At 64.0% G+C, this 55,527-nt stretch carries 58 protein-coding genes (2 of these 58 running past the window's edge); 39 read left to right on the top strand and 19 right to left on the bottom strand.

Translation table 11 applies throughout. The features are described 5' to 3' along the window. The 6 genes from A9K66_RS01065 to gndA form a co-directional block, all read left to right on the top strand. Positions 1-5, top strand: partial view of a GntR family transcriptional regulator gene (locus A9K66_RS01065; protein ID WP_067318943.1) — the final stretch only. It extends 898 nt beyond the left edge of the window; only the last 5 of its 903 coding nucleotides appear in the window; its start codon lies off the left edge, out of view; it ends in the stop codon at positions 3-5. 128 nt (positions 6-133) lie between these two features. Further along, positions 134-481: a DUF2946 family protein gene (locus A9K66_RS01060; RefSeq protein WP_067318942.1), complete on the top strand. Its 348-nt coding sequence runs from the start codon at positions 134-136 to the stop codon at positions 479-481. Positions 482-574: 93 nt separating this feature from the next. Further along, a complete protein-coding gene (locus A9K66_RS01055) occupies positions 575-1,102 on the top strand; it encodes a copper chaperone PCu(A)C (protein WP_067318940.1) in 528 nt (175 codons plus the stop codon). Positions 1,103-1,128: 26 nt separating this feature from the next. After that, complete coding sequence (locus tag A9K66_RS01050) at positions 1,129-1,647, top strand: YcnI family protein (protein ID WP_067318938.1); 519 nt, start codon at positions 1,129-1,131, stop codon at positions 1,645-1,647. 52 nt (positions 1,648-1,699) lie between these two features. Next, the gene (locus A9K66_RS01045) at positions 1,700-3,337 is read left to right on the top strand and encodes a copper resistance CopC/CopD family protein (protein WP_067319627.1); all 1,638 of its coding nucleotides are present in this window, start codon (positions 1,700-1,702) and stop codon (positions 3,335-3,337) included. A gap of 108 nt (positions 3,338-3,445) precedes the next feature. Next, entirely contained in the window at positions 3,446-4,870 is a 1,425-nt protein-coding gene (gene gndA / locus A9K66_RS01040; protein ID WP_067319625.1) for an NADP-dependent phosphogluconate dehydrogenase, read from the top strand. A 117-nt stretch (positions 4,871-4,987) separates the two neighbouring features. On the opposite strand, the gene A9K66_RS01035 is transcribed toward gndA, so the two are convergent. After that, positions 4,988-6,031 carry a LacI family transcriptional regulator gene (locus tag A9K66_RS01035; RefSeq protein WP_067318936.1) on the bottom strand — a complete coding sequence of 348 codons (1,044 nt, stop codon included), beginning with the start codon at positions 6,029-6,031 and terminating at the stop codon, positions 4,988-4,990. Between the two features lie 382 nt (positions 6,032-6,413). On the opposite strand from A9K66_RS01035, the gene A9K66_RS01030 reads away from it, so the two are divergent. The 8 genes from A9K66_RS01030 to A9K66_RS00995 all read left to right on the top strand — a co-directional run bounded on the left by A9K66_RS01030 (position 6,414) and on the right by A9K66_RS00995 (position 14,308). Further along, complete coding sequence (locus A9K66_RS01030) at positions 6,414-7,652, top strand: ABC transporter substrate-binding protein (protein WP_067318935.1); 1,239 nt, start codon at positions 6,414-6,416, stop codon at positions 7,650-7,652. A gap of 85 nt (positions 7,653-7,737) precedes the next feature. Then, complete coding sequence (locus tag A9K66_RS01025) at positions 7,738-8,631, top strand: sugar ABC transporter permease (protein WP_067318934.1); 894 nt, start codon at positions 7,738-7,740, stop codon at positions 8,629-8,631. Then, the gene (locus A9K66_RS01020; RefSeq protein ID WP_067318933.1) at positions 8,624-9,568 is read left to right on the top strand and encodes a carbohydrate ABC transporter permease; all 945 of its coding nucleotides are present in this window, start codon (positions 8,624-8,626) and stop codon (positions 9,566-9,568) included. The genes A9K66_RS01025 and A9K66_RS01020 overlap by 8 nt, the downstream gene beginning before the upstream one ends. Next, positions 9,568-10,677, top strand: a complete 1,110-nt coding sequence (locus A9K66_RS01015) for an ABC transporter ATP-binding protein (protein WP_197507435.1) — start codon at positions 9,568-9,570, stop codon at positions 10,675-10,677. Before A9K66_RS01020 ends, A9K66_RS01015 begins: the two co-directional genes overlap by 1 nt. A gap of 48 nt (positions 10,678-10,725) precedes the next feature. Next, the gene (locus A9K66_RS01010) at positions 10,726-11,472 is read left to right on the top strand and encodes a sugar phosphate isomerase/epimerase (protein ID WP_067318931.1); all 747 of its coding nucleotides are present in this window, start codon (positions 10,726-10,728) and stop codon (positions 11,470-11,472) included. Between the two features lie 11 nt (positions 11,473-11,483). Further along, complete coding sequence (locus A9K66_RS01005; RefSeq protein ID WP_067318929.1) at positions 11,484-12,626, top strand: Gfo/Idh/MocA family oxidoreductase; 1,143 nt, start codon at positions 11,484-11,486, stop codon at positions 12,624-12,626. Positions 12,627-12,732: 106 nt separating this feature from the next. Continuing rightward, a complete protein-coding gene (gene mgrA / locus A9K66_RS01000) occupies positions 12,733-13,779 on the top strand; it encodes an L-glyceraldehyde 3-phosphate reductase (RefSeq protein ID WP_067318927.1) in 1,047 nt (348 codons plus the stop codon). A gap of 124 nt (positions 13,780-13,903) precedes the next feature. Continuing rightward, complete coding sequence (locus A9K66_RS00995) at positions 13,904-14,308, top strand: Fur family transcriptional regulator (protein ID WP_059184736.1); 405 nt, start codon at positions 13,904-13,906, stop codon at positions 14,306-14,308. Positions 14,309-14,355: 47 nt separating this feature from the next. On the opposite strand, the gene polA is transcribed toward A9K66_RS00995, so the two are convergent. After that, positions 14,356-17,319, bottom strand: a complete 2,964-nt coding sequence (gene polA / locus A9K66_RS00990) for a DNA polymerase I (protein ID WP_067318925.1) — start codon at positions 17,317-17,319, stop codon at positions 14,356-14,358. A 435-nt stretch (positions 17,320-17,754) separates the two neighbouring features. Between polA and A9K66_RS00985 the strand changes: the two genes are divergently transcribed. From A9K66_RS00985 to A9K66_RS00955, 8 genes are all read left to right on the top strand, one after another. Then, positions 17,755-19,140 (top strand): M20/M25/M40 family metallo-hydrolase, encoded by a 1,386-nt coding sequence (locus A9K66_RS00985; RefSeq protein ID WP_067318923.1) that lies wholly within the window; start codon positions 17,755-17,757, stop codon positions 19,138-19,140. Between the two features lie 144 nt (positions 19,141-19,284). After that, complete coding sequence (locus tag A9K66_RS00980; RefSeq protein ID WP_176477633.1) at positions 19,285-19,902, top strand: ribonuclease D; 618 nt, start codon at positions 19,285-19,287, stop codon at positions 19,900-19,902. Between the two features lie 63 nt (positions 19,903-19,965). After that, positions 19,966-20,172 (top strand): hypothetical protein, encoded by a 207-nt coding sequence (locus A9K66_RS00975; protein ID WP_067004099.1) that lies wholly within the window; start codon positions 19,966-19,968, stop codon positions 20,170-20,172. Between the two features lie 57 nt (positions 20,173-20,229). Continuing rightward, positions 20,230-20,376: a hypothetical protein gene (locus A9K66_RS28995; RefSeq protein WP_082953626.1), complete on the top strand. Its 147-nt coding sequence runs from the start codon at positions 20,230-20,232 to the stop codon at positions 20,374-20,376. Positions 20,377-20,493: 117 nt separating this feature from the next. Next, entirely contained in the window at positions 20,494-21,474 is a 981-nt protein-coding gene (locus tag A9K66_RS00970) for a beta-propeller fold lactonase family protein (protein WP_245307348.1), read from the top strand. A 189-nt stretch (positions 21,475-21,663) separates the two neighbouring features. Further along, complete coding sequence (locus A9K66_RS00965) at positions 21,664-22,047, top strand: hypothetical protein (RefSeq protein WP_067004095.1); 384 nt, start codon at positions 21,664-21,666, stop codon at positions 22,045-22,047. A 201-nt stretch (positions 22,048-22,248) separates the two neighbouring features. Next, entirely contained in the window at positions 22,249-24,495 is a 2,247-nt protein-coding gene (locus A9K66_RS00960; RefSeq protein WP_067318919.1) for a transglycosylase domain-containing protein, read from the top strand. Between the two features lie 63 nt (positions 24,496-24,558). After that, on the top strand, positions 24,559-25,308 hold the full coding sequence (locus A9K66_RS00955; RefSeq protein ID WP_067004093.1) for an SDR family oxidoreductase: 750 nt from the start codon (positions 24,559-24,561) through the stop codon (positions 25,306-25,308). A 66-nt stretch (positions 25,309-25,374) separates the two neighbouring features. Here A9K66_RS00955 and ybaL read toward each other — a convergent pair whose 3' ends face one another. Both ybaL and A9K66_RS00945 read right to left on the bottom strand, forming a co-directional pair. Next, complete coding sequence (gene ybaL, locus A9K66_RS00950) at positions 25,375-27,177, bottom strand: YbaL family putative K(+) efflux transporter (RefSeq protein WP_067318917.1); 1,803 nt, start codon at positions 27,175-27,177, stop codon at positions 25,375-25,377. A gap of 215 nt (positions 27,178-27,392) precedes the next feature. Further along, complete coding sequence (locus tag A9K66_RS00945; RefSeq protein WP_197507434.1) at positions 27,393-27,833, bottom strand: host attachment family protein; 441 nt, start codon at positions 27,831-27,833, stop codon at positions 27,393-27,395. Between the two features lie 419 nt (positions 27,834-28,252). Here A9K66_RS00945 and cysG point away from each other — a divergent pair, with 419 nt between their 5' ends. The 6 genes from cysG (at position 28,253) to A9K66_RS00915 (ending at position 34,036) form a co-directional block, all read left to right on the top strand. Continuing rightward, entirely contained in the window at positions 28,253-29,701 is a 1,449-nt protein-coding gene (cysG, locus tag A9K66_RS00940; RefSeq protein WP_067318913.1) for a siroheme synthase CysG, read from the top strand. Next, entirely contained in the window at positions 29,698-30,003 is a 306-nt protein-coding gene (locus A9K66_RS00935; RefSeq protein WP_067318912.1) for a DUF2849 domain-containing protein, read from the top strand. The genes cysG and A9K66_RS00935 overlap by 4 nt, the downstream gene beginning before the upstream one ends. 40 nt (positions 30,004-30,043) lie before the next feature. Next, positions 30,044-31,714: a nitrite/sulfite reductase gene (locus tag A9K66_RS00930; RefSeq protein ID WP_067318911.1), complete on the top strand. Its 1,671-nt coding sequence runs from the start codon at positions 30,044-30,046 to the stop codon at positions 31,712-31,714. Then, positions 31,689-32,453, top strand: a complete 765-nt coding sequence (locus tag A9K66_RS00925) for a phosphoadenylyl-sulfate reductase (protein ID WP_067318910.1) — start codon at positions 31,689-31,691, stop codon at positions 32,451-32,453. Before A9K66_RS00930 ends, A9K66_RS00925 begins: the two co-directional genes overlap by 26 nt. A 186-nt stretch (positions 32,454-32,639) precedes the next feature. Next, a complete protein-coding gene (locus A9K66_RS00920; RefSeq protein WP_067318908.1) occupies positions 32,640-33,173 on the top strand; it encodes a DUF934 domain-containing protein in 534 nt (177 codons plus the stop codon). A gap of 242 nt (positions 33,174-33,415) precedes the next feature. Next, positions 33,416-34,036 carry a DJ-1/PfpI family protein gene (locus tag A9K66_RS00915; protein WP_067318906.1) on the top strand — a complete coding sequence of 207 codons (621 nt, stop codon included), beginning with the start codon at positions 33,416-33,418 and terminating at the stop codon, positions 34,034-34,036. Between the two features lie 40 nt (positions 34,037-34,076). Here A9K66_RS00915 and A9K66_RS00910 read toward each other — a convergent pair whose 3' ends face one another. Next, positions 34,077-34,277 carry a hypothetical protein gene (locus A9K66_RS00910; RefSeq protein WP_067318902.1) on the bottom strand — a complete coding sequence of 67 codons (201 nt, stop codon included), beginning with the start codon at positions 34,275-34,277 and terminating at the stop codon, positions 34,077-34,079. Between the two features lie 218 nt (positions 34,278-34,495). Here A9K66_RS00910 and grpE point away from each other — a divergent pair, with 218 nt between their 5' ends. Together grpE and A9K66_RS00900 are read left to right on the top strand one after the other, a co-directional pair. Then, the gene (gene grpE, locus A9K66_RS00905) at positions 34,496-35,146 is read left to right on the top strand and encodes a nucleotide exchange factor GrpE (RefSeq protein ID WP_067318900.1); all 651 of its coding nucleotides are present in this window, start codon (positions 34,496-34,498) and stop codon (positions 35,144-35,146) included. 110 nt (positions 35,147-35,256) lie between these two features. Then, positions 35,257-35,889 carry a trimeric intracellular cation channel family protein gene (locus tag A9K66_RS00900; protein WP_067318898.1) on the top strand — a complete coding sequence of 211 codons (633 nt, stop codon included), beginning with the start codon at positions 35,257-35,259 and terminating at the stop codon, positions 35,887-35,889. Positions 35,890-36,012: 123 nt separating this feature from the next. Here A9K66_RS00900 and A9K66_RS00895 read toward each other — a convergent pair whose 3' ends face one another. From A9K66_RS00895 to A9K66_RS00870, 6 genes are all read right to left on the bottom strand, one after another. Further along, positions 36,013-36,897 (bottom strand): GNAT family N-acetyltransferase, encoded by an 885-nt coding sequence (locus A9K66_RS00895; protein WP_082953625.1) that lies wholly within the window; start codon positions 36,895-36,897, stop codon positions 36,013-36,015. Positions 36,898-37,083: 186 nt separating this feature from the next. Then, a complete protein-coding gene (locus A9K66_RS00890) occupies positions 37,084-39,363 on the bottom strand; it encodes a PAS domain-containing hybrid sensor histidine kinase/response regulator (RefSeq protein ID WP_067318897.1) in 2,280 nt (759 codons plus the stop codon). 143 nt (positions 39,364-39,506) lie between these two features. Continuing rightward, positions 39,507-40,496, bottom strand: coding sequence for an MDR family oxidoreductase (locus tag A9K66_RS00885; protein WP_067318895.1), 990 nt, complete (start codon positions 40,494-40,496; stop codon positions 39,507-39,509). Positions 40,497-40,547: 51 nt separating this feature from the next. Further along, positions 40,548-41,036, bottom strand: coding sequence for a signal peptidase II (gene lspA / locus A9K66_RS00880; protein WP_067318893.1), 489 nt, complete (start codon positions 41,034-41,036; stop codon positions 40,548-40,550). A gap of 13 nt (positions 41,037-41,049) precedes the next feature. Continuing rightward, positions 41,050-41,910, bottom strand: coding sequence for an RNA methyltransferase (locus A9K66_RS00875; RefSeq protein WP_067318891.1), 861 nt, complete (start codon positions 41,908-41,910; stop codon positions 41,050-41,052). Beyond that, positions 41,911-42,969, bottom strand: coding sequence for a class I SAM-dependent rRNA methyltransferase (locus tag A9K66_RS00870; RefSeq protein WP_067318889.1), 1,059 nt, complete (start codon positions 42,967-42,969; stop codon positions 41,911-41,913). Between the two features lie 124 nt (positions 42,970-43,093). On the opposite strand from A9K66_RS00870, the gene A9K66_RS00865 reads away from it, so the two are divergent. After that, on the top strand, positions 43,094-43,804 hold the full coding sequence (locus tag A9K66_RS00865; protein WP_067319619.1) for a YafY family protein: 711 nt from the start codon (positions 43,094-43,096) through the stop codon (positions 43,802-43,804). A 69-nt stretch (positions 43,805-43,873) separates the two neighbouring features. Continuing rightward, complete coding sequence (locus A9K66_RS00860) at positions 43,874-44,254, top strand: VOC family protein (RefSeq protein WP_067319618.1); 381 nt, start codon at positions 43,874-43,876, stop codon at positions 44,252-44,254. Positions 44,255-44,299: 45 nt separating this feature from the next. Here A9K66_RS00860 and A9K66_RS00855 read toward each other — a convergent pair whose 3' ends face one another. The 4 genes from A9K66_RS00855 to sppA all read right to left on the bottom strand — a co-directional run bounded on the left by A9K66_RS00855 (position 44,300) and on the right by sppA (position 47,000). Continuing rightward, complete coding sequence (locus A9K66_RS00855) at positions 44,300-45,271, bottom strand: ornithine cyclodeaminase family protein (RefSeq protein ID WP_067318887.1); 972 nt, start codon at positions 45,269-45,271, stop codon at positions 44,300-44,302. A gap of 22 nt (positions 45,272-45,293) precedes the next feature. Beyond that, positions 45,294-45,626: a DUF1049 domain-containing protein gene (locus A9K66_RS00850; RefSeq protein WP_067318885.1), complete on the bottom strand. Its 333-nt coding sequence runs from the start codon at positions 45,624-45,626 to the stop codon at positions 45,294-45,296. A 60-nt stretch (positions 45,627-45,686) separates the two neighbouring features. Then, positions 45,687-45,971, bottom strand: a complete 285-nt coding sequence (locus A9K66_RS00845; RefSeq protein WP_027165368.1) for an integration host factor subunit beta — start codon at positions 45,969-45,971, stop codon at positions 45,687-45,689. A 75-nt stretch (positions 45,972-46,046) separates the two neighbouring features. After that, complete coding sequence (gene sppA, locus A9K66_RS00840) at positions 46,047-47,000, bottom strand: signal peptide peptidase SppA (RefSeq protein WP_067318883.1); 954 nt, start codon at positions 46,998-47,000, stop codon at positions 46,047-46,049. Positions 47,001-47,306: 306 nt separating this feature from the next. On the opposite strand from sppA, the gene lptC reads away from it, so the two are divergent. The 6 genes from lptC to ptsN all read left to right on the top strand — a co-directional run bounded on the left by lptC (position 47,307) and on the right by ptsN (position 52,584). Next, positions 47,307-48,020, top strand: coding sequence for an LPS export ABC transporter periplasmic protein LptC (gene lptC / locus A9K66_RS00835; RefSeq protein WP_067004053.1), 714 nt, complete (start codon positions 47,307-47,309; stop codon positions 48,018-48,020). Next, positions 48,007-48,624, top strand: coding sequence for an LptA/OstA family protein (locus A9K66_RS00830; protein WP_067318882.1), 618 nt, complete (start codon positions 48,007-48,009; stop codon positions 48,622-48,624). The genes lptC and A9K66_RS00830 overlap by 14 nt, the downstream gene beginning before the upstream one ends. Then, the gene (gene lptB, locus A9K66_RS00825; RefSeq protein WP_067318880.1) at positions 48,624-49,442 is read left to right on the top strand and encodes an LPS export ABC transporter ATP-binding protein; all 819 of its coding nucleotides are present in this window, start codon (positions 48,624-48,626) and stop codon (positions 49,440-49,442) included. Before A9K66_RS00830 ends, lptB begins: the two co-directional genes overlap by 1 nt. Positions 49,443-49,631: 189 nt before the next feature. Then, positions 49,632-51,161, top strand: a complete 1,530-nt coding sequence (gene rpoN / locus A9K66_RS00820; protein ID WP_067318878.1) for an RNA polymerase factor sigma-54 — start codon at positions 49,632-49,634, stop codon at positions 51,159-51,161. 313 nt (positions 51,162-51,474) lie between these two features. Then, the gene (gene raiA / locus A9K66_RS00815) at positions 51,475-52,059 is read left to right on the top strand and encodes a ribosome-associated translation inhibitor RaiA (protein WP_067004045.1); all 585 of its coding nucleotides are present in this window, start codon (positions 51,475-51,477) and stop codon (positions 52,057-52,059) included. Positions 52,060-52,119: 60 nt separating this feature from the next. Then, positions 52,120-52,584 carry a PTS IIA-like nitrogen regulatory protein PtsN gene (ptsN, locus tag A9K66_RS00810; RefSeq protein ID WP_067004043.1) on the top strand — a complete coding sequence of 155 codons (465 nt, stop codon included), beginning with the start codon at positions 52,120-52,122 and terminating at the stop codon, positions 52,582-52,584. 118 nt (positions 52,585-52,702) lie between these two features. Here ptsN and A9K66_RS00805 read toward each other — a convergent pair whose 3' ends face one another. Beyond that, positions 52,703-52,960, bottom strand: a complete 258-nt coding sequence (locus A9K66_RS00805) for a DUF1150 family protein (RefSeq protein WP_067318876.1) — start codon at positions 52,958-52,960, stop codon at positions 52,703-52,705. A 64-nt stretch (positions 52,961-53,024) separates the two neighbouring features. Next, the gene (locus tag A9K66_RS00800) at positions 53,025-53,450 is read right to left on the bottom strand and encodes an Hsp20 family protein (protein WP_067004038.1); all 426 of its coding nucleotides are present in this window, start codon (positions 53,448-53,450) and stop codon (positions 53,025-53,027) included. A gap of 140 nt (positions 53,451-53,590) precedes the next feature. Here A9K66_RS00800 and A9K66_RS00795 point away from each other — a divergent pair, with 140 nt between their 5' ends. Continuing rightward, the gene (locus A9K66_RS00795; protein ID WP_067318873.1) at positions 53,591-54,535 is read left to right on the top strand and encodes a nucleoside hydrolase; all 945 of its coding nucleotides are present in this window, start codon (positions 53,591-53,593) and stop codon (positions 54,533-54,535) included. On the opposite strand, the gene A9K66_RS00790 is transcribed toward A9K66_RS00795, so the two are convergent. Beyond that, positions 54,528-54,947, bottom strand: a complete 420-nt coding sequence (locus A9K66_RS00790) for a hypothetical protein (protein ID WP_067318871.1) — start codon at positions 54,945-54,947, stop codon at positions 54,528-54,530. The two genes, A9K66_RS00795 and A9K66_RS00790, sit on opposite strands and share 8 nt — an antisense overlap. Before the next feature lie 69 nt (positions 54,948-55,016). Further along, positions 55,017-55,527, bottom strand: the 3' portion of a protein-coding gene (locus tag A9K66_RS00785; protein WP_067318869.1) for a LysE family translocator. Its footprint extends 104 nt past the window's final position; 511 of the gene's 615 nt are visible here — the last part of the coding sequence; its start codon lies off the right edge, out of view — the gene reads right to left on this strand; its stop codon occupies positions 55,017-55,019.

Below are 55,527 nucleotides of genomic sequence, written 5' to 3'. Positions count from 1 at the left end.
CCTGATCAGGCGCGTCGCGCCGCGTTGCCGCAGCCCGGTTTTGACGATTTTCCGGCCGCCGCCCCCATGCTAGGCTCGGTGGAATTGCTGGAAAGAGGCAGGTCATTTGGATATCCGGCTGAGACGATGGAGCATGCCGGCCGCGTTCGTCGCGGCGCTGCTGCTGTTGCTTCAGTCGGCGCTTGGCGCCTTCGCCTTTGGCGCTCCTTCGCAGCTTGATGCCTTCGGCAACGTCATCTGCACCCATGACGGGGCGGTCAAGCTTCCGGGCGGCGATCCGCACCGGCAGCATATGCCGGCTTGCTGCTTGGCTGGCTGCAGCCTGGTTTCGCCGGCGCATCTGCCGCCGCCGGATACCCGTGCGCCCGTCAGGGTGCTGGTGTTCGACGCGGTCGCTTTCCCGCCTTTGGCCTTCCGGCATCTCGATTTTGCCCGCGACCGCTCTCCGGCCAATCCGCGCGCGCCGCCGGCCGCAGTCTGACAAAAACCCGCGAAACCTTTCGCAGGCGCATTCATCCAAGATCAGACTGCTCGCGGCCGGATCACGGCGCGATCTCATACTCATGGAGCAACCATGTCCAATCTTCTTCCCGCCGCGCGAGCGCAAGCTCGTCCGCGCGGTTTCGAACGGCTCGGCCTTGCCGTGTTCGCTCTTCTTCTGTTCGCATGCGTTCCCGGCGCCCAGGCGCATGAATTCAAGGCCGGTGACCTGGAGGTCGGGCACCCGTGGTCGCGCGCAACGCCGCCGGGCGCCAAGGTGGCCGGCGGCTATTTCACCGTCACCAACAAGGGCGGCTCGCCCGACCGGCTGCTGTCGATTTCCTCCGACATCTCCGACAAGGCCGAATTGCATGAGATGAGTGTCAAGGACGGCGTCATGACGATGCGGCCGGTGAGCGGCGGGCTCGTGATCCCGGCCGGCGGCAAGGTCGCACTGAAGCCGGGTGGCTATCACCTGATGTTCATCGGCCTGAAGCGACAGCCCAAGCAGGGCGAGAAATTCCCGGCCACGCTGACCTTCGAGAAGGCCGGCAGCGTCAAAGTTGAGTTCGCCGTCGAGGGCATGGGCGAGATGGGCGGCATGGACGATCACGCCGAGTGATCATTTCGAAATTAGAGGGACAATTCATGAAGAAGTATCTTTTGGCGGTGGGCGCGGTTCTGGCGCTCGGGACAAACGCCACGCTTGCGCACATCACGCTCGAAACCCAGGAAGCGGCCGTCGGCTCGACCTATAAGGCCGTCCTGCGCGTGCCGCATGGCTGCGAGGGGAAGGCGACGACCGCGGTGCGCGTGCAGATTCCGGAAGGCGTCATTTCGGTCAAGCCGATGCCAAAGCCCGGCTGGACGCTGCAGACCAAGAAAGGCCGATACGAGAAATCCTACCAGCTCTATGGCGAGACGCTGACCACCGGCGTCAAGGAAGTCGACTGGAGCGGCGGCAACCTGCCGGACGAATTCTATGACGAGTTCATTTTCCGTGCTTCGCTCGCCGCCGATCTTCCGGCCGGCCAGATGCTCTATTTCCCGGTGGTCCAGGAATGCGGCGATGCCGCCGATCGCTGGATCGAGATTCCGGCGGCGGGACAGGATGAGGATGCACTGGAAAATCCGGCGCCCGGCATCAAATTGCTGCCGAAGAAATGATCTCTCGATGGCGCGTCCCATTCGGGCGCGCCGTCCCTTCTCGAAAGACCGCATGAACGCAGCAGCAACTTTCCCAATCCGCCTGACGGGTGTGCGCATCGGGCCAGTCGCCAGCGGCCTGTTCGCGGCTTTCGTACTCGTGCTGCTGCTGGTGCTACCCGGCCGCGCCCTCGCGCATGCGGCCTTGGTCGCGACCGATCCGCCCGATGGTGCGGTGCTGTCGCAGAGTCCCGCGCGGTTCTCGCTGACCTTCAGCGAGCCGGTTTCGCCCCTGGTGCTCACTCTGGTGCGGCCGGACGGCACGCAACTTTCGCTGACCTCCTTCCGGCTCAACGATCAGACCGTCGAGATCGATAATCCGGAGACGCTCAAATCCGGCACGCATGTGCTGAGCTGGCGGGTGATTTCGGAGGACGGCCATCCGGTCGGCGGCTCGGCGCTGTTTTCCGTCGGCGCGCCAAGTGCTGCGCCGGTAGCGGGCGACGCCGTCGATTTGTCGCTGCGCACGGCAATCTGGATCGGTAAGCTCCTTCTCTATGCCGGGCTGTTCCTCGGCGCCGGCGGCGCCTTCGCGCTCGCCTGGCTCGCTGGAGACTGTCGCTGCGGCCAGGGTTTCGTTATCGGCGCTCTTCTGTGCGGACTGGCCGCCGCCCCGTTCTCGCTCGGATTTCAGGGGTTGGACGCGCTCGGCGCGCCGCTCGCCCGGTTTGCGGCGCCCACCGTGTGGGAGACCGCGCTTGCCACCAGCTTCGGCTGGACGGTGCTTGCCGCCCTGATTGCACTCGGCCTTGCCTTGCTGTCCCTCGCCGGACCGCGCGCTCTTGGCAAGCTGCTTGCGCTCGCCGGGCTCGTCGGTGTGGGCACGGCGCTTGCGGCAAGCGGCCACGCCAGCGCCGCCGAGCCGCAATGGCTGACGCGGCCGCTCGTTTTCCTGCATGGCACAGCCATCGCCTTCTGGAGCGGCGCGCTCGCGCCGCTCGGCCTTGCGTTGCGCTATCAGCCGGCGGAGGCCAAAATCTTCTTGCGCCGGTTTTCGCGCGCGATCCTGCCCGTGGTTGCCGTGCTTGCGATAAGCGGCATCGTGCTGGCGATCATCCAAGTGCGCGAACCGGCAGCGCTCATCAACACCGCCTATGGCCGCCTGCTGCTGCTGAAACTGGCCCTGCTTTTGTTCCTGTTCACCCTTGCCTCCGTGAACCGATGGACGCTGACCGCGCCGGCCGAAACGGGCGACACGGAAGTGCAGCGGCGGCTGGTGCGTTCGATCGGCATCGAGACGCTGATCGTGCTTGCCATCTTCGGCGTCGCCGCCGGCTGGCGCTTCACGCCGCCGCCACGCGCGCTGGCGATCGCCGCAGCGCAGCCGGCCTCGATCCACATCCACACCCTGCAGGCGATGGCCGATCTCAGCATCACGCCCGGCCATGCCGGCCAGGTTGCCTCCTCGATGGTGATCATGACCGGCGATTTCGGTCCGATGGATGCCAAGCAGGTGACCCTGGTGCTGTCGAAGCCGGATTCCGGCATCGAGCCGATCAAACGGCCGGCGACGAAACGCGGCGACGGCACCTGGCGCGTCGAGAATCTCGTCATCCCGCTGCCCGGCCGCTGGAACGCCCGGCTCGACATCCTGGTTTCCGATTTCGAGATGGTGAAGATTGAAGCGCCAATTGATATCAGAGCCGACTGACCTAGACCGCGACACAATTCGGCGAGGCGGTTGACGCCGTCGCGAAGGCCCGTCAATCATCCGTCCAAAACGCGGCTTCAACAAAAGTTCGAAAGCAGGGAAGAAACGATGGAAAAAGCCGAAATCGGCCTGATCGGCCTTGGCACGATGGGCTCCAACCTGGCGCTCAACATCGCCGAGCACGGGCACCGCATCGCCGTCTTCAACCGCACGCCGTCGCGCACCGGCGCCTTCGTCGAAAACGCCGGTCCGCTGAAGGACATGGTTGTGCCCTGCTACAGCCTGGAGGAACTCGCCGCAGCGATCCGGCCGCCTCGGCCGATCATCATCATGGTGCTGGCCGGCAAGCCGGTCGACGAGCAGATCGCGGCGCTGCGCGGCGTGCTCTCCGACAACGACATCATCATCGATGCCGGCAATGCCAATTTCCGCGACACGATGCGGCGCTTCTCCGAGCTGTCGGGCTCCGGCCTGACCTTTATAGGCATGGGCGTGTCGGGCGGCGAGGAGGGCGCGCGCCACGGGCCGTCGATCATGGTTGGGGGCACGGAAGACTCCTGGAAGCGTGTCGAGAAAGTGCTGACGGCGATCTCCGCCCAGTTCAAGGACGAGCCTTGCGCCGCCTGGCTCGGCACCGACGGCGCCGGCCATTTCGTCAAAACCATCCACAACGGCATCGAATATGCCGATATGCAGATGATCGCCGAGATCTACGGCATCCTTCGCGACGGCTTAGGCATGGGGCCGAAGGAGATCGGCAAGGTCTTCGATGGCTGGAACCAGGGTCGGCTCAACTCCTACCTCATCGAGATCACCGCCAAGGTTCTCGCAGCCGACGATCCCAAGACCGGCAAGCCGGTGGTCGACATCATCCTCGACCGCGCCGGCCAGAAGGGCACCGGCAAATGGTCGGTCATCGAAGCGCAGCAGCTCGGCATTCCGGCGACGGCCATCGAGGCTGCCGTCGCGGCGCGCGTGCTGTCGTCGATCAAGGACGAACGGCAGGCGGCGGAAAAGGCCTACGGCGATATTGGCGTCGAGAAGATTTCCGGCGACAAGGCGGCGCTGCTGAAGGATCTCGAGCTGGCGCTGTTTGCCGGCAAGATCGCGGCTTACGCGCAAGGTTTTGCTGTGATGAGCGGCGCCTCAAAGGAATTCAACTGGAACCTGCCGATGCCGACCATTGCCAAGATATGGCGTGCCGGCTGCATCATCCGCTCGCAGATGCTGGACACGATGGCGGAGGCCTTCGGCTCAGGCGGCGCCTCGACCAATCTCCTGATGGCGCCGGCCTTCATCGCCATGATGAAGGAGGCGCATCCGTCGCTCAGGCGCATCGTGGCGCGAGCCTCCGAGGCCGGCTCACCGGTGCCGGCGCTGTCCTCGGCGCTCGCCTATTTCGACAGCTATCGCCAGGGCCGCGGCACCTCGAACCTGATCCAGGCGCAGCGCGATTTCTTCGGCGCGCACGGTTTCGAGCGTATCGGCGGGCAGGGGGCGTTCCATGGGCCGTGGGGAAGCGGCGCCGCCTAGAGTCAGGTTATGCCAGGGTGCAAAGGCGGCTTCCTGCGCTCCCGGTGCCACTCAAGCACGCTTCCGGTTCTCTGAAGCCGCCAACTCGGCCTGACCTGACTCTCAAGTCGCGCCAGTTCAACCCCGATAGGGCAGGACCTCGCTCGGTTTGCTCAGCGATTGCAGTGAGCCAGGTTCCTTGCCGCCGATCCAGCCGAGCACGGCGCGGGCAAGCTCGGAGCCGGCGAGCCGGAAATTCTCGTTCACGACCAGCAGTTCACGCCGGAACAAATGCAGCAGCTCCGACGACTGTTTCGACACCACGTCGACATCACGGCCGAGTTTCAGGCCGGCGTCCTCGATGCCTGCAACAACGGCGAGCGTAGCGGCGGCGGCGCTGCTGACGATCCCGTCCGGACGGCTCTCGCGGCGCATGAGCTGCGCGGTTCGCATCCTGATCTGCTCGATCGTGTGGTCGATGGAGACGGTGTTGAACGGCACCTCGCTGGCGCCGACTTCGCTCAGCGCATCGGCAAAACCGTTCACCGTGTGGTCGTAATAGGTGAGGCCGACCGGCGGCGTCACCAGAGCCAGCCGGCGCCGGCCCATGCCGGCGAGATGGCGCACCGCCTCGCCGGCGAAAGCATAGTTGTCGAAGTCGTGATAGGGATGCACCAGCCCCATGTCGGTGCGGCCATGCGTGGCAAATGGGATGCCGCGTTCCAGCATATAGCGGGCGCGCGGGTCGTTGGGCTGCGTGCGTGAAATGATGACGCCGTCGGCGGAGCCCGTCTCCACCAGATAGCGCACCGGATCCAGCGGGTCCTGCGAGCGCGAATAGGGCGTGACGATCAGGTGATAGGGCGTGTCGGCGATCACCTCGGTGACGCCGTAGATGATGTCCGAGACGAAGCTCATCAGCTCGTGCTCGGTGTTGAGCACCAGGCTGATGACGTTGGTCTTGCCCGTCCTCAGCCTCACGCCGGCGCGGTTCGGGCGATAGCCGATCTGCTTGGCGACGAGCTGCACGCGCCGCCTGGTCTCGGCGCCGATCTCCGGGGCGTCCTTCAGCGCGCGCGAGACGGTGGTGACGCCGAGCCCGGTCATGAAGGCAAGCGTCTTCAGCGTCGGCCGTCCCTTAGCCGACGTGTCGTCGTCCTTCTCGGTTGCTCGTCTGTCCATTCGTCCCGCCCATCAGGCGCATAGCAGCCGCGAAGCCGGCCGGCAATCGCGCCCATCCATTTGCGCGGCTTTCAGTCCATGACACGGTGCAATATACTGAAACGTTACAGATTGCCAACGCCCGTGATCATCGGGCAGGTCGCACTCGTTGTGGTCAGCGCCACAGGGGTGGGCTGAAAGCTGCTGGAATCATAAGGAAATCTCGATTTACCTCTGCTTTTTGCATCAATTGGCCGCACCAGCGACTCTCCGACAGGCCCTTTGGAGAGGATTTGTTCGTGCCCCGAAGAAATCTCATGCCGTTTCCATTCGAGGGGTTGCCTATAAGGGCCATTTGCCGTATCGAAAATCTGTAACGTTTCAGATTCTGGGAGGAACCGAAATGCGATACAAATTCCTGACCGCCGCGTTCGCCGCGACGGCCGCGCTGAACTTCGCCGGACCGGCGGCCGCGACCGATCTCGAAGTCACGCATTGGTGGACTTCGGGCGGCGAGGCGGCGGCAGTGGCCGAACTTGCCAAGGCGTTCGACGCGACCGGCAATCACTGGGTCGACGGCGCCATCGCCGGTTCCGGCGGCACAGCGCGACCGATCATGATCAGCCGCATCACCGGCGGCGATCCGATGGGCGCCACCCAGTTCAACCACGGCCGGCAGGCGGAGGAGCTCGTCCAGGCCGGGCTGATGCGCGACCTCACCGATCTCGCAACCAAGGAAAAGTGGACGGAAATCGTGCGGCCGAAGAGCCTGCTCGACTCGTGCACCATCGGCGGCAAGATCTATTGCGTGCCGGTCAACATACATTCCTGGCAGTGGCTATGGCTGTCGAACGAAGCCTTCCAGAAGGCCGGCGTGCCGATGCCGAAGGACTGGAATGAATTCGTGGCGGCTGCGCCGGCGCTGGAAAAAGCCGGCATCATCCCGCTCGCCGTCGGCGGGCAGCCCTGGCAGGCGTCCGGCGCCTTCGACGTGCTGCTTGCCGCCGTCGGCGGCACCGACGCCTTCCTCAAGGTCTACAGGGACAAGGACGCCAAATTCGCAGGCGGTCCCGAAATCGCCAAGGTGTTCAAGGCCGCCGACGACGCCCGTAAGATGGCCAAGAACACCAATGTGCAGGACTGGAACCAGGCGACCAATCTGGTTATCACCGGCAAGGCCGGCGGCCAGATCATGGGCGACTGGGCGCAGGGCGAGTTCCAGGTCGCCGGCAAGACCGCCGGCAAAGACTACACCTGCCTGCCCGGTCTCGGCCTGAACGAGGTCATCGCCACGGGCGGCGACGCGTTCTACTTCCCGCTGCTTAAGGATGCCGACAAGGCCAAGGCTCAGGAAGTTCTGGCCGAGACGCTGCTCGACCCGAAGACCCAGGTGGCCTTCAATCTCAAGAAGGGCTCGCTTCCGGTGCGCGGCGACGTCGACCTCAACACGGCGAACGACTGCATGAAGAAGGGCCTCGCCATCCTCGCGAAAGGCGCGGTGATCCCGTGGACCGACCAGCTCTTGTCGCAGGACAGCCAGAAGCAGAAGGAGGATCTGTTCTCCGAATTCTTCGCCAAGCCCGACATGACGCTCGAAGAGGCGCAGAAGCGCTTCGCCGACATCATCGCGTCGGCAGACTGATCAACGGCGCCCCCGCCAGCTCCCGGCCCCCGCCTATCCGGGGTCGGGAGCGTGATGCCCTCATTGTCCCAGCCCGGCTGCCGAGATGAGCAACAGCGAACGCCCCAACCAGCTTTTACGCAACCTCAACGCCAAGGTCGCATCGATCCCGATGATCCTGACCGCGCTGGTCGTCTTCGTCGGCGGCACGGCCTGGACGGTGCTCTATTCCTTCACCAATTCGAAGCTCTTGCCGCGGCTGAATTTCGTCGGCCTCGACCAATATTACCGGCTATGGGCGACGCCGCGCTGGCTGGTGTCGATCGAGAACCTTTTGATCTACGGCGTGATCTCGCTGGTGTTCTCGCTGGTGATCGGCTTCATCCTCGCGGCATTGCTCGATCAGAAGATCCGCTTCGAGGACACGTTCCGCACGATCTTCCTCTACCCTTTCGCCCTTTCTTTCATCGTCACCGGGCTGGTCTGGCAGTGGCTGCTCAATCCCGATTTCGGCATCCAGCGCGTCGTGCGCGACCTCGGCTGGACGAGCTTCAGCTTCGATCCGCTCTACAATTCCAGCATCGTCATCTACGGCATTTCGATCGCGGCGCTCTGGCAAGGCACGGGACTGATCATGTGCCTGATGCTCGCCGGCCTGCGCGGCATCGACGAGGACATCTGGAAGGCCGCACGGGTTGACGGCATACCGATGTGGAAGACCTATGTCTTCATCATCATTCCGATGATGCGGCCGGTCTTTATCACCACCTTGGTGATCATCGCCGCCGGCATCGTCAAGGTCTACGACCTTGTGGTGGCGCAGACCAGCGGCGGTCCGGGCATCGCTTCCGAAGTGCCGGCGAAATACGTCTACGACTACATGTTCTTCGCCCAGAATCTCGGCCAGGGTTTTGCCGCCTCCACAATGATGCTGCTCTCGGTGGTGATCGTCATCGTGCCATGGGCCTACCTCGAATTCGGAGGCAAGAAGCATGGCTGAAGCTGCTGCCTCCGTCTCCGGTGACGCTCTTCGGCGCGAAGCCTCGTCGCGCGATGCATCGGGGCCGAGCGGAACGAAGCCGCGGCACGTGCTCTCGCGCCGCAACATCTTCCTCTACGGCACGCTGATCGTCGTGGCGCTCTATTACCTGCTGCCGCTCTACGTGATGATCGTCACATCGCTGAAGGGCATGCCGGAAATCCGCATCGGCAACATCTTCTCGCCGCCGCTGGAGATCACCTTCGAGCCTTGGGTCAAGGCGTGGTCGCAGGCCTGCACCGGGCTCAATTGCGACGGGCTGTCGCGCGGCTTCTGGAACTCGGTGCGCATCACCGTGCCGTCGGTGCTGCTGTCGATCGCGATCGCGTCGGTCAACGGCTATGCCTTGGCCAACTGGCGCTTCAAGGGCGCCGACACCTTCTTCATCATCCTGATCGTCGGCGCCTTCATTCCCTATCAGGTGATGATCTACCCGATCGTCATCATCCTGCGCGAGATCGGCATCTACGGCACGCTGACCGGCCTCGTGATCGTGCATTCGATCTTCGGCATGCCGATCCTGACGCTCCTGTTCCGCAACTATTTCACGTCCATGCCGGAGGAACTGTTCCGCGCGGCGCGCGTCGACGGCGCCGGTTTCTGGGGCATCTACCTGCGCATCATGCTGCCGATGTCGCTGCCGATCTTCGTCGTCGCCATCATCCTGCAGGTGACCGGCATATGGAACGACTTCCTGTTCGGCGTCGTCTACACCCGCCCCGACACCTATCCGATGACGGTGCAGCTCAACAACATCGTCAACTCGGTACAGGGCGTGAAGGAGTACAACGTCAACATGGCCGCGACCATCCTGACCGGCCTTGTGCCGCTCATCGTCTACTTCGTTTCCGGCAAGCTCTTCGTGCGCGGCATCGCCGCCGGCGCGGTGAAAGGATGATGATGGCAGCAGCGATCGCCAATCCCAGCGTTTCGATCCAGGACCTGTCGCTGAATTTCGGCGTCATGTCGGTGCTGAAGACGCTCAATCTCGACGTCGCCGAGGGCGAGTTCATCGTGCTGCTCGGGCCATCCGGCTGCGGCAAGTCGACCTTGCTCAACTGCATCGCCGGCCTGCTCGACATCTCCGAGGGCCGCATCTTCATCAAGGGCAAGAATGTCACCTGGGAGGAGCCGAAGGATCGCGGCATCGGCATGGTGTTCCAGTCCTACGCCCTCTACCCGCAGATGACGGTGGAGAAGAACCTTTCCTTCGGCCTGCGCGTCGCCGGCGTGCCCAAGGACGAGATCGCCAAACGCATCGCGCGCGCGGCGGAGATCCTGCAGATCGAGCCGCTGTTGCAGAGGAAGCCGTCTGCGCTTTCCGGAGGCCAGCGCCAGCGCGTGGCGATCGGGCGGGCACTAGTGCGCGACGTCGACGTCTTCCTGTTCGACGAGCCGCTCTCCAACCTCGACGCCAAGCTGCGGTCGGAATTGCGCGTCGAGATCAAGCTTTTGCACCGCAGGCTGCAGAACACGATGATCTACGTCACCCACGACCAGATCGAGGCGATGACGCTGGCCGACCGTATCGCGGTGATGAAGGGCGGCGTCATCCAGCAGCTCGATGCGCCCCAGACGATCTACAATCGCCCGGTCAACCGCTTCGTCGCCGGCTTCCTCGGCTCGCCGGTGATGAATTTTATCAAGGGGCACCTGGAAGCAAGCGACGCGCCGGTGTTCAAGGCCGACGGTGTTTCGGTGCCGCTCGGCCGTTATCAGTTCGACAACGAAGGCGGGCGCGCCGCCAAGCCCTGCGTGTTCGGCATCCGACCGGAGCATATCGCTTTTGGCGAAGCGGCGAGGGCCATGCCGTTCACCGCCGAGTCAACTGTCGAGATTGTCGATCCGATGGGCTCCGACACGCTGGTGTGGACGAAGCTCGGCGGCCAGATCCTCTCCTTCCGCGTCGAAGCCGACAAGACGCTGCGCAACGGCGATGCGATACGCATCGGCTTCGATCCGGCGCGCGCCTCGCTGTTCGACGCCGAGACCGACAGCAGGCTCTAACCTCCCAGACCACAACCTCCCGGAACCATCAACAGAACGGACAGACAGATGAACTGGTCATTCCAACTTTACAGTGCCCGCAACTTCCAGCCATGGGACGGCGTGCTGAAAATGCTCGGCGAACTGGGCTACAAAGAAGTCGAAGGTTTCGGCGGCGTCTATGACGATCCCAAGGCTTTCCGTGCCGAGCTCGATAAGAACGGGCTCGCCATGCCGACCGGGCATTTCTCGATCGATGCGCTGGAGAAGGATTTCGACGGCGTGCGCAGAATTGCCGATGCGCTCGGCATCTCGCTGCTCATCTGCCCCTACCTCATGCCCGATGCGCGGCCGGGCGATGCCGCCGGCTGGCGCGGCTTCGGCGAGCGACTCGCCAAGGTGGGCGACACCGCGAAGAAGGCCGGCTACGGCTTTGCCTGGCACAACCATGATTTCGAGTTCAAGCCGCTCGCCGACGGCTCGCTGCCGCAGGACCACATCCTGTCGGCTGCGCCCGACATCGGCTGGGAGATGGACGTTGCCTGGGTGGTGCGCGGCGGCGCCGATCCGCTGCCCTGGATCGAAAGGCACGGCAAGCGCATCAGTGCCGTCCACGTCAAAGACATGGCGAAGCCGGGGGAGGGGCTGGACGAGGACGGCTGGTCGGATGTCGGTCACGGCACCATCGACTGGGCGGGCCTGATCAAGGCGCTGCGCGCGAAAAGCGCGACGAAGTACTTCGTCATGGAGCAGGACAACCCCAACGACATCGAGCGCTTCGCCCGTCGCTCGATCGAATCCGTCAAGAATTACTAGGACATACCATCATGGCAAACAAACTTGGCGTAGGCGTCGTCGGCTGCGGCAACATCTCGAAGGCGTATTTCTCGCTGGCGCCGCTCTTCCGCGGCATCGAGATGCGCGCCTGCGCGGACATCAACATGGACGCGGCGAAGATGCGGGCGAAGGAGTTCAAGCTCCGCGCCGAGACGGTCAACGACCTTCTCAAAGATGACGACGTCGACATCGTCGTCAACCTCACCATTCCGGCCGTGCACTATGACGTGTCGAAGGCGGTGCTCGACGCCGACAAGCACGTCTATTCGGAAAAGCCCTTCGTGCTGTCGGTCAAGGAAGGGCTGGATCTGAAGAAGCGTGCGGAGAAGAAGGGACTGCGCATCGGCTCGGCGCCCGACACGTTCTTCGGCGGCGCGCATCAGCTGGCGCGCGATCTGATCGACAGCGGCAAGCTTGGTAAGATCACCAGCGGCACCTGCCATGTGATGGGCCATGGCATGGAACACTGGCATCCCAATCCCGACTTCTTCTTCCAGCCGGGCGCCGGTCCGGTGCTCGACATCGGCCCGTATTATGTCACCAACCTGATCCAGCTGATCGGGCCGGTGAAGCAGGTCGCGGCTTTCGCGACGACGCCGGCCAAGGAGCGCACCATCAGCTCCAAACCGCGCGCGGGCGAAAAAATCCCGGTCAACACGCCGACCACCATCCATGCGCTGCTGGAATTCGCGAACGGCGCGGTGGTGACACTCAACACCTCGTGGGACGTCTGGAGCCACGGCCATGCGCCGATGGAGCTCTACGGCGAGGCGGGCACCGTCTTCGTGCCGGACCCGAATTTCTTCGGCGGCGAAGTCCGCTTCACCGATGCGACCAAGCCGGTGAAGAAGCTTCCCAAGTGGGATCATCCGTTCGGCGTGCCCAATGAGATGCACAGCCAAGGCATGATGGCCAACTACCGCACGGCAGGTCTTGCCGATATGGCGATCGCGATCGGCGAAGGGCGGCCGCACCGCTGCTCGATGGAGCTGGCGCTGCATGCCGTCGATGTCATGACCGGCGTCCTGCGCTCCGGCGAAAGCGGCAAGTTCGTCGCCATGCAGACGACCTGCGAGCGGCCGGCGGCGCTCGGCATCAAGGAAGCGAAGGCGCTGCTGGCGAAGAAAAAGTAGGTGGCAACCCCTCTCCCCGTTTCGGCGGGGAGAGGGTAAAGGTGCGGGGCGAGCATCGATTCAAGTCACTTAGCGGCGATCCCGGCCGCCTTCCCAAGGATTCCCTATGCCCTATGTCGCCGCCGAGAATCGCTACGAGAAGATGATCTACAACCGGTGCGGACGGTCCGGCCTCAAGCTGCCGGCCATCTCGCTCGGGCTGTGGCACAATTTCGGCAATGACACGCCGCACAAGACCAAGCAGGCGATCGTGCGCAGAGCCTTCGACCTCGGCATCACGCATTTCGATCTCGCCAACAATTACGGCCCGCCGCCCGGCTCGGCCGAGACCGCCTTTGGCGAGATCCTGCGCACCGATTTCGCGGCCTATCGTGACGAGCTGATCATCTCGACCAAGGCCGGCTACGAGATGTGGGCCGGCCCCTACGGCGAATGGGGCAGCCGCAAATATGTGCTGGCGAGCCTCGACCAGAGCCTCACGCGGATGGGGCTCGATTACGTCGATATCTTCTATTCCCACCGTTTCGATCCCGAGACGCCGCTGGAAGAAACGATGAGCGCGCTCGACCAAGCGGTGCGCTCGGGCAAGGCGCTCTATGCCGGCATCTCCTCCTACAATTCGCAGCGCACCCGCGAGGCGGCCGACATCCTGCGGCGGCTCGGCACGCCTTGCCTGATCCACCAGCCGAGCTATTCCATGCTCAACCGCTGGGTCGAGGAAGACGGGCTGCTCGATACGCTGGAAGGGCTCGGCATCGGCTCGATCGTGTTCTCGCCGCTGGCGCAGGGCATGCTGACCGATAAATATCTCGGCGGCATCCCGGAAGGCAGCCGCGCATCCCAGGGCAAGTCGCTGCGTCCGGCCTTCATCAACGATAAGTCGGTCACCAACATCAAGGCATTGAATGCCATCGCCGGCCGGCGCGGCCAGACGCTGGCGCAGATGGCGCTGGCCTGGGTGCTGCGCAAGGGACGCGTGACGACGGCGCTGATCGGCGCCAGCCGGCCGGAACAGGTCGAGGATTGCGTCGGCGCTCTCAAGGCGCTCGACTTCAGCGACGCCGAGCTTGCCGAGATCGACACCTATGCGCGCGAGGCCGACATCAATCTTTGGGCGGCATCCGCCGAGCGCAAGGGACCGCCGCGCAAGTAGCCCGCGCCGGGCCGCCAGCTGCGGAAACAGTGGCAAAGATGCGCGTTCGTCGCTATCTCATGGACCAAAGGCCGTTCGCGTGCGCAGTCGGCACGCGAAACGACGCGACGACCGGACGGACAAGATGACGGCAAGGGATGCGCTGACCAAGAACCAGTTGTGCGTGCTTGAGAAGCTCGAAGCCGCCAGCGGGCCGCTGAGCGCCTATATGCTGCTCGATCAACTGCGCGAGCGCGGCTTCCGGGCGCCGCTGCAGGTCTACCGCGCGCTGGACACGCTGGTGAAGTCGGGCTTCGTGCACCGGCTCGAAAGCTTGAACTCCTTCGTCGCCTGCGCCGAGCCGCACGACCACAGTCATTCGATGACCGCATTCGCCATCTGCGACAGCTGCGGCCAGGTAACCGAAATGTCCGACCATGATGTCGACCACCGGCTGGACGAATGGGTGCGCTCGACCGGCTTCGCCGCCAAGAAGGCGGTGATCGAGTTTCGCGGGGTTTGCGCGAAGTGTAGAGCTGAGGCGGCTTAGCCCCTCGAGTCGTCATCCTCGGGTCAAGCCCGAGGATGACGAAGGTATCAGTGCGCCTCGTCCCAGTTGTCGGCGGCCCGCGCATCGACATGCAGCGGCACCGACATCGAGACCGCCGGCATCGGCGCGTTCTCCATCACGCGGCGCACCACGGGAATTGTCGCTTCGACTTCCGCTTCCACCGTCTCGAAGATAAGCTCGTCATGCACCTGCAAGAGCATGCGGGCCGACAGCTTCGCCTTCTCCAGCGCCTCTTCCATGTGCACCATGGCGCGGCGGATGATGTCGGCCGCAGTGCCCTGGAGCCTCGCATTGATCGAAGCGCGCTCGTTGAAGGCGCGAACCGACGGGTTGGAGGACCTTATCTCCGGATAGTGGATGCGGCGGCCGAAGATCGTTTCGACGAAGCCGTATTCGCGCGCATAGGCCTTGGTTTCCTCGATATAGTCGCGGATGCCCGGGAAGCGCTCGAAATAGCGCTTGATGTAGGCGCTCGCCTCCTCGCGCGGGATCGACAGCTGGTTCGCCAGACCGAAGGCCGAGATGCCGTAGATGATGCCGAAATTGATCGCCTTGGCACGCCGCCGCACTTCCGAAGGCATGCCTGCGACCGGCACGTTGAACATTTCGGACGCGGTGATGGCGTGGATATCGGCGCCGTCCGCAAAAGCCTGCTTGAGCTGCGGGATTTCGGCGACATGGGCCAGCACGCGCAATTCAATCTGGCTGTAGTCGGCCGAGACCAGCTTGTGGCCCTTTTCGGCGATGAAGGCGGTCCTGATCTTGCGGCCTTCGGCGGTGCGCACCGGGATGTTCTGCAGGTTGGGATCGGAGGATGACAGACGACCGGTCGTCGTCGCGGCCAGCGCATAGGAAGTGTGGACGCGGTTGGTGCCGGCATTGATGAAGCCGGGCAAGGCGTCGGTATAGGTCGATTTCAGCTTGGTGAGCTGGCGCCAGTCGACGATCTTGCGCGGCAGCTCGTGGCCTTCGGCGGCGAGGTCTTCCAGCAGCTGCGCCGAGGTCGACCACTGGCCGGTCTTGGTCTTGGAGCCGCCCGGCAGCCCCATCTTGCCGAACAATATGTCGCCGAGCTGCTTCGGCGAGCCGATGTTGATGCGCTCGCCGACGATGCCATAGATCTCTTCCTCGGCGCGGGCGGCGCCTTGCGCCAGCTCACCCGACAGTCTGGAGAGAATCTGGCGATCGACCGAAATGCCGCGCTGCTCCATGCGGGCGAGCACGGGCACAAGCGGCCGCTCCAGCCTTTCATAGACGGAGACGAGACCCTTGGCGGCGAGCCGCGGCTTCAGCAATTGCCACAGCCGCAGCGCCAGATCGGCCTGCTCGCCGGCATAGGCGGTCGCCCGCTCGATGTCGACCTGGTCGAAGCCGACCGCGCCCTTGCCCGAGCCGGCAAGCTCCTTCTTCGTGCCTGGCGCATGGCCGAGCCACTTCTCCGACAGCGAGGCGAGGTCATGCCCGCCGGATGTGCCGGCGTCGAGCACGTAGGAGATCAGCATCGTGTCGTCGAACGGGCCGACCTCGATACCATGCCGGCTCATCACGACAATGTCGTATTTCATGTCCTGGACGATCTTGAGGACCGACCCGTCCTCGAGCAGGGGCTTGAGCAGAGCCAGCGCGTCGCGGACCGGGACCTGGTCCGCCAGCATGCCGCCGCCAAGCAGGTCGCCATTGCCGCTCGTGTGGGCGAGCGGCACGTAGGCGGCGCGGCCCGGCGCGATCGCCATGGACAGGCCGATCAAGTCGGCCTGCATCGGATCGGACGAAGAGGTCTCGGCGTCGAAGGCAAGGATGCCGGCTTCCCTCGCTTCGGCGATCCAGGCCTTCAGCGCGGCCGTATCGCGAATGGCGACATAGGCCGCGGGATCGATCTTGCGCGCCGTCGCCTGCTCCAGCCGCAGCGCGGAGAGCAGGGAAGGCGTATCGCCCTGCGGTGGGGCATCCTGGGGCCTGACCGGTGCTGCAGGCTTCGCGGCGCCGTTCGGCGTCGCCGCCGGTCTTGAGGCAGTCGGCGTGCCGGCGCCGACATCGGGACCATGTGCGGTGTCGGCGCGCTCGATGGTGACACTGGAAGCCTGGACGTCGCCGATCTCGGTTGCAGTCGCTTCCGCGACGCGGCGTGTCAGCGTGGTGAACTCCATCGTCTTCAGGAAGCCGATCAGCTTCGGCCCGTCCGGGGCATGCAGCACAAGGTCGTCCAGCCCCTCCTTGAGCGGCACGTCGTTCTTCAACGTCACCAGCTCGCGCGAGATGCGCGCCTTGTCGGCATTGGCGATGATCGATTCGCGCCGCTTTTCCTGCTTGATCTCGCCGGCGCGCGCCAGCAGGCCGTCAAGGTCTCCGAACTGCTCCAGAAGTTGTGCCGCGGTCTTCGGGCCGATGCCGGGCACGCCGGGCACGTTGTCGACGGAGTCGCCGGTCAGCGCCTGCAGGTCGATCATCTTTTCCGGTGGCACGCCCCATTTCTCGATCACCTCGGGAATGCCGATCTGGCGATCCTTCATCGGGTCGTACATGCCGACCGTCGGGCCGACCAATTGCATCAGGTCCTTGTCGGAGGAGATGATGGTGGTGTCGGCGCCGACCTCGCAGGCTAGGCGGCAATAGGTGGCGATGATGTCGTCAGCCTCGAAGCCTTCCATCTCGATGCAGGGCAGGTTGAAGGCCACGGTCGCCTGGCGGATCAGGCCGAATTGCGGGATCAGGTCTTCCGGCGGCGCCGAGCGGTTGGCCTTGTATTCGGGATAAAGATCGCTGCGAAAGGTCTTCGCCGAATAGTCGAAGATGACGGCAAAATGGGTCGGCACGATGCCCACGTTCGTGTTGCGGGCGTCCTGCATCAGCTTCCATACCATGTTGCAGAAGCCGAGCACGGCGCTGGTGGGCAGGCCGTCGGATTTGCGGTTGAGCGGCGGCAGCGCGTGGTAGGCGCGGAAAATGTAGCCGGAGCCGTCGACAAGAAAGAGATGATCGCCTTTTTTCATGCCGGCAGGGATAGCGCGGCCAAGCTTCGCGGTCCATGCCAAAGGCTGCGCAAACGGCCGGTTCCGGCAACACCCCTGACAGACAGGTCTCGGACAAAATTCAGCCGCTCACGGGCATGTTACAAAAGTGTAATCTTCGTGCCCTTGAATCGCCATTTTCACAGACCCAAATAGCTGTCATCGGCAATTTTCGCCGAAGTCCGGAGTAAGGCCCGTCCCCCGCCTATCCCGGGCAACTGCGGCAGCCTATCCCCCCTCTCCGGGCTGCCGCAACGTTTCGAGTAAAGACCGCCGTGGTTCCCCCTCCACCACGGCGGTTCTTTTTTGTCTCCTAGCCCGCGTGTTACCGACGCCGGAACGCGTGGTCCAACGATCGCGGCTTTGCGTTTTCTGCTCGCCCCTTTAGGGTCGGGCCAGAATCGAAAGGCTGAAGAAATGTCCAGACTCTCCCCCGTCCTTGACCGTCTCGACCAGAACCTCGATCAGAGCCTGGAGCGGCTTTTCGGCTTGCTTGGTATCAAGTCGATCTCCACCGACCCGGCCTTTGCCGCCGATTGCCGCAAGGGCGCCGAATGGCTGGCGGCCGAGCTCAAGCTGATCGGCTTCGACGCCAGCGTGCGCGACACGCCCGGCCACCCGATGGTGGTGGCGCATCACGAAGGACCGGCCGGCGCGCCGCATGTGCTGTTCTACGGCCACTACGACGTGCAGCCGGTCGATCCGATCGAGCTGTGGGAAACGGATCCATTCGCGCCGTCGATCAAGGAGGTCCAGCCCGGACGCAAGGTGATCGCCGGGCGCGGCTCGGCGGACGACAAGGGTCAGCTGATGACCTTCGTCGAGGCCTGCCGCGCCTGGAGGCAGGTGCACGGCAATCTGCCCTGCCGCGTCACGATCCTGTTCGAGGGCGAGGAAGAGTCCGGCTCGCCGTCGCTCAAGCCTTTCCTCGAGGCCAACGCCGCCGAGCTGAAAGCGGATTTCGCGCTGGTCTGCGACACCAGCATGTGGAACCGCGAGACGCCGTCGATCTGCGTGTCCCTACGCGGCATGGTCGGCGAGGAGGTCACCGTCAAGGCAGCCAGCCGCGACCTGCATTCAGGCCTCTATGGCGGCCCGGCCGCCAATCCGATCCGAATCCTGACCAAAATTCTCGCCGACATTCATGATCAAGACGGCCGTATCACCATCCCGGGCTTCTATGACGGCGTCGAAGAGACGCCCTCGCAGGTGCTGAAATCCTGGGAGGGGCTCGGCGAGACCGCCGAGACCTTCCTCGGACCGGTCGGGCTTTCCATTCCCGCCGGCGAAAAGGGCCGCTCCGTGCTCGAACTCACCTGGGCACGGCCGACGGCCGAGTTCAACGGCATCATCGGCGGCTATACCGGCAAGGGCTTCAAGACGGTGATCGCGGCGGAAGCATCGGCGAAAGTGTCGTTCCGGCTCGTCCACAAGCAGGATCCGAAAAAAATCCGCGCCGCCTTCCAGGCTTTCGTGCGCGATCGGATTCCCGGCGACTGCTCCGTCGAATTCCATCCGCATGGCGGCTCGCCGGCGATCCAGCTTTCCTACGACTCGCCGTTCCTGGCCAAGGCCAAGGATGCGCTCTCCGACGAATGGCAAAAGCAGGCCGTCACAACCGGCGGCGGCGGCTCCATCCCCGTAGTCGGCGATTTTAAGACCTATCTCGGCATGGAATCGCTGCTGGTCGGCTTCGGCCTCGATGACGACCGCATCCATTCGCCCAACGAGAAGTACGAGCTCACCTCCTTCCACAAGGGGCAGCGTTCCTGGGCGCGCATTCTCGATGCTCTGACACGCTGAGGTGAACCCGCGGCGGACCGCGAAAATCAACTTTCTGTTGATTTTTTTCCGGATCGCGGCAAGGACGGGCGTGATAGCGCAATGCGCGGCGCCTTCGCGTCCAAAAACGGGTGCGCCGCTGGCCGCGATCCGGAGAAGAGAATGATCGACATCCGTTTCCACAAGAACGATCTGCCGGACCTTTCCCGCTACAATGTCGGTGCGGTCGCCATCGACACGGAAACGCTGGGCTTGAACCCGCATCGTGACCGGCTCTGCGTGGTTCAGATCTCGCCCGGCGACGGCAGCGCCGACGTCATCCAGATCGCGCCGGGCCAGAAGGAGGCGCCCAACCTTGTCAGCCTTCTCAGGAACGACGCCGTGGTGAAGCTGTTTCACTACGGCCGTTTCGACATTGCCGTCCTTTATCACGCTTTCGGCGTCATGGCCGAACCGGTTTTCTGCACAAAGATCGCCTCGCGGCTGACCCGTACCTACACCGACCGCCACGGGCTGAAGGATATATGCAACGAACTGCTCGGTATCGGCCTCTCCAAGGCGCAGCAATCGTCGGACTGGGCGGCGGAAACACTGTCGCCCGAGCAGCTCGAATATGCCGCCTCCGACGTGCTTTACCTGCACCGGCTGCGCGAGGTGCTGGCCGCGCGGCTTGCGCGCGAGGGTCGCACTAAGGAGGCCGAAGCCTGCTTCCGCTTCCTGCCGACGCGCGCCAAGCTCGATCTGATGGGCTGGGCGGAAGAGGATATCTTCGCGCATAGCTGACGACCCGGCGCGTCGAGCGACGTTCCTGCCGGTCCATTGTCGGCGTGAGATGGGAGGGAATGAATGGCAGAGCGCAAACCGATAGCGAGCGCGCCGAAGGACGGCTCGAAGGTAACGATCCTGTGGAACGACGAGCACGGCGTGGTCAACGAATCCGTCGGGCAATATCGCGACGGCGGCTGGTGGGTCTACACCGACAGCAACACCCAGAAAAAAGTCGAGCCGACCAGTTGGCGGCCTGCATCGGCCAATGATGACAGCGACCAGTGAGCGATCGCCGCAGGGCCTCGAAGCAGGCGCGAGACTCGGCTGCAAGAAGGGGGCGAGATGAGACAGAATATGCTCTACCTCATCATCGGCGCGTTGGCCGTCGTGGTCATCGCGCTTGGCATCTACATCTACCGCGAGCAGACCAGGCCGAAGGGCGTGGAGCTCAAGATCGACGACAAGGGCATTTCGATCCAGCAGAATTGATCTCACCACGTCCGCATCTCGCGAACTTGACCGGTCGGCTCCTGATAGCACCTATTGCATTCGGGTCCGCTCGCTGGGGCGGTGGTGGTTTTTGATATGATTCCCCGGATCGATTTCGTGGCCACCGGTGCCGTGAACGATGCGCTCGCCGCGATCGGGCGGACCGAGGACCTGCGCTTTTCGCCCGACAACCGCTTGCTTGCCGTCGCCGGATATGGACGCAGGCGATGCCTGATGCTGCGCATCGACATAGAGCCGACGGCCGGTGCAGCGAGGATCGTTATCCGCGATTTCGTGGAGCTCAGATCGGAAAGCATGGGCGAGGTGCATGGCCTCGATTTCATCGACAACAGGACTTTTGTGGTCGCCAATCGCGATGGGCTGGTTGCGGTCTTCGCCCTGCCGCAAGGCGAACCGGCCGGACAAGGGCACGAAATCTCGCCACTTCGCGTGATCAAAGGCAGCCGATTTTGCAGATTGAGAACGCCCGGCTCGGTCGCCGTCAGGCGTGAGTCGCATGGCCGGCTCAGCCTGCTGGTCTGTAACAACTACACGCATCGGGTGACCCGCCATGTGATTCACCGGCGATGGGGATACCGCGCCCTGTGGAATCAGGTTCTCCTGGAGCAGGGCCTCGACATCCCGGACGGCATCGCGCTCAGCCATGACGGGCGGTGGGTCGCCGTCAGCAGCCACGGCACCAACGACGTGAAGATCTACGACATGTCGGCGCCGCTTGGCCCTGAAACCCGACCCGCCGGTGTCCTGGAAAATGCCAACTACCCGCACGGCCTGCGCTTCACGCAGGACGGCAGCCACATTCTTGTCGCCGACGCCGGCAGCCCGATGGTTCACGTCTATGCAAGCGACGAAGGCTGGAAGGGGCGCCGCACGCCGTCGCGTTCGGTCGCCGTGCTCGACGACGAAAGCTTTCTGCGCGGCAGGGCCAGCGTCGAGGAGGGTGGGCCGAAGGGCCTGGACATAGACAAGTCGAACAGCGTCGTGGCGGTGACTTGTCAGGAACAGCCGCTGGCTTTCTACGGCCTGTCGTCGATCGTCGGTCGAAAGGCGGCGGAGCCCGAGTTCCGCGTTCTTTGACGTCCAGGATAAGCCTGTGATTTCGGCTCCATATTCTGGCGACGGCATGAAGAATGACAGGGGCCGCGCGCAGCTCCATCAAATCTTGGCGGCGTGGGCGGCAAACGGATGACGTCCGCGCGGTTCGGCGATATCATGCTGAGTATAGGGAGTTTTGGGGCCGACCAACCTAGCCTCTAGGAGGTTGCCATGAAGCACCAAACACTGGACCAGCTGCACGCCGTTGCCGAGGTCCGCACCGCCAAACCCGTCATGAGCCGAACCCAGCGCCTCGCACGTTGGGCGGAGCTTCTCGAACGTGAGCCAAACCGGCTCCTGACCGCGCTGATCGGCACTGAATATCGTGCCCCGCGGGAACGCAATGTCATGCGGGGCGCCGGCTCGCCCATATCCGTCGCCCTGGAAGACCCCGTTCTGCACGACGAGGGTTTGAAGAACGACACCTACGGCGAAGCAAAACGCTTCTTCGAGCTGACCGACTATCAGCTGCACGAGATCGTCTGCTACTGCCATGTCGGCGATGTCATGCGGGCATCGAGAGCTGCGCTCTCGGTCCGTGCCGTGCTCGACTAGCCCGAGCCGACACTCGCCCGCCTATGCAAACGCTGGAGCGCGGCCGGAATCCCACGCCGATCGCGCTCCGTCAGGTGGCCGCTTACCAAACATTTGCTTTTCAATCACTTCGAATTTTTCCCCACTTAACGCGCCTTTAAACCGCCGCATCTACTCTGCAACCCGAGCGCCATCGGCATCGGGGACAGCAAGCACAGCGCAATGGCGAACCGCAGAGACAGTCGCATCGAACCGAGCTTCGAGGGCTCGCCGCGGGCGAAACCCTCCGACGGCTTTTCGGTCAGCGAGGAGGATCGCGTCGTGCCGGCAAATCGTAAATCCGCAGCGAAACGCAAATCCGCCAAGGCGAAATCGCGCGGCCGGGGGCGCGATCGCAGCCAGCGCGGGCTGTTTTCCATCTTCGGCCGCTTGCTCTACTGGTGCTTCGTTTTCTGCATCTGGGGCGGCATCGCGGTGGCCGGCGTCGTCGTCTATTACGGCGCCAAGATGCCGGCGGCGACCACATGGTCGATTCCCGACCGCGCGCCCAACATCAAGATCGTCTCGGTCGACGGGCAACTCATCGCAAATCGCGGCATGAGCGGCGGCGAGGCCGTCGGCCTCAATGAAATGTCGCCCTATATTCCCGAGGCCGTCGTCGCCATCGAGGACCGGCGGTTCTATTCGCATTTCGGCATCGACCCGATCGGGCTGACGCGCGCCATGGTCACCAACGTCCTTGGCGGTCATTTCTCGCAGGGCGGCTCGACGCTGACGCAGCAGCTGGCCAAGAACCTGTTCCTGACGCCGGATCGCACGCTGGAGCGCAAGGTGCAGGAAGTGCTGCTGGCGCTGTGGCTGGAGCACAAGCACAGCAAGGACCAGATCCTCGAAATGTATCTCAACCGGGTCTATTTCGGGTCCGGCGCCTATGGCGTGGAGGCCGCCTCGCGGCGGTACTTCGGCAAGAGCGCGCGCGATGTCACGCTTTCCGAGGCAGCGCTTCTGGCCGGTTTGCTCAAGGCGCCGTCGCGGCTTTCGCCGGCGCGCGATCCCAAGGCGGCGGAAGAACGCGCACAGCTCGTGCTCGCCGCCATGCGCGAGGAAGGCAAGATCGGCGACAAGGAATACAAAATGGCGCTGAGCGCGCCGGCGACGCGCTCGCCCTCCTACTGGACCGGTTCGGAGAATTACGTCGCCGACACGGTCATGGAGGAGCTTCCCGACCTGATCGGCGACGTGCGCGGCGACATCATCATCGACACCACCGTGGATCTGACGCTGCAGAAGCTCGCCGAGCAGTCGATCCGCCGGCTGATCGACGAGAGCGGCAAGAAGCTCAACGTCACCCAGGGCGCGTTGGTGTCGATCGATGATTCCGGCGCCGTTCGCGCCATGGTCGGCGGTTACGACTATTCGACCAGCCAGTTCGATCGCGCCTCGGAAGCGCGGCGCCAGCCAGGATCGGCCTTCAAGCCTTTCGTCTACATGGCGGCGCTGGAAGCAGGCCGCACACCGGACAGCGTGCGCAACGACGCCCCGATCAGAATAGGCAAATGGACGCCGGAGAACTATGGCGGCAAATATTATGGCAAGGTGACGCTGGCCACCGCACTGGCGAAGTCGCTGAACTCGGTGGCGGCGCAACTCACCATGGAGGTCGGCCCCGACGCCGTGGTTGAGGCCGCGCACCGCATGGGCATCCAATCCGACCTGCAGTCGAACACCTCGATCGCGCTCGGCACCTCGGAAGTGACGCCGCTGGAACTGACCGCCGCCTATGTGCCTTTCGCCAATGGCGGCTACGAGCCGGATATCCATTTCATCCAGCGCGTCACCACGGCTAGCGGCAAGGTGCTCTACAAAAACAATGGCGGCAGCGCGCCGCGCGTCCTCAAGGCCGACATCGTCGGCATGATGAACTCTATGATGACGGGCACGGTCGAAGTCGGCACCGCCAAGAAGGCGGCCTTCAACTGGCCCTCGGCCGGCAAGACCGGCACCAGCCAGAATTCACGCGACGCTTGGTTCGTCGGCTACACCGCCAACCTCACGACGGGTGTGTGGTTCGGCAATGACGACGGCAGCCCGATGAAGAAGGTGACCGGCGGCGCCTTGCCGGCGCAGGCCTGGCACGAATTCATGGTCGCCGCGCATGAAGGCTTGCCGGTCAGGCCGTTGCCCGGCACGTGGAAATCGACGCCGCCCGATACGGTCGTGCCGGACGAGATACCCTCGGCCGACAACTCGCAGCCGGCGCCGCCCGCCCCCGTCGGCCAGTCGACGCCTGTCGCCCAGGCGCCCGCACGGCAGGCGCGTCCAGCCCAGACGGTCGATGCCGACGGTTTCGATATGCCGAGCGACGGCGGCACCACCGCCTCGGTCGGGCATCCGGTGCCGCCCGGCGATGTCGGCGGCCCGAAGAAAAGGCGGCAGACGTCGATCCTCGACATCCTCAGCGGCGGTTGAGCGGCAACTCGCCTCTCGCAATGGCTGGCGCCTTCGGCTACATGTCCGGCCGGAGATCAAGCCATGGCCGAAATCGACAGCAGAAAAACCATCGTGCTCACCGGCGCCAGCCGCGGCATCGGCCATGCGACGGTGAAACGCTTTTCACGCGAGGGCTGGCGCGTCATCACCTGCTCGCGACAGGCCTTTGCCGAGGACTGCCCATGGCCGGCCGGTCCCGAGGACCACATCAAGGTCGACCTTGCCGACCAGGAGGATGTCGGCATTGCCGTCTCGGAAATCCGTCACCGGCTGGAGGCGCATGGCGGGCAGTTGCACGCGCTGGTCAACAATGCCGGCATCTCGCCGAAGCTCAAGGACGGCGGCCGGATGAACTCGATCGAGACGCCGATGCATGTCTGGCGCGACGTGTTCCAGGTCAATTTCTTCGCGCCGATCATGCTGGCGAGAGGGCTGTTCAAGGAACTCGCCGCCGCCAAGGGCTCGATCGTCAACGTCACCTCGATCGCCGGCACCCGCGTGCATCCATTTGCCGGCACGGCCTATGCGACGTCGAAGGCGGCGCTGGGTTCTCTGACGCGCGAGATGGCGCATGACTTCGGGCCGCACGGCATCCGCGTCAATGCGATCGCGCCGGGCGAGATCGACACGGCGATCCTGTCGCCCGGCACCGACAAGATCGTCGAGACGATCCCGCTGAGAAGGCTGGGCGCCACGTCGGAAGTGGCCGACATCATCTTTTTCCTGTGTTCGGGCCAGGCGTCCTACGTGACCGGCTCGGAAATCCACATCAATGGCGGCCAGCACGTGTGACTTCCATCTCAGCGACATCGCTTCCGTTATTCGTTTCCTGATCCGCTTGGTTTGTGCGGGCGAGCGTCAGGCAGGCCGCGGCCTGATCTCGGCAGCGGCGTCGTCCAACCGAGCGGGTGACATGCCGGTAACCGCCTCGACGATGCCGCGTGCTATTTCGCGCTCGCCCATGATCACGGTGTCGGCGCCGAGAGCCTCGAGATGCTCGACCTCGGCATCGGAATGGGCGCGCGCAATGACGCTGATGCCGGGATTGGCCGCGCGCGCCCGCAGCACCACCTGTCCCGCCTCGAAGGCGTTGGGGATGGCGAGGATCAGCCGTTTGGCGCCTTCCGGATTGGCGGCCGCGAAGACGTCCGGATTGGCGGCGTTGCCGGCCACCGTTTCGACGCCCTCGGCCCTCAGCTTCGCCAGCGTCTTGTCGGCATCCTCGACAACCAGGAAGGGCAGGGCGGCTTGTTTCAGCGCGGCACCCACGAGGCTGCCGACACGTCCATAGCCGATCAGGATGGAATGGTCGGTGAGTCCCGTTCGCGGCGGCAGACCATTCTCGCTTTCAGACACTGCCGCCGCCGAGGCCACCTGGCCGGGCTCGGTCGCCGGGCCGATCGGCCTTGATTCCTCGGGCTCTGCCGTTTTGCCGGCGCGCTTTTCCAGCCACGGCTTCATCCTGTCGACGATCAGGAACATCAGCGGGTTGAGCAGGATCGACAGGATGGCGCCGGCCAGAATGAGGTCGCGGCCCTGTTCGGGCAGAAGCTTCAACCCGACGCCGAGCTCGGCCAGGATGAAGGAGAATTCGCCGATCTGGGCAAGGCTGGCCGAGATAATCAGCGCGGTCGCGACCGGATAGCGGAAGGCGATGACGATGACGAAAGCGGCGAGCGATTTGCCGATGAGGATGATGGCTAAGGTCGCCAGGATCGGCAGGCCGTTGCTGACCAGGCTGAACGGATCGAACAGCATGCCGACGGAAACGAAGAACAGCACGGAAAAAGCGTCGCGCAGCGGCAGCGATTCTTCCGCCGCCCGGTGGCTGAGCTCGGACTCGCTCATGACCATGCCGGCGAAGAAGGCGCCGAGCGCCAGCGAGACGCCGAACAGCTTCGCCGCGCCGAAGGCGACGCCGAGCGCGATGGCAAGCACCGAGAGCCGGAACAGCTCGCGTGAGCCGGTATGGGCGACATAGTGCAGGATCCAGGGGATGACCCTGCGGCCTACGACCAGCATGACGACGACGAAGGCGACGACCTTGGCCAGCGTTATGCCGACCACGCCCCATATGCCGTGGCTGGCGGGCAGCGAAAGCAGGCTCGCATGGTCGTCGGCCTGCGGCTGGCCGCCAAGCACGCCGGCGAGCGCCGGCAAAAGCACCAGCGCCAGCACCATGGCCAAATCCTCGACGATCAGCCAGCCGACGGCGATGCGGCCGCGCTCGGTCTCGATCAGCCGCCGCTCCTGCATGGCGCGCAGCAGGACGACGGTCGAGGCGACGGAGAGCGCGAGGCCGAAGACAAGGCCGGCACCGAGCGACCAGCCAAGCAGCCAGGCGAGGCCGACGCCGAGCAGCGTGGCAAAGCCGATCTGCACGACGGCGCCGGGCACGGCGATTGCGCGGACCGACAAAAGATCCTTCAGCGAGAAATGCAGGCCGACGCCGAACATCAGCAGGATGACGCCGATCTCGGCGAGCTCGTTGGCAAGGCTGGCGTCGGCGACGAAGCCCGGCGTGTTCGGCCCGACCAGCACCCCGCCCACGAGATAGCCGACCAGCGGCGGGATGCGGAATCGGTTGGCCAATGCTCCGAAAACGAAGGCAAGCCCCAAACCGGCGACGATGGTGGCGATCAGGGGCGTGTCATGCGGCATTGTCTATGGAGCGCCTTCCGAGAATTCACGATGTCGATAAGCGCCGCCCGAGGGCCGTCGCCCCTTCGCAATATGGTCGGGGGAGGGGCGGTGACGCAACCACCGCTACACGGAAATCGGCGCCGCGATCGGGCGCCGGATGAGAAAATCAGAGCGAGCCGCCATGAGGGGGCCACGGGCATCAATCCCCTGCAATGTGCGTTCCTGCGTGCCGCTCAGGCCGCTTTGAGCAGATTCTCGATCTCGAAGACGGTATGGTTGGTCAGCGTCTTGGGGATTTCGGCCTGCACTTTTTCGCTGACTTCCTTGTGCAGCTTCTGCCGCATCTCGCCGAGCACCTGCGGCGGCGCGATCAGCACGAGCTGGTCGAACTCACCCCGATGTGCAAGCTTGTAGAGCCGGTCGGCAATATCGCTTGCGAAACGTTCCTTGCCGAGGCGATGCCAGTCCGTCTCTTCGATCGCGCTGCGTGGCCCTTCGGCGTATCGGCCCGGTTTATCGGTGCCTTGCTCCCTGGTGGCGGGATTTTCCTGCTCCATCTCCTGAACCACCTCGAGGTTCGGAAACTTGCTGTCGCCTTCATTGCGGAGGAAAAGCGCCTTTTCGCCGTCGGCCACGACCACCCAGAGACCGCGTTTAAGCTTGATGTTCATGATTTTCCTCCTTGCCTTGAGCACAAATGGAGCCCGCGAGAGCGGCTCGACCGACGGGATGGATCGTTAGCGAAACGTGCCGCCGAGCATGATAGTTCCGGATGAACCAACGACTGGAGGATGTGCTGCAGGCGGCAGCGACCTCACCCTCCAGCAAGACCGCGTCTTCATCTACTAAGTTAGTAGAATTTAGAAAAAACCGTTTTGCCGTGTCGGCTGCACGGCGCTAAAAACTATGCCGGATCAATAGCTCTCGGAGAGGTGCCCGACCACCTCAAGCTCCGGCGTAGAATTTTTTTCTCCTGCCTTTCGCGGCTGCGAAAAAGCGATTGCCTGCCATCAAGGGATGCGCGAGTGCTTGCCTTCTGGTTTTTCCCAGGCCCGCATAAAACTGCCAGACTGTTCTCGTACTGTTTATCGCCATGTCGCCAGCCAATGCCAAGCTCAACGCCTTCCCCGTCTTCCTGCGGGTCGACGGCGAAGCCGTGGCCATCGTCGGCAACGGCGAGGAGGCACTGGCCAAGGCCAGGCTGCTTGCTCAGTCAAACGCGACGCTGCGCATCATTGCGGACAATGCCGATCCCGAGCTTCTGAATTTCATTGCAACCGCCGGCGCTGTCCACGTCGACGTCGCCTACGATGCCGCGCACCTCGAGGACGCGGCCATGGTGTTTGCCGCCAGCGGCGACGAGGCGCTCGACCGCCGCGTGGTCGAAGACGCCCGCCGGCTGGGCATTCCGGTCAACGCCGTCGACCGGCCTGAGCTCTGCGATTTCTTCACACCGGCGCTGGTCAACCGCGCGCCGGTCGCCATCGCCATCGGCACCGAGGGCGCCGGCCCTGTGCTGGCGCAGCTGCTGCGGGTGCGCATCGATCGCATGCTGTCGCCGTCGCTTGGCCGGCTGGCAGCCTTGGCGTCGTCGTTTCGCACTGCTGCCGAGCGGCTGCCGAAGGGCAATCGCCGCCGCCGGTTCTGGAGCGATTTCTTCGCCGGCCTCCCGGCCAAGGCGGTTGAAGCCGGAGAGTTCGCCAGGGCGCATAGTGCTGCGCTCGAACTTCTGACTTCGGACGCGCCGACCGCAGGTCACATCGCTCTGGTCGGCGCCGGCCCGGGCGCGGAGGATCTTTTGACGCTGCGCGCCCACCGCCTGCTGATGGAGGCCGACGGGATCGTCTATGACGCGCTGGTGCCGGAAGCGATCGTCGCCATGGGGCGCCGCGATGCCGAGCGCTTGCCTGTCGGCAAGCGCAAGGGCTGCCATTCCAAGAGCCAGGAAGAAATCAACGCTCTGCTCATCGAGCTTGGCCGCGCCGGCAAGCGCGTGGTGCGGCTGAAATCAGGCGATCCGCTTGTGTTCGGGCGGGCGGGCGAGGAAATGGCAGCACTTCGCGAGGCCGGCATCGCCTATGAGGTGGTTCCGGGCGTGACCGCCGCCTTCGCCGCGGCCGCCGATTTCGAATTGCCGCTGACGCTCCGCGGCGTGACGTCCTCGATGGTGTTCACCACCGGGCATGACCTCAAGGGCAACTCACTGCCCGATTGGGCAAAACTTGCCATTTCCGGCGCCACCGTCGCCGTCTATATGGGCCGCTCGGTCGCAGCCGAGGTCGCCGGTCGGCTGATCGAAGCCGGGCTGTCGCCCGATACCGCCGTCGCCGTGGTGGAGAATGCCAGCCTTGGCAATCGCCGCCGCTTCCACGGCACGCTCGCCGACCTGCCGTCGCTGGAAGCGCGCGCCGATCTTACCGGTCCGGTCATGACCATCATCGGCGACGCGGTCGCCGGCGCCAATTTCGAACAATCCGAGCCGCTTGCGGCGCACACGCGTGGAGATACGGCCGGCGTAGCGGCCGAAGGAGTTGAGCAATGAAGGTTCTGACCGCGAACAGGCTCTCGGACGGTATCGCCGTCTGGTACGCCGATGGCGGCTGGGCGGAGGCCGTCACTCGTGCCGACATCGCCCATGACAAGGCGGCGGAGGATCGGCTCGAGGCCATCGGCGCCGCGGCCGCTGCCAACAACGAAGTCGTCGACGTCAACCTGATCGATGTGACCGTGATCAACGGCGCGGTCGAGCCGGTGCGGCTGCGCGAGAAGATCCGCGCCGCGGGCCCCACCATCCGCACCGACCTCGGCAAGCAGGCGAGCCCGGCTCCGGCACGGGCGGCATAGAACACAAGAAAGCGGGCGGACGGGCCCTGAAAGACGAAGCATGTACCGTTACGACGAGTTCGACCACGATTTCGTAAAGGCCCGCGTCGCCGAGTTCAGCGACCAGGTGCAGCGCCGGCTTGCCGGCGATATCACCGAGGACCAGTTCCGGCCGCTCCGGCTGATGAACGGCGTCTATTTGCAGCTGCACGCCTATATGCTGCGTATCGCCGTGCCCTATGGCACGCTGAACAGCAGGCAATTGCGCATGCTCGGCCACATCGCCCGCAAATACGACAAGGGCTACGGCCACTTCACCACGCGCCAGAACATCCAGTTCAACTGGCCGGCGCTGTCCGACATCCCGGCGATCCTTGCTGATCTGGCGAGTGTCGAAATGCATGCCATCCAGACCAGCGGCAACTGCATCCGCAACGTCACCGCGGATCATTTCGCCGGCGCGGCCGCCGACGAGGTTGCCGATCCGCGTCCCTATGCGGAGATCCTGCGCCAGTGGTCGTCGGTGCATCCGGAGTTCTCGTACCTGCCGCGCAAGTTCAAGATCGCGGTGACCGGCGCCGAGCGTGATCGCGCCGCCATCCAGACGCACGACATCGGGCTGCATCTGAAGAAGAACGCGGCCGGCGAGCTGGGCTTTGCCGTCTATGTCGGTGGCGGCCAGGGCCGCACGCCGATGGTCGCCAAGAAGATCCGCGACTTCCTGCCGGAAGCCGAGCTGTTGTCCTACTGCACGGCGATCCTGCGCGTTTACAACCTCTATGGCCGCCGCGATAACAAGTACAAGGCGCGTATCAAGATCCTCGTCCACGAGACCGGGGTCGAGGAGATCACCCGCCAGATCGAGGCCGAATGGCAGGAGTTGAAGGACGCGGAGCTGAAGCTGCCGGACGCCGACATCCAGGCGATCAATGCCTATTTCGCGCCGCCGGCATTGCCTGACCGGCCGGAAGGCGACGCGCAGGTGAAGCAGACGCGGCTCGATTCCAAGAGTTTTTCGGAGTGGCTCGACCAGAATGTCGTAACGCATCGCCACCCCGACTATGCGGCGGTGACGATCTCGCTCAAGGGCATCGGCGAGGTGCCCGGCGACGCCTCCGACAGCCAGATGGAGGCGGTCGCCGACATCGCCGAGAAATACGCCTTCGACGAGTTGCGCGTCAGCCACGAGCAGAACCTGATCCTGCCGCATGTGGCGCGCGCCGACCTCAAGGCCGTCTATGACGCCCTGGTCGAGATCGGCTTGGCGACCGCCAATTCCAACCTGATCAGCGATATCATCTCTTGCCCCGGCCTCGATTATTGCGCGCTTGCCACCGCGCGTTCGATCCCGGTTGCCCAGGAAATCTCGCGCCGCTTTGCCTCGCTGGAGCGGCAGCGCGAGATCGGTGAGCTGAAGCTGAAGATCTCCGGCTGCATCAACGCCTGCGGCCACCACCATGTCGGCCATATCGGCATTCTCGGCGTGGAGAAGAAGGGCTCCGAGCTCTACCAGGTCACGCTTGGCGGCTCGGCCGACGAGAACACGTCGGTCGGCGAGATCATCGGCCGCGGTTTCTCTTCGGAAGAAATCACCGATGCCATCGAGCAGATCGTCGACACCTATCTCGGCCTTCGGCTCAATCCCAGTGAACGTTTTATCGACAGCTACCGCCGTGTCGGTCCCGCGCCGTTCAAGGAGGCGCTCTATGCTGGCGAAACCAAGGCCGCTTGACCGGATCGGCGGCGTCGAGGCCGGCGTTGCCGCGGAAGCGGCGGGGCTCGACGCGCTGCTCGGCCATCTGAAGCCGATCGAGATCATCGAGCGCTCGGCGCGTGAATTTTTCCGCGGCGACGTTGCCGCCGTATCGTCCTTCGGAGCCGATTCGGCAGTCCTCCTGCACATGATTGCCGAGATCGACCGCTCGCTGCCAGTGATCTTTCTCGACACCGGCAAGCATTTCGAGGAGACGCTGGGCTACCGCGACGCGCTGGTCGCCGATTTCGGCCTGACCGATGTGAGAGTGATCAAGCCGGACGAAGCGGCGCTCGAACGCGTCGATCCGACCGGCAGGCTGTATGAGACCGATACCGACGCCTGTTGCAACCTGCGCAAGGTCGAGCCGCTGGCGCGTGGCGTCGAGCCGTTCCGCGCCTGGTTCACCGGGCGCAAGCGCTTCCAGGCTTCGACGCGCGCGGCACTCCCGGTCTTCGAGGCCGTCGGCTCGCGCATCCGCATCAATCCGCTCGCGCATTGGACGACATCCGACCAGGCCGACTACATGCGCGCGCATGCGCTGCGCGAAAACCCGCTGGTCGCCTATGGCTATCTGTCGATCGGCTGCTTCCCCTGCACGCAGCCGGTACAGCCAGGCGAGGATGCGCGCAGCGGCCGCTGGGCGGGGCACGCCAAGACCGAGTGCGGCATCCATCTGTCGGGGCTGGAGAAGTCGCTGACCGACGCATCACTTTAAGGACAGCCGCTACTCAGGTGAGGCCGGCCTGCAAATGGCGGGTTCCTGCGCTTTCGGAGCTCGCGTAGTTGAAGTACGCTCCGCTCCCGTTCTCGAAAGCCACCATTTTCGACTCCGGGCCGACCTGAACAGCGACATATCCTTTCATTCTTAGGGCATTAGGATCTTAGGGCATTAGGAATTTTGATGACTGAGCCGACCAAATCGGAAACCCGCCTCTGGACCCCGAACGGTTTCCGCGAGGACGAATGGACCCATGCCGAGAGCGCCGAAGCGCTTGCCGGCAATGGCCGCTTCATCCTCCCGTTGCAGGCCTTTCTCGGGCTCGATGACGATATCCGCAGGTCGGCCAAGGAGCGCCTCGGCGTGCTCCTGCTCCCCGGCGACGAGCTCGACAAGATCGTCGGCCTGCTCGACCAGCTGTCGCTGGTGGCGCTTGCCTTCCCGGCCTTCAACGACGGCCGCTCCTTCTCCAAGGGCGAATTGCTGCGCACCCGGCATAACTTCAAAGGCGCGGTGCGCGCCACGGGCCAGGTCCTGGTCGATCAATTGCCGCATATGCTGCGGCTCGGCTTCGACGAGTTCGAGGTCTCCAATCCGGTGCTGTTGAAGCGGCTGGAGGAAGGGCGCACAGGAGGCTTGCCAGTCTATTACCAGCCGGCGGTAGAGCCGGAAGCCAAGGGCCCGAAATATTCCTGGCGGCGCAAACGCCCGGGCTGAGCCGTCCCCGCGCTGACCGCCGAAGGCAGCCATCCGGTAAACCAAGCGAGCCTGCAGCTTTGGTCTGACCAAGCACCTTGCTTTTGACGTCTTGGCGCAGTCGATTCAGTTCTACGCGCCTCTTTGCAACAATCTGGTCAGACCACTTCTGCGAATTTCACTTTCTCTTTTGCCGTCTTGCCCTTAGGATATGGTGATTATTTCGCGCTCCGAAATAAACAGCCGGCAAAGGAGGAAACGGCATGGTAGGCAAGAAGATACTGATGCTCGTTGGCGAGTTCAGCGAAGAATACGAGATTTTCGTTTTTGAGCAGGCGATGCATGCGGTCGGCCACACAGTCCATGTCGTCTGCCCGGACAAGAAGGCCGGCGACGTGCTCAAGACCTCGCTGCACGACTTCGAGGGCCATCAGACCTATACGGAAAAGCTCGGCCACGACTATATCCTCAACAAGACATTCGCCGAGGTGAATCCCGCCGATTACGACGCGGTCTACGCTGCGGGCGGACGCGGGCCGGAATATATTCGCATCGACAAGCGCGTGCAGGCGCTGGTCAGGCATTTCCACGAGACCGGCAAGCCGATCTTCACCATCTGCCACGGTGTGCAAATCCTGATCGCGGTCGACGGCGTGGTGCGCGGCAGGGAGGTGGCGGCGCTGCAGTATTGCGAGCCCGAAGTGACGCTTGCCGGGGGCACCTATATCGACGTGTCGCCGACCGGCGCGCATGTCGACGGCAATCTGGTTTCGGCAAAGGGATGGCCCGGCCTTGCGTCGTTCATGCGGGAGTGCCTCAAGGTGCTTGGCACCGAGATCCGTCATGGCGAGGCTCTGATGCGCGACGAGCGCAGAGCCGCATAGCTCCTCAGCGCCTTACGCTGTGGAACTGGGGAAGGGCGGTCTAGTGCTGCCGCTGGCCGTCCGCCTTGTCCGTCTCGGCGCCGTCCAGGCGGTCGAGCAGATCCGTGAACTGCTTGGGCACTTCTTTTTCCAGGCGAAATGCCGGAAGCGTGCGCAGAAGGCGCTTGGTCGCTTCGGTGCCAACCTGTCGCCTGATATCGTCGGCGAGCTTGGCGCGCCTTTCGCCGATGTTGCCCTTCATGGTCCCAAAATCCTGTGTCGGCTTCGAAACTCTCGCAGCCCGCCAATGGTTCCCGCATAGGCCCTTAGCGGCAAGCAAAGCCGTCCGGTACGGTAAAATTTGAATTAATTTGGAACGATCGCGGAAGGGCCGTCATCGGTGCTTGCCCCTTGATTTTTGGCCCCTAAACCTCGATATCGGGCGCAAATCCAAACCAATCCGAATGACGGGAAACGGCGATGAGCGACCAGGCAAAAGACGAACGCGCGCCCGAGGAAATCGAAGCCAGCCAGGCTTCCGAGGCCCGGGCTTCCGGCGAACGTGCGGAAGGCGGCGTCGACGGCGACTATGAGGCGCTTGTGCGGTTGCTGAAGGAAAACGAGGAACTGAAGGATCGGGCGCTTCGCGTAGCTGCCGAAATGGAGAATCTGCGGCGCCGTACCGCGCGTGATGTACATGACGCACGCACCTACGCTGTGGCCAATTTCGCGCGCGACATGCTGTCGGTGTCGGACAATTTGCGCCGCGCGCTGGACGCCATTCCGACCGAGGCCAAGGCCTCCGGCGATGCCGGCTTCAAGGCGCTGATCGAGGGCGTCGACCTCACCGAGCGCGCCATGCTGGCGGCGCTGGAGCGGCACGGGGTGAAGAAGCTTGCGCCCGAAGGCGAGAAGTTCGACCCGAACTTCCATCAGGCGATGTTCGAGGTGCCCAACCCCGACGTTCCGGCGGGGACCGTGGTCCAGGTCGTGCAACCCGGCTATTCGATCGGCGAGCGCGTGTTGAGGCCGGCGATGGTCGGCGTCTCCAAGGGCGGCCCAAAGGCCGCCGCCGCCGAAGCGCCAGTCGAGCCGGGTCCGGTGAACGAGCAGGCCGAGAAGGATGCGTGAAGGGAGCCAATAGCGAATAGGGAATAGCGAACAGGGAAGGCGGTTCCAACCGCACCGCTTCGTGATATTCACTGTGCACTGACTATTCGCCAATCACTATTCGCTCGCCCATGAATCCCATCGAGCTGCTCGACTATGCCGGCGTCGCCGTCTTCGCGGCGACCGGCGCGCTTGCCGCGTCACGCAAAGAGCTCGATATCATCGGCTTCCTGTTTCTGGCCAGCATCACCGGCATTGGTGGCGGAACGCTGCGCGACGTCATTCTCAACCTGCCGGTGTTCTGGGTCGCCAACAGCGGCTATGTGCTGATCTGCGCCGTGATGGCAGTGCTTGTCTTCTTCAGCGCCCATCGTGTGGAATCCCGCTACAAGCTGCTGCTCTGGCTCGATGCGATCGGACTTGCCGCCTTTGCGGTGATGGGGGCTGCAAAGGGCCTGGCGATCACCGGCTCCCCGGTCGTTTCGGTCATCACCGGGGTGCTCACCGCGACCTTCGGCGGCATATTGCGCGACCTGATCGCAGGTGAGCCTTCCGTGCTGCTCAGGCCCGAAATCTATGTCACCGCGGCGCTTGCGGGTGCAGCGCTCTTCACGGTTGGCGATCTCGTTGGCATGTCGGCCCTGCCATCCAGCCTGCTCGGCTTTGCGGCGGCCTTCCTGGTGCGGGGCGGGGCGCTCAAATTCGGCTGGTCGTTCCCGGCCTATAAGAGCCGGCCCGGGCGAAGGCCGGAGGATATTCCGTGATAGCAAACAGCGAATAGCGAATAGAGAGTAGCGAATAGGGCTGTTGTAGTCAGCCTACTATCGTTAGTTCCTTCGCTATTCGCTATTCGCTATTCGCTATTCGCTATTCGCTATTCGCCAGACTCACGCCGCGAAACGCTGGCCTTCGCCGCCATAGTAGTTGACGTAGCGGGCGCCGATCTCCTTGACCGGCATGACGACGAAAATGTCGACGGTCGAGAATTCGTGGTCGATGACGCAGCCGTCGCCGATGCGGGCGCCGACACGCAGATAGCCTTTGACGAGCGGCGGCATGGCGGCGATCGCGGCCTTGGCATTGACCGCCTCGATCGGCATCAAGTCCATCGAGCAGTAGCGGCCGGCCACCGCCCGGACATCCCAGGCCTGGTCGGTGCGGCAGTGATGGGCGAGATAGGTAAGCGCCTCCGCATGCGCCGCCGGCACGGTGCCGTGGAAGGAGGCGCAGCCGGTCATCACGCCGATGCCATAGTGGTTGATATAGGCCCAGATGCCTTGCCAGAGCGCCTCGATGGTGCGCTTGGAGCGGTATTCCGGCAGCACGCAGGAGCGCCCGAGTTCCAGGAAGCGTTGGCCCGGATGGCGCGCCACCAGCTTGGTCAGCTCGAACTCGCCCTCGGAGTAGAAGCCGCCCGCCGCGGTGGCGATCTCCTGCCGCAGCAGGCGATAGGTGCCGACGATACGGCGGTGCTCTGGGCCGGGAAGCGAGGTGTCGAAAACCAGGAGATGATCGCAGAGCGGGTCGAAGCGGTCGGCATCGCGCCGATCCTGCGCCTGGAACAAATCCTTCCTCGCGCCGAGCTCGTCATAGAATACCCGATAACGCACTTCCTGGGCGGCGGCGATCTCGGCCCCGTTGCGGGCGAGCCGCACTTCCAGGTTGCCGATGCGGCCCAGCGGTGCGCCGCTTGCGAAAGCGTCGGCGGCACGCGCGCCGAGAAGGGCGCTGGCGTTCGGCCGAGTATCGCATTCAGGCATGACTGTATGCACGAGTGATTCTCCTTCGAGCCATCCCTCTTGGCACGGGGATACGGTGTAGGTGCAACAGGATTGTGACAGTACCGTGATACGGCGATCCCGGCAATACTTCGTCGGCTGGGCAATACCCTCAACCGGCTATCTTATGGCTGCGAAAGCCAAGCAATCCAAGGCGTTCCGGAAAGTCTAAAAAATTCGTTACGCCGCTGCCTGGCTCTCGACGGCCTGGACGAGCGCATCGGGGTCGAGAGGCTTGGTGACGAAGCCGCTGGCGCCGTGGGCCAAAACCGTGTGGCGCGTCTTTTCCTGGCTGTCGGCGGAAAGCACCATGATCGGGATCGGCGGCACGGCAAGCGCTTCCTCATGGCGGCGGATGGCGGCGATCGCGTCCAGCCCGTCCATCACCGGCATGTGGAGATCCATCAGCACGACATCGAAACGATGCTTGAGGCCGGCGTCGGTGACGGCTTCGACCGCGGCCTTGCCGTTGCTGACGATCTTGACGCGATGTCCAGCCTTGAGCAGCGTGGCGCGGGCAAGCATCGCGTTGATGTCATTGTCCTCCGCGATCAGCACGGACAGGCCCTTGTCGCGGCGGCGGACGGACGCGGTGCCGCGCGGTTCCGACCGCGGCTCGGCGGGTGCCGGCACATGGCTGGTCAACAGCACGCGCAGCAGCGTTTCGCCGCGCACCGGCCGGGCGAGGAACGTCGCGTAGCCGTTGGCGCGGAATTCGCCAAGCATGCCGCGATCGGCGGGTGTGATCAGGGTGATGGCCTGGCAGTCGACAAAACCGCTCTGACGCAGCCGCTTGAGCAGGCGGCCGTCGCTGTTCTCGAGCGCGGCGTCGACCAGAAGCACGTTGCAGCCGGCGGCGAGCGCAATGGCCTGGTCCGGCGTGGCCGCGATCTCGACGGCACCGCCATGCGCGCGGATGGTGCGAGCGATGGCATCGGCCTCGATGGCATTCTTGGACACGATCACCGCGCGCCGGCCCGAGAGGATGTCCCGGCGATACTGTGGCGGTTGGGTTGCCGCGGTCGCCGGAATGTCGAAGACGAATTCGGATCCCTCGCCTAGCCGGCTCGAAACCGAGATCGTGCCGCCCATGGCGATCACCAGGCGCTTGGAGATGGCGAGGCCGAGACCGGCGCCGCCGTGCACCCTGGTCGAAGTACCGTCGGATTGCTCGAATTCCTCGAAGATGCGCTCCATATCCTCTTCGCGCAGCCCCGGACCGGTGTCGGCGATGGTGAAGCGGATGCGGTCGGTGCTCTCGGTGCTGGCGCGCGCGACGGTAAGCAGCACGCCGCCTGTGTCGGTGAACTTGACGGCATTGCCGATGAGGTTGAGCAGCACCTGGCGCACGCGACCGGGGTCGGCGGTGATCATCTGCGGCACGTCGGGTTCGACGTGACAGCCGAGGCCGATGGTCTTGGAGAAGGCCTTCGCGGCCAGCAGCTCGATGATGTTGTCGGCGATCTCACGCAGTGATGTCGGCTGCGGCTCGGGATCGAAGCGGCCGGCCTCGATCTTGGAGTAGTCGAGCAGATCCTCGATCAGCGCCAGCAGCGAGCTTGCGGAAGTCGAGACGGCGCCGACATAGGTACGCTGCTCGGGCGACAGGTCGGTGTCGGCAAGCAGCTTCGCCATGCCCATGATGCCATTCATCGGCGTGCGGATCTCGTGGCTGACGGTGGCAAGGAAGCGCGACTTGGCCTGGCTGGCGTATTCGGCCCGCTCGCGGGCGGTGATCAGCGACGATTCGGCGCGCTTGCGGGCGGTGATGTCACGGGCGATCGCCCGGTGCGAAACAGCACCGGTGTCCCTGTCCCGCACCGAGAGCTCGATCCAGGAGAACCAGCGCGGCCCGTTCGGCGTGCGGATGGCGACATCGGTGGAGCTCAGGCATTCATGATCCGAAAAGGCGGCCTCGGGCACGACGCCGACGTCGATGCCGAGCTCGGAAAGCGTCTTGCCTGCGAGGTCGCGCTGATCGATCTCGACGAGCGAGGCGAACACCTTGTTGGCGTAGACGATGTGGCCGTCGCGGTCGCGATGGACAACGAGGTCGCCGAGCGCATCGATCAGACCGCGAAAACGCTCTTCGCTCTCCTGCATCTCCCACATGCGATCGGCGAGGGTCTCGATCTCGGCGCGGCTACGGGCGGCCGTCTCGTCGAGAAGTGCGGCGGTGCGCCGCTCGGCGCGCTGGTTGCGCAGATGCATCATCAGGCCGCCCAGACCCGTCGCCAGGAGGCCTATGGTGATGAAGATCGGCGCTCCGGTGAGATGCGCCAGCCCGGCCAGGACGACTATGGCGACGATCGTCAGGAACGGCAGGCCTTCATGATTGTCCGCTTGCAATGCGGGGACCAGCGGCGGCGCGACAAGCACCTGCCGCTTCGGCGCGTCAGGACCCAGTCCGTCGTCGCCTGCGGCTTTGCTGTCCTGTCTGAAGTCGGAGTCCGCGAGCATGCGGAAAACCTTGCCAGACAGAGATTATGGAAGATTGCGGCGGATCGTTCGAATTTTAGTCGTCCGTGCCGATAACCGGCAGTTTTTGCCTGATTTTGGGCAGTTCGGACGGGAAATCGCCGAACGCTATTCCTGGGATCGCCCTACAGATCGACGACCACGCGGCCTCTGATCCTGCCCTCCACAATATCGCGCGCAGCGCCGATGATGCCGTCGAAGCCGATCGAGCGCGACAGGGTCGACAGTTTCTGGAGGTCGAGGTCGGCGCCGATGCGGCGCCACGCCTCGAGGCGGACCGCTTTCGGCGCCATGACGGAATCGATGCCGAGCAGCGATACGCCGCGCAGGATGAAGGGGGCGACGCTCGTCGGAAGGTCCATGCCGCCGGCCAGGCCGCACGCGGCGATCGCGCCGCCATAGGACGTCATCGACAGCACGTTGGCCAGTGTATGGGTGCCGACCGAGTCGACGCCGCCGGCCCAGCGTTCCTTGGCCAGCGGCTTGGCCGGCTGGCTGAGGTCGTCCCGTGAGATCACCTCAGCCGCGCCGAGGTCGATCAGATAGGGGCTTTCAGCATTGCGCCCGGTCGAGGCGATCACATGGTAGCCGAGGGTGGAAAGGATCGAGATGGCGACCGAGCCGACGCCGCCGGCGGCCCCCGTCACCACCACCGGTCCGCGATCCGGCACGATGCCATGCCGCTCCAGCGCCATGACGGCGAGCATTGCCGTATAGCCGGCGGTGCCGACTGCCATCGCATCATGCGGGCTCATCCCGTCGGGCAGCGGCACCAGCCAGTCGCCCTTGACGCGGGCGCGGGCGGCAAAGGCGCCGTAATGCGTCTCGCCGACGCCCCAGCCATTGAGGATGACCTTGTCGCCCTTGCGCCAGTCGGGGTGCGAAGATTCGATGACAGTGCCGGCGAAATCGATGCCGGGCACCAGCGGCCAGCGGCGCACGACCGGGGCCTTGCCGGTGATGGCCAGCCCATCCTTGTAATTCACCGTCGTCGCCTCGACGGCGACGGTGACATCGCCTTCCATCAGGTCAGCTTCGGTGAGGTCGACGATCTCGACCGACTGATTCTTCTCGGCGTCGCGCGAAACGAGGATGGCTTTGAAGGTATCGGACACTTGGTCTCCTCGTTTTGTTTGAAACAAATTTGCGGCGGTGGCCGCGCTTGGTCAATTGCCTGGATCCTGGGACCTGGTTTCCCGCCGCCAGCCGATCAGCTCGTCGAACACGACCAGCGCGGCGCCGACCGAAATGAAGGCGTCGGCAAAGTTGAACACCGCGAAGGACCAGACCGGCGTGTGGAAAAGAATATAGTCGATCACGTGGCCGTAGACCGCGCGGTCGATCAGATTGCCGAGCGCGCCGCCGACAATCAGGGCGAAGCCGATCCGGGCAAGGACGTGGCCGGCGGGCGTGCGCACCGCCAGATACAGCACGAAGGCGACGACAAGCGCGGCGATGGCCACCAGGCCGGTGTCGCCGAAGGACGAGAACATCGAGAAGGCGATGCCGGTGTTGTAGGTGCGAAACAGCGCCAGGAAAGGCAGAAGATCGACCTTTTCCTGGAAGGCGAGGCCGTTTTCCACCAGCTGTTTTATCCACTGGTCGAGTGCGATAGCGAGCACGACCAGCAGGGCGTAAGGGGACCAGGATTTCACGTTTTCGCAGCCCTCATCGCGAGTCGGCAGTGGGGTCGAGCTTCAACGCGCCACGCCGGATTTCGAACAGCATGACGCCGGTGGCAACCGCCAGATTGAGAGAATCGGCGCGTCCGGCCTGCGGGATCCTGAGCAGCCGGTCGCAACTATCCGCAAGGCTGTCGGGCAGGCCCTGCTGCTCGTTGCCCATCAACAGCAGCACCGGGCCTCTCGAAAAGTCGACCGAACGGTAGTCGACCGCGCCCTTCAGATGCGTTCCGGCGACGAGGCCCGGAAAGTCGCGTCGCCAGGCCAGAAAAGCCTGCTCCGTCGCCTTCGCGACCGGCACGGCAAAGATCGAGCCCATGGTGGCGCGCACGGTTTCAAGCGAAAACGGATCGGTGGTGTCGCCGACCAGGATGACGCCCTTGGCGCCGACGGCGTCGACGGTGCGGATGACGGTGCCGAGATTGCCGGGATCGCGAACCCGGTCGAGCGCGACCCAGACGTCGCCGTCCGTGGCACGGATATCCTTCAGCGGCAGCGTCTGCTGGACGAAGACGCCGACGACCATTTGCGGATTTTCCCGGCGGGTGATTGCCGCCAGCACCTTTTCCGAGACTTCGAGCACAGTGCCGCCGGCGGCGACAGTGCGCGCCGCGACCTTTTCTATCGCCGCGTTGCCGCGCCCGGCCTTGGCGAAGACGAGCGTCCTGATCGACCAGCCGAGGTCGAGTGCGTCGATGACCAGCTTCAGGCCTTCCGCCATGAAGGCGTTCTGCTGGTCGCGAAACTTCTTCAGCGCCAGCGCCTTGATGTCCTTGACCAGCGGATTGGCGAGGCTGGTGACTTCCTTGACCTGCCCGACGGGCCGGGCTCCATCATGCGGGACCATTCAAGCCACCCAGCGCGAGAACAGCGAGGTCGACAGCGCGCGGCCGGCGGATTTCTCGCGGATGATCAGCTCGCCGGATTCGACCGTGCCGCCCATGCCGGCGAAGGCTTCCCGCATCAAGGCATGGATGGCGAAGAAGGAGGCGCGGATCGAATAGGCGGTCAGCACCACGGCGATCGGCTTCGGCGTCAGGATCGAGCGGCAGAGATCGGTGAGCCCCGGCAGATCCTCGAACAATTGCCAGACCTCGCCCTTGGGACCGCGGCCATACGCGGGCGGGTCGAAGAGCACGATGTCATAGTGGCTGCCACGGCGCTCCTCACGCTCGGCGAACTTAACCGCGTCCTCGACGATCCAGCGGATCGGCTTGTCGGAGAGGCCCGCTCTCTCCTGGTTCTCGCGCGCCCATCCGATCGCCTTCTTCGAGGCGTCGACATGAGTAACCTCTGCGCCGGCGCGCGCCGCCACCAGCGAGGCAAGGCCTGTGTAACCGAAGAGGTTCAGCACCTTGACCGGTCGCCCTGCAGCGGCGATCAGGCCGGCCATGTGGTCCCAATGCGAGGCTTGTTCGGGAAAGACGCCGACATGGCGGAATGAGGTGAAGCGGCCGAGATAGTCGATGCCGTCATGCTTCATCGGCCAGGTCTCGCCGAGCGGCGTTTTTGGAAAACGCCAGCGGCCGATGCCTTCCTCGTCGGTGTCGCCGGTGAAGATGGCGTCGGCGCGCCGCCATTCCTTGGCGGGAAGCGCCCGCTGCCAGATAGCCTGGCCTTCGGGGCGCACGATGCGGTAGGGCCCATACTGCTCCAGTTTTTCGCCGGCGCCGCTGTCCAGCAGAGCATAGTCGGCGTTGGGCGCAACCTCGAGGATCAGCGGCAGGCGCTCGGCGGGCAACGGGCCTTCGCGGCGTGCAAGAGGGCGCTGCGCTGGTTTTGCTTCCTGACGATGATGCGGCTCCGACCTCTCCGCCGAAGCCGCCTCCCGCAGCCGCGACTGGCTGGGGGGATTCGCCGGCTGGCGCGGACGGTTGTCGCGGTTTCGGTCGCGAAAGGACTTCAAGAACAATCTCCGGAACGGCACGCCGCTTTTGGCATAGGCCCTTGACCTTCGCAACCGCATGGTCCGGCGCTGTTCTGTCGCGATGCGATGGACCTCGCCCGAAGAAACGGGCAAGTCTCCGGTCATGTCCCGTTCCGAACGCCTGCTCGACCTGATCCAGATTCTGCGCCGCCACCGCCGGCCGGTCAGCGGCCGCACGCTTGCGGAGGAAATGGGCGTGTCGATCCGCACGCTCTATCGCGACATCGCGACGCTGCAGGGGCAGGGCGCGCCGATCGAAGGCGAGGCGGGGCTGGGCTATGTGCTGAAGCCCGGCTTCATGCTGCCGCCGCTGATGTTCACCGACGAGGAGGTCGAGGCGATCGTGCTCGGCTCGCGCTGGGTGGCGAAACAGCCGGACAAGCGGCTGGCCGCGGCGGCGGCGGATGCGTTGTCCAAGATCGCGGCGGTCTTGCCGGACGATCTGCGTGACGATCTCGACGCCACGACGCTGCTGGTCGGGCCGAATTCAGCGAGCGGCGAGGCGATCGATCTCGGCATCGTCAGGCAGGCGATCCGCAGCGAGCGCAAGCTCGGCTTCCTCTACCGCGACGCCGGCGGCGCGGCCTCTGAGCGCATGGTCTGGCCGTTCGCGCTCGGCTTCTTCGACAAGGTGCGGGTGATGGTGGCGTGGTGCGAGCTGCGCCAGGATTTCCGGCATTTCCGCGCCGACCGCATGGCCGATCTCACAGCCACCGAGATCCGCTATCCGCGCCGCCGCCAGGCGATGCTCAAGGAATGGCGAGCGACGCTCGATGAATCGGCCCTGAAAACGGCGCAGGAGCCTACTGGCTGATCGCTGCTGCCAGAATCTGACAGTGGGATGATCTAGCTTGGCCAAGGTTCAAACACCTTGGAGACCGACATGACCACGCCCAATTTCGTCATCCTCTATGTCGACAGCCCCGAGAAGAGCGGCGCGTTCTACGCCTCGCTGCTCGGGCGCCAGCCGGTAGAGGCCTCGCCCACCTTCGCCATGTTCGTCCTCGACAACGGCTTCAAGCTCGGCTTGTGGTCGCGTCACACGGTTGAACCGGCGGCCGCCGCCGCGGGCGGGGGGGGCGAGCTCGTGCTTGCGATGGAGAATGCGGCCGCGGTCGACGCCACGCATGCGGACTGGGCGGAACGGGGGCTGAGAATGCTACAGGCACCGACCGACATGGATTTCGGACGCACGTTCGTCGCGCTCGATCCCGACGGTCATCGGCTGCGTGTCTATTGGCCGAACGAGGCAGCAGGGCAGTAGGGCGGTATGGCGGTAGGGGTGTGAGCTTCTCACTACCCTATCCTCTTACTTGCTTGTGCTGAGCGCCTTGTAGACGGCGATGCCGGCGGCGAGATCTTCAAGCGCTGCGCCGACGGACTTGAACAGCGTGATCTCGCTCTCGCTTTGCCGGCCCTGTTTCTCGCCACGCGCCAGTTCGTGCAGGTCGGCGATGACCGCTTCCGGCTTCAGGACACCGGAAGCCAATGGCTGCACGATGTCGCCGGCCTCCTTGGTGGCGCCGGCGCGGGTATCGACATAGACGCGGGCGCGGGAAATGGCATCGTCGTCGCTCTCGCGCATCTGCGGCGTGAAGCCGCCGACCAGGTCGACATGGGCGCCCGGCTTCAACAGCGCGCCCTTGATCAGCGGCGCGGTCGTGATCGTCGCCGACGAGACGATGTCGGCCTCGCCAAGCTCGGTTTCGAGGTCGCCTGCCACGCTTGCTGGAAAGCCTTCGGCATGCAGCGCCGCCGCGACCTTTTCGGCATTGGCCGGCGTGCGGTTCCAGATGCGGATCGACTTAACGGGCCTCACCGCCGAATGCGCCTTGGCGAGGAAGGGTGACAGCGCGCCGGCGCCGATCACCAAGAGCCGCGAGGCGTCCTCGCGGGCGAGATAGGATGCGGCGAGCGCCGAGGCGCAGGCGGTCCGCCATTGCGTCAGCCGCTGGCCGTCGATCAGAGCCTGGGGTTCGCCGGTCACGCCGTCGAGCAGCAGATAGAGGCCCATCACCGCCGGCTTGCCGATCGCGTTATTGTCCGGCGAGACGGTGACGATCTTGACGCCGATATGGCCGCCGGCCGAGGTGCCGGCGGCGTCGAAGTCGGTCCAGGCCGGCATCAACAAAAGCGTCGAGGCGGCGCCGTCCGGCCGCTCGATCGCGTGATGGTGGCGCACCGGCTGCACGGCGCCTTCGCGGAAGGCGGTGCGCAGTGTCTCGACCAGACCTGAAAAGGTCAGCGCGCGGTCGACCTCGGCGGCCGAAATAGTCAGCATGGAAAGCTCCGTAAGGCGCTGTTTAGTTCGTCGGCTTGGGCAGCGCCGGTCCTTTCCGCGCAGCGGGTGCGCGGCTCACTGCCTGGCGCAAGTTCTCGGCCTCCAGCCCGCGCTGGCGCGCGAGCTTGCGGTAGCGGCCCTGCTTCACCCAGGTCGCCATGCTACCGACGATCATGCCGATGGCCAAAGCCAGGAACAGCAAGATGAAGAGCGGCAAATTCAGCGTCAGCGCCGGATTGCCAGGGTGGAACGGGTCGAGCGTGAAGGCGACGAGGCCGCGATTGGCGACGGCAAGCGCGATCAGGATGACGGCCAGCGGCACGAAGACCACGACGAGCATGACGCGATTGAACATCAAATCTCCTGGAGGTGGCTTAAACGCCGAAACGTCGTTTCCGACCTGCCGGCGCGGCGCCTATTTGCCGCCGTTCAGCCTTTCGCGCAACTCCTTGCCGGTCTTGAAGAACGGCACCCACTTCTCCTCGACCTCGACGGATTCGCCGGTGCGGGGGTTGCGGCCGGTGCGGGCAGGACGGTTTTTCACCGAAAAGGCACCGAAACCGCGCAACTCGACCCTGTTGCCTTCGGCGAGCGCGTCGGTGATCTCGTCAAAGATCGCGCCGACGATGTTTTCAACGTCGCGGAGGAAAAGATGGGGGTTGCGCGCGGCAATGATCTGCACAAGCTCGGACTTGATCATGAACGTTCCCCGTAAACCACTGCGGTCAAATATCAGGATGATTTTATTGCTTTATTTGGCTCGTCCCAATGGTTGTCAAGGGTGCCAGACCGAAACGAGACCGTCAAGGAACAAGCGGTCGGCGCCAAGCTCGTGAATGATGTCGCCGCCGGCATCCGGCAGGCCGAGCGCGTTGGCGACGGCTTTGGTCATGCTTCTCGAAAACAGGAGGCCGTGCCCCTCCGTATCCTTCCATTCGACGACCTTGAGCTTGCTGTCGACGCCTTTGGTCGCCAGCCAGTTGATCGCCTCGGGTTCGCCGCCAACGGCATCAACCAAGTGATTGGCGAGCGCCTGGCGGCCGGTGAAGATCGAACCGTCGGCCAGCGCCTGCGCCTGCTCGCGGGTCATCTTGCGCCGTTCGGCGACAATGCCGACGAACCAGTCATAGCTGTCGAGGATGAGCTTGCGCACCATGGCGCGCTCGTCGTCATTGGTCGGCTTGAACGGCGAGGGCGCAGCCTTGAGCGGCGAGGACTTCACTTCCTCGAGCTTGATGCCGAGCTTGTCCATCAGGCCGCTCACGTCGGGATACTGGATCAGCACGCCGATCGATCCGACGATCGAGGTCTTGCGGGCGACGATGTGGTCGGCCGCGCTTGCGATCATATAGCCGGCGGACGCGGCCAGCGTGCCGACCTCGGCCACCACCGGCTTGTCGGCGGCGAGTTTGCGTACTTCCTCATAGATCGACTCGCCGCCGACCGTGGTGCCTCCGGGCGAATCGATCGACAGGATGACGCCCTTCACCGTTGCGGACTTGCGGATCGTCTCCAGTCTTTTGATCAGCTCCTCGTCCTCGGTGATGGTGCCTTCAATCTTGACCTTCGCGATGTGGTCGATCGCCTGACCGGTGAAATCGTCACCATAGATCCATGCCGAAAACGCGATCAGCGCTGCCGCCACAATCACAAACGCGGTCACGCGCCAGAACGTCAGCTTGCGGCGCAAGCGGCGGCGGTCGATCAGGTCGTCGGCTCTCATTGCCATGGTCAGCCTCACATTCGGTGGGAAAGGACGCTTTTAAATCAACCATCCGCGCGGGGCTACCGTTTCCTGACGCCCTGGCCCTAACAGGTCTTGGCGCAACGCGGCGGTCACGACGACCTCACGAAAAATTAACGCAGCCCGTTCCTATCTGCTATGAAGAGCTGGCAGTGCAGCCGGATTCGTCCTAGTCGTACGGTAGTAGCCGTCACATTTTTGCAGTTTTCCTCCGCTTGTGCTTGCTTGCGGGGACCGGCATACCACCTATAGGCGGTGTTTGGCGGGGCAAGGGCTCATTAGAAAACAGTCATGTTGGCGCGATCTGACGAAACGAGCGATGCCGAAACGGTATCGGCTGCCGCTGGCGAAAGCGGCACGCGCGGCGATGCGTTCGATCGTGCGCAGCGGCATTCGCGCCGCGTGCGCGTGTTGAAATTCGCCGTGCCGCTGCTGGCGGCGGCAATTGCGATCGCCTTTCCGGTCTATTCTTATCTCGCCGCGCCGGTGTCGATCTCGGTGCAGGCCGACGGCACGGCCTTTTCGGACGGCAAGCTGGTGATGGCCAACCCCAAGCTCAACGGCTTCACCAAGCAGAAACTGCCTTATTCGCTGACGGCGACCAGGGCGACACAGGATGTCGGCAAGCAGGGTATCATCGACCTCGAAGGCATCAATGCCAAGCTGCCCGTCGCGAGCGACAATGTGGTGGCGGTCAACGCCGCGCATGGCATCTACGACCGCGACGCCAACACGATGGACCTCACAAGCGATGTCCTGGTGACGACGAGCGACGGCATGGAAGCCAAGTTCAAATCGGTCTTCCTAGACATGGGCAAAGGCTCTATGAAGACCGACAATCCGGTCGATGTCAGCCGCGGCGGATCGCGCATCACCGCCGACTCGATGTCGGTGGAAGAAAACGGCAAGGTCGTGGTCTTCGAGAACCGGGTGCGCGTCAACATCGACGCGGCAAGTCTGAAGGCGGCAGAGGCAAAGGGCGGAGAGCAGAATGCGTCGCAGTAGTTCGGCAAGGCTTGCAGCGGCGGCCTCTCTCTTCATGTTGCTCGGGGCGGCGCCGGCGCTTGCCCAATCCGGCGGCACCAGCCAGATGTCCGGCCTGAAATTGTCAGGCGACCAGCCGATCCAGATCGAAAGCGACAAGCTCGAGGTCCGCCAGGCCGACAGCGCGGCTATCTTCAGCGGCAACGTCACCGTCAATCAGGGGCCGACGCTGCTCAAGGCCGGCAAGATGACGGTCTATTACGTCAAGGATCCAAACGCTCCCAAGGGCGCGGCGGCGGGCGCATCGGCGATGACCGGGGCAGCCAATATCGACCACCTCGTGGTCGAGAACAAAGTCTATATTAAATCGAACGACCAGATCGCCACCGGCGACAAGGGCACGTTCGACATGAAGACCCAGGTGCTCGTTCTTTCCGGCAGCGAAGTCGTGCTCTCGCAGGGCGACAACGTGCTCAAGGGCTGCAAGCTCACCGTTCAGATGAAAAGCGGCCTTGCCAATGTCGACGGCTGCGGCACCGGCGGTCGGGTCATTATGTCGATTACGCCGCAGAAGCAGGGCTCGCCCCAAAAGGGCACGGCCCAGCAGGGAGCGTCGAGCAACTAATGGTCGGCGTATCGTCGCTGCTGGCCCGCCTCCCGGGGCGGACGGCCGCAAAAGCGTCTGCGCCGGCGACGATCGGCGCCGACAAGGCAAAGTTCAAGGGCACCCTGATCGCCAAGGGCCTGACCAAGAGCTATAAGGGCCGCAAGGTGGTGAGCGGCGTGACGCTCGGCGTGCGGGCCGGCGAGGCCGTCGGACTGCTTGGGCCCAACGGCGCCGGCAAGACCACCTGTTTCTACATGGTCACCGGTCTCGTGCCGGTGGACGAAGGCACGATCGAGATCGACGGCTTCGACGTCACCTCGATGCCGATGTACCGGCGCGCCCGCCTCGGCATCGGCTATCTGCCGCAGGAAGCGTCGATCTTCCGGGGCCTCAACGTCGAGCAGAACATTCGCGCCGTTCTGGAAGTGGTGGAAAAGAGCCGCAAGGAACGCGAGCGCACGCTCGACGAGCTGCTCGAGGAATTCCACATCAGCCATCTGCGCAAGGCGCCGTCGATGTCGCTGTCCGGCGGCGAAAGACGCCGCCTCGAGATCGCGCGGGCGCTGGCCACACGGCCGGCCTATATGCTGCTCGACGAGCCCTTCGCCGGTATCGATCCGATCGCGGTCGCCGACATCCAGCAGCTCGTCCGCCATCTGACCGCGCGCGGCATCGGCGTGCTGATCACCGACCACAATGTGCGCGAGACGCTCGGCCTGATCGACCGCGCCTATATCATCCATGCCGGCCAGGTGCTGACGCATGGCCGCGCCGACGAGATCGTCGCCAACGCCGATGTGCGGCGGCTCTATCTCGGCGAGGGTTTTACGCTCTAAACGCGAAAATTCAGGTTCCGCGGCAATTTCTCGCTGAATTTTCCGGCTTTACGCCTGCTCTGCCCGCGAATAACGCTCCGGTAAGCCGTCTCTGCTAGCGTTTGCCTTGACAAGCAAAAGCCGGGCCAGTTTCTATGCCCGACCGAAAAACGGCAGCTCGATGCGTAGACGAGGCGTTTGAATCCAACCATGGCGCTGGCGGCCAAACTGCAGCTCAGACAGTCCCAGTCGCTGGTGATGACGCCCCAGCTGATGCAGTCGATCCGGCTGCTGCAGCTCACCCATGTCGAGCTCGAGCGCTTCATCGACGAGGAAATCGAGCGCAATCCGCTCTTGGAGCGGGCCGAGCCGCAGGACGATGCGGGCGGCGACCAGCCGCAGAAGAGCGAGACCGCTTCAGAACCCGCCGCCGGGGACGACTGGTTCGAAAGCGAGACGGAATGGAGCGCCGAGGCGATCTCGGAAAAGCTCGACTCTTCGCTGGAGAACCTGTTTCCCGACGATCCCGGCACGAGCGAAAAGCTCGGACCTGATCTCACCGCCCAATGGAAGTCGGCATCCGCGGGCAGCGCCGGCGGCGCTTCGTCGGAAGGCTTCGACGTCGGCGAGATGGCCGCGACCATCGTGACGCTGCGCGAGCATGTCGGCGAACAGATCGCGCTTGCCTTCTCCAAACCCGCCGAGCGCCTGATTGCCGGCGAGCTTGCCGACAGCCTCGACGAAGCGGGCTATCTGCGCGCCGATCTGGAAGAGATTGCCGCGCGGCTGGGGGCGGACATGGGAGCGGTCGCGCGAGCGCTCGCGGTCTGCCAGACCTTCGAGCCGGCCGGCCTGTTTGCCCGCGACCTCGCCGAATGCCTGTCGCTGCAGCTTGCCGCACGCGACCGGCTCGATCCGGCGATGAAGGCCCTGGTGGCTAATCTCGAACTCCTGGCGCGGCGGGATTTCCAGACGCTGAAACGCATCTGCGGCGTCGACGAGGAAGACCTTCTCGACATGCTGGCCGAGATCCGGGCGCTCGATCCGCGTCCCGGCACCGCGTTTTCGGGCGGCGCGAGCGACGCCATCGTTGCCGACGTCGAGGTGCGGGCCGCTGCCGACGGCAGCTGGGCGGTGGAGCTCAACGCCGACACGCTGCCGCGAGTTTTGGTCGATCATGTCTATTTCGCCCGGGTTTCCGGCCATGCCAAGGACCAGGCGGAAAAGGAGTTTCTGGCCGAATGCCTGCAGAACGCCAACTGGCTGACGCGCAGCCTCGACCAGCGGGCGAAGACGATCCTGAAAGTGGCTTCGGAAATCGTGCGCCAGCAGGACGCGTTCCTCGTCCATGGCGTGCGGCATCTCAAGCCGCTCAACCTGCGCACGGTGGCCGACGCGATCGGCATGCATGAATCGACGGTGAGCCGCGTCACTGCCAACAAATACATGCTGACGCCTCGCGGCGTGTTCGAGCTGCGCTATTTCTTCACCGCTTCGATCGCCTCGGCGGAAGGCGGCGAAGCGCATTCGTCGGAAGCCGTGCGTGACCGCATCAAGCAGCTGATCGACGAGGAAAAGCCCGCCGACGTGCTTTCCGACGACGCTATCGTCGACATGCTGCGGGAAAGCGGCGTCGACATCGCCCGCCGCACGGTCGCCAAATACCGGGAAGGCATGAACATTCCTTCATCGGTGCAGCGGCGCCGGGAGAAGCGGGCGCTGGCCAACGCCGGGCGATAGGGCAGTTGATATTCATCGGGCCTGACCTAGTTTGGTCCGAGCTGAGGAATGGCGATTTTTCACAGTTTTCGTGTTTCATTGACAAGCTGCAATGAAGTGTCTAGAAGCCCGCCCGCATGAGCCGGGCCGTGATGCCCGCCTCGCGAATGGCTCCGTCAAAGCGAAGGCCTCGGACGGCCAGAAGGCGACTTGTGATCAACCGGAAAGTTCGGGTCTAAAATCGGCGCGCGTGCCGCCGCAAAGCTTGTGCGCGCGCACCACGGGTATAAACTTGGGACAGTTTGAAGCCTGAGCAGGGAAGGTCAGTTTTCAGATGAATCTGCGCATTTCGGGAAAACACATGGACATCGGCGATGCGTTCCGTACGCGCATCAACGATCGTGTCAACGAAGCGATTGAAAAATATTTCGATCGGGGTTTTTCAGGACATGTAACGGTCATCAAAGCAGGGTCGCGCTTCTCGGCCGATTGCATGATCCGCCTCGATTCCGGCGCCTCGCTGCAGGCGACCGGGGACGCCCAGGATCCCACGCTTGCCTTCGAGGCGGCCGCCGATCGCCTCGAAACGCGGCTCAGGCGCTACAAGCGCCGGCTGAAGTCGCACAATTCCAGCAACGGCAACGGCGAATCCACCGACATCGCCTACGCCGTGATGGAGCCGCTCGCCGACGACGAAGAGGAAATCCCGGAGAACTTCGCTCCGGCCATCGTCGCCGAATCGACCGTGACGCTTCGCACCATGTCGGTGGCGTCTGCCGTCATCGAACTCGATACCAAGGACAGCCCGGTTTTCGTCTTCCGCAACGCCGGAAACGACCACGTCAATATCGTCTACCGCCGGCCGGATGGAAACATCGGCTGGATCGATCCGTCGACCACCAAAGTCGCGCAGGGATAAGAAAGCCGGCCGCGCGAGGGGGACGACCGGCGCGGTAGGCGAGCAAGGGATTTTTCAGGCATGGATCTCAGCGATCTCATCAGCGTCCCGGCTATCATGCCGGCGTTGAAGGCGAATTCCAAAAAACAGCTTCTGCAATTGCTGTCGGAGAGGGCGGCGGCGATTTCAGGCATTCCGGAGCGGGAAGTGTTCGACACTATCCTGCAGCGTGAGCGGCTGGGCTCCACCGGCGTCGGCAACGGCATCGCCATTCCGCATGGCAAGCTCGCAGGGGTCAAGCGGATCGCAGGCGTGTTCGCCCGGCTGGAGGCGCCGGTCGATTTCGAGGCGCTCGACGACCAGCCGGTCGACCTGGTGTTTCTGCTGCTTGCGCCCGAAGGCGCCGGCGCCGACCATCTTAAGGCGCTGTCGCGTATCGCGCGCGTGCTGCGCGATGGCGATACGGTGGCCAAGATCAGGGGGACGCGCGACGCAGTGGCGATCCACGCGCTGCTGTCGGACACTCAAGCCTCGCACGCGGCCTGAAGTTTGGGTGAAGCTGGTCTTTGGATAAACCCGGTTTTTGGGATAAAACCTTGAGGGGCCGCCGGGAGCGGCCCTTTCCAATTCAGGCAACGACCCCAAATTCAAATAGTGATTGGGGTCAATGGATGGCGACCGTGGTCAGGTCGTTCTCCAGCGCACCCGCCAGGGCCCGGTCACGGGCATCGGAAAGCAGGATCGGCTGACCGTTGGCGGCAAACAGCGCCCACAGTTCCAGCCCGGGCGCGATTTCGCCGAGGCCGGGGAAGCGGCCGCGCAAATCGTCGCTCGATATTTTCCTCAGATATGCGACCGAACCTTCGCCGAGATGGGCGAATTCGCCGCTGGTCATGGTCAGGGTTTCGTCAATTCTGGTCATTACAAGCCTCCTTGGCGCAAGGACGCCACTTCCGGCCGTCCCGCATTAGAGCCATCGGCAAAGATCAGTCTTTCACCGATATGTTTATTTTCCGTACCAGCCGCTCGGCCTCCGGACGGTCGAGATCGATCGACAAAAGGCCGTTCTTCAATTCCGCGCCGACCACCCGCATGCCGTCGGCCAGCACGAAGCAGCGCTGGAACTGGCGTGCGGCGATGCCGCGGTGGAGGAACTCGCGCTCGGTGTCGTCGGTCTGACGGCCGCGCACGATCAGCTGGTTTTCCTCGGTGGTGACATCGAGGTCGTTCTCTGCGAAACCCGCCACGGCAAGCGTGATGCGCAGCCTTTCCGCCTTGCCGTCCGAGGCGCCCAGACGCTCGATGTTATACGGAGGGTAGCTGTCGCCCGACTTCGCCAGACGTTCGAGCGTCTTTTCCATGGCGTCGAAGCCCAGAAGAAGCGGGCTGGAGAAGGGCGTCATTCGACTCATTGTTACACTGTCCTCTTAAGAGCGACACAAACCGGAAAAACCCGGATGGCATTTTTCCCGATGGTCTTGATATGGTCCGCCGCGCGATCAAGTTCAAGCCGTCAAAACCCCGCCCAAAAAGACTCCCCAAAGGAATTGAAATGCCCCAGTCACGAAAGATCATTATCGACACGGATCCCGGCCAGGACGATGCCGTCGCCATATTGCTGGCGCTCGGCAGCGCCGAGCTGGAGGTCGTCGGCATTACCGCCGTTGCCGGCAACGTGCCGCTGAAGCTCACGGAGAAGAATGCGCGCAAGATCTGCGAGCTCGGCGGCCGGCCCGACGTCAAGGTCTATGCCGGCGCCATCCGCCCGCTGGCGCGCGAGCTGGTCACCGCCGAGGACGTGCATGGCAAGACCGGCCTCAATGGACCCCAGCTGTCCGAGCCGACCATGCCGCTGCAGGAGCAATACGCGGTCGATTTCATTGTCGAGACGCTGATGCGCGAGGAAGCGGGCACGATCACGTTGTGCCCACTCGGGCCGCTCACCAACATCGCGCTGGCGCTGATCCGCGAGCCGCGGATCGCGCCGCGTCTCAAGGAGATCGTGCTGATGGGCGGCGGCTTTTTCGAGGGCGGCAACGTCACGCCTGCCGCCGAATTCAACATCTACGTCGACCCGCAGGCGGCGGATTTGGTGTTCAAGTCGGGCGTTCCGATCGTGATGATGCCGCTCGACGTCACCCACAAGGCACTGACCTCGGCCAAGCGCATCCAGGCCTTCCGCCAGCTCGGCACCAAGGTCGGCACCGCAACCGCCGAGATGCTGGAGTTCTTCGAGCGCTTCGATGAGGAGAAATACGGCACCGACGGCGGGCCGCTGCACGATCCGTGCGTGATCGCCTATCTCATCAAGCCGGAGCTGTTCAAGGGTCGCCGCTGCAATGTCAGCGTGGAGACCAGCTCCGAGCTGACCATGGGCATGACGGTGATCGACTGGTGGGGCGTCACCAAGCGCGAGAAGAACGCCATGGTCATGCGCGATATCGACCACGATGCGTTCTTCGCGCTGCTGGTGGAGCGGCTGGGGCGGCTCAACTGACCGTCAAAGCGGCCAACCAAGCACACGTCGTCATCCGTTGAGCAACCGATAGATGTCGGCGCCGTGCTTGTGGTGCTTGTCGCTCGATGGGAAGGACGGAGCCGACAAGATGGGGTCGCCTCACATCGTCGTCGACAGATATCCGTGTGTTGTCGGCATCAAGGCGCAGATCGTAGGTGTAGTATAGATTGTGGCCGATCGTGCCGTACGGATTGATGGGCTTCACCCTGACGTATTCGACCACGCCCATCACGCGTTGAGTGGCGATGACCGGATTGGCCTGAAGCTCAACGATGGCGATGGATTTCATAGCCGCAAATGCGCAGAAGAAAGCGACGCCGATCACGGCGTCGCTGTACTCATATTGCCAAATAAGCAAGCGATTCCGGAAGGAAACGTTTGACTTGTTCATCCTGAAGTGTGCTGCCAAGCACAATAATTCAATACGCGTCAAAAATAATTGCGACCAGAGTATTCGCTCTCATTTCGCCTTGGAGAACGCCAGCCAGAGCCCGCCGCCGACCAGGAAGCTGCCGCTGATCCGCGACATCAGCTTAACGCGGCTGGCCGAGAGCATGCGCCCGGCGCGGCCGGCGGCAAGCGCGTAGGTCGAATCCGACATGGCGGCGAAGACCATCGCGGTCAGGCCCGTGACCACGATCTGCAGCGTGTAATTGCCCTGTGGCGCGATGAACTGCGGGAAGAAGGCGCCGAAGAAGACAAGCGTTTTCGGATTGGAAATCGCCACCAGGAAACCCTGCAGGAAGAAGCCGCCGCGCGGTTTCTTGGCCGATCCATCGGGGTTCAGGGCTCCCTTGGCGCGGAGCATCTGCACACCCATCCAGATGAGGTAAGCCGCACCGATCAGCCGCACCCATTCGAACCAGTGACCCATGCCGGCGATCAGCGTGTTGAGGCCGATGCCGACGATGGCGATCATGATGGCGAGCCCCGCCTGGGTGCCGGCGACATTGGCAAGCCCGGCGCGCGAG

The organism is Mesorhizobium sp. AA23 (assembly GCF_001672435.1).
In the GTDB taxonomy this organism is placed as follows: domain Bacteria; phylum Pseudomonadota; class Alphaproteobacteria; order Rhizobiales; family Rhizobiaceae; genus Mesorhizobium.
The sequence above is the reverse complement of the archived record's forward strand: the minus strand, read 5'-3'. Positions and strand labels throughout refer to the sequence as shown.

Bases quoted from the DNA above. Each gene is read 5' to 3' on its own strand.
- A9K66_RS00800 (WP_067004038.1), bottom strand. From the start codon at position 53,450: ATGAGTCGAATGACGCCCTTCTCCAGCCCGCTTCTTCTGGGCTTCGAC.
- A9K66_RS01045 (WP_067319627.1), top strand. From the start codon at position 1,700: ATGAACGCAGCAGCAACTTTCCCAATCCGCCTGACGGGTGTGCGCATC.
- A9K66_RS01010 (WP_067318931.1), top strand. From the start codon at position 10,726: ATGAACTGGTCATTCCAACTTTACAGTGCCCGCAACTTCCAGCCATGG.
- raiA (WP_067004045.1), top strand. From the start codon at position 51,475: ATGAATCTGCGCATTTCGGGAAAACACATGGACATCGGCGATGCGTTC.
- A9K66_RS00790 (WP_067318871.1), bottom strand. From the start codon at position 54,947: ATGAACAAGTCAAACGTTTCCTTCCGGAATCGCTTGCTTATTTGGCAA.
- A9K66_RS01015 (WP_197507435.1), top strand. From the start codon at position 9,568: ATGATGGCAGCAGCGATCGCCAATCCCAGCGTTTCGATCCAGGACCTG.
- A9K66_RS00975 (WP_067004099.1), top strand. From the start codon at position 19,966: ATGGCAGAGCGCAAACCGATAGCGAGCGCGCCGAAGGACGGCTCGAAG.
- A9K66_RS00875 (WP_067318891.1), bottom strand. From the start codon at position 41,910: ATGGTCCCGCATGATGGAGCCCGGCCCGTCGGGCAGGTCAAGGAAGTC.
- A9K66_RS00925 (WP_067318910.1), top strand. From the start codon at position 31,689: ATGCTGGCGAAACCAAGGCCGCTTGACCGGATCGGCGGCGTCGAGGCC.
- A9K66_RS00795 (WP_067318873.1), top strand. From the start codon at position 53,591: ATGCCCCAGTCACGAAAGATCATTATCGACACGGATCCCGGCCAGGAC.
- A9K66_RS00855 (WP_067318887.1), bottom strand. From the start codon at position 45,271: ATGCTGACTATTTCGGCCGCCGAGGTCGACCGCGCGCTGACCTTTTCA.
- gndA (WP_067319625.1), top strand. From the start codon at position 3,446: ATGGAAAAAGCCGAAATCGGCCTGATCGGCCTTGGCACGATGGGCTCC.
- A9K66_RS00930 (WP_067318911.1), top strand. From the start codon at position 30,044: ATGTACCGTTACGACGAGTTCGACCACGATTTCGTAAAGGCCCGCGTC.
- ptsN (WP_067004043.1), top strand. From the start codon at position 52,120: ATGGATCTCAGCGATCTCATCAGCGTCCCGGCTATCATGCCGGCGTTG.
- lptB (WP_067318880.1), top strand. From the start codon at position 48,624: ATGGTCGGCGTATCGTCGCTGCTGGCCCGCCTCCCGGGGCGGACGGCC.
- A9K66_RS00830 (WP_067318882.1), top strand. From the start codon at position 48,007: ATGCGTCGCAGTAGTTCGGCAAGGCTTGCAGCGGCGGCCTCTCTCTTC.
- A9K66_RS01035 (WP_067318936.1), bottom strand. From the start codon at position 6,031: ATGGACAGACGAGCAACCGAGAAGGACGACGACACGTCGGCTAAGGGA.
- sppA (WP_067318883.1), bottom strand. From the start codon at position 47,000: ATGGCAATGAGAGCCGACGACCTGATCGACCGCCGCCGCTTGCGCCGC.
- mgrA (WP_067318927.1), top strand. From the start codon at position 12,733: ATGCCCTATGTCGCCGCCGAGAATCGCTACGAGAAGATGATCTACAAC.
- A9K66_RS00995 (WP_059184736.1), top strand. From the start codon at position 13,904: ATGACGGCAAGGGATGCGCTGACCAAGAACCAGTTGTGCGTGCTTGAG.
- A9K66_RS01030 (WP_067318935.1), top strand. From the start codon at position 6,414: ATGCGATACAAATTCCTGACCGCCGCGTTCGCCGCGACGGCCGCGCTG.
- A9K66_RS01005 (WP_067318929.1), top strand. From the start codon at position 11,484: ATGGCAAACAAACTTGGCGTAGGCGTCGTCGGCTGCGGCAACATCTCG.
- A9K66_RS00985 (WP_067318923.1), top strand. From the start codon at position 17,755: ATGTCCAGACTCTCCCCCGTCCTTGACCGTCTCGACCAGAACCTCGAT.
- cysG (WP_067318913.1), top strand. From the start codon at position 28,253: ATGTCGCCAGCCAATGCCAAGCTCAACGCCTTCCCCGTCTTCCTGCGG.
- A9K66_RS00900 (WP_067318898.1), top strand. From the start codon at position 35,257: ATGAATCCCATCGAGCTGCTCGACTATGCCGGCGTCGCCGTCTTCGCG.
- A9K66_RS01060 (WP_067318942.1), top strand. From the start codon at position 134: ATGCCGGCCGCGTTCGTCGCGGCGCTGCTGCTGTTGCTTCAGTCGGCG.
- A9K66_RS28995 (WP_082953626.1), top strand. From the start codon at position 20,230: ATGAGACAGAATATGCTCTACCTCATCATCGGCGCGTTGGCCGTCGTG.
- polA (WP_067318925.1), bottom strand. From the start codon at position 17,319: ATGAAAAAAGGCGATCATCTCTTTCTTGTCGACGGCTCCGGCTACATT.
- rpoN (WP_067318878.1), top strand. From the start codon at position 49,632: ATGGCGCTGGCGGCCAAACTGCAGCTCAGACAGTCCCAGTCGCTGGTG.
- A9K66_RS00860 (WP_067319618.1), top strand. From the start codon at position 43,874: ATGACCACGCCCAATTTCGTCATCCTCTATGTCGACAGCCCCGAGAAG.
- A9K66_RS00910 (WP_067318902.1), bottom strand. From the start codon at position 34,277: ATGAAGGGCAACATCGGCGAAAGGCGCGCCAAGCTCGCCGACGATATC.
- A9K66_RS00915 (WP_067318906.1), top strand. From the start codon at position 33,416: ATGGTAGGCAAGAAGATACTGATGCTCGTTGGCGAGTTCAGCGAAGAA.
- A9K66_RS01050 (WP_067318938.1), top strand. From the start codon at position 1,129: ATGAAGAAGTATCTTTTGGCGGTGGGCGCGGTTCTGGCGCTCGGGACA.
- A9K66_RS00845 (WP_027165368.1), bottom strand. From the start codon at position 45,971: ATGATCAAGTCCGAGCTTGTGCAGATCATTGCCGCGCGCAACCCCCAT.
- lptC (WP_067004053.1), top strand. From the start codon at position 47,307: ATGTTGGCGCGATCTGACGAAACGAGCGATGCCGAAACGGTATCGGCT.
- A9K66_RS00890 (WP_067318897.1), bottom strand. From the start codon at position 39,363: ATGCTCGCGGACTCCGACTTCAGACAGGACAGCAAAGCCGCAGGCGAC.
- A9K66_RS00865 (WP_067319619.1), top strand. From the start codon at position 43,094: ATGTCCCGTTCCGAACGCCTGCTCGACCTGATCCAGATTCTGCGCCGC.
- A9K66_RS00920 (WP_067318908.1), top strand. From the start codon at position 32,640: ATGACTGAGCCGACCAAATCGGAAACCCGCCTCTGGACCCCGAACGGT.
- grpE (WP_067318900.1), top strand. From the start codon at position 34,496: ATGAGCGACCAGGCAAAAGACGAACGCGCGCCCGAGGAAATCGAAGCC.
- A9K66_RS01025 (WP_067318934.1), top strand. From the start codon at position 7,738: ATGAGCAACAGCGAACGCCCCAACCAGCTTTTACGCAACCTCAACGCC.
- A9K66_RS00850 (WP_067318885.1), bottom strand. From the start codon at position 45,626: ATGTTCAATCGCGTCATGCTCGTCGTGGTCTTCGTGCCGCTGGCCGTC.
- A9K66_RS00805 (WP_067318876.1), bottom strand. From the start codon at position 52,960: ATGACCAGAATTGACGAAACCCTGACCATGACCAGCGGCGAATTCGCC.
- A9K66_RS00960 (WP_067318919.1), top strand. From the start codon at position 22,249: ATGGCGAACCGCAGAGACAGTCGCATCGAACCGAGCTTCGAGGGCTCG.
- A9K66_RS00935 (WP_067318912.1), top strand. From the start codon at position 29,698: ATGAAGGTTCTGACCGCGAACAGGCTCTCGGACGGTATCGCCGTCTGG.
- A9K66_RS01020 (WP_067318933.1), top strand. From the start codon at position 8,624: ATGGCTGAAGCTGCTGCCTCCGTCTCCGGTGACGCTCTTCGGCGCGAA.
- A9K66_RS01055 (WP_067318940.1), top strand. From the start codon at position 575: ATGTCCAATCTTCTTCCCGCCGCGCGAGCGCAAGCTCGTCCGCGCGGT.
- A9K66_RS00955 (WP_067004093.1), top strand. From the start codon at position 24,559: ATGGCCGAAATCGACAGCAGAAAAACCATCGTGCTCACCGGCGCCAGC.
- ybaL (WP_067318917.1), bottom strand. From the start codon at position 27,177: ATGCCGCATGACACGCCCCTGATCGCCACCATCGTCGCCGGTTTGGGG.
- A9K66_RS00965 (WP_067004095.1), top strand. From the start codon at position 21,664: ATGAAGCACCAAACACTGGACCAGCTGCACGCCGTTGCCGAGGTCCGC.